This is a genomic window from Marinobacter mobilis (assembly GCF_900106945.1).
GTDB lineage: Bacteria > Pseudomonadota > Gammaproteobacteria > Pseudomonadales > Oleiphilaceae > Marinobacter > Marinobacter mobilis.
Map to the genome: position 1 here is coordinate 398730 of NZ_FNNE01000003.1, position 56061 is coordinate 454790.

General features: G+C 56.0%; 58 protein-coding genes and 1 tRNA gene (2 of these 59 running past the window's edge). 28 read left to right on the plus strand and 31 right to left on the minus strand.

Annotated elements, in window-relative coordinates; genetic code table 11:
* The 8 genes from BLV11_RS06685 to BLV11_RS06720 all read right to left on the minus strand — a co-directional run.
* Nucleotides 1-298, minus strand: partial view of a DUF2878 domain-containing protein gene (locus BLV11_RS06685; RefSeq protein ID WP_245725943.1) — the 5' portion only. 203 nt of this gene lie to the left of the window's left edge; 298 of the gene's 501 nt are visible here — the first part of the coding sequence; its start codon is at nucleotides 296-298; its stop codon lies beyond the left edge, outside the window.
* 25 nt (nucleotides 299-323) lie between these two features.
* The gene (locus BLV11_RS06690) at nucleotides 324-1589 is read right to left on the minus strand and encodes an SAM-dependent methyltransferase (RefSeq protein WP_091812183.1); all 1266 of its coding nucleotides are present in this window, start codon (nucleotides 1587-1589) and stop codon (nucleotides 324-326) included.
* A complete protein-coding gene (locus BLV11_RS06695; RefSeq protein ID WP_091812184.1) occupies nucleotides 1577-2464 on the minus strand; it encodes a DUF1365 domain-containing protein in 888 nt (295 codons plus the stop codon). The genes BLV11_RS06690 and BLV11_RS06695 overlap by 13 nt, the downstream gene beginning before the upstream one ends.
* Nucleotides 2461-3732, minus strand: a complete 1272-nt coding sequence (locus BLV11_RS06700) for an NAD(P)/FAD-dependent oxidoreductase (protein ID WP_091812185.1) — start codon at nucleotides 3730-3732, stop codon at nucleotides 2461-2463. Before BLV11_RS06700 ends, BLV11_RS06695 begins: the two co-directional genes overlap by 4 nt.
* Nucleotides 3729-4535, minus strand: coding sequence for an SDR family NAD(P)-dependent oxidoreductase (locus BLV11_RS06705; protein WP_091812186.1), 807 nt, complete (start codon nucleotides 4533-4535; stop codon nucleotides 3729-3731). The genes BLV11_RS06700 and BLV11_RS06705 overlap by 4 nt, the downstream gene beginning before the upstream one ends.
* Nucleotides 4532-5002 (minus strand): nuclear transport factor 2 family protein, encoded by a 471-nt coding sequence (locus BLV11_RS06710; protein ID WP_091812187.1) that lies wholly within the window; start codon nucleotides 5000-5002, stop codon nucleotides 4532-4534. Before BLV11_RS06710 ends, BLV11_RS06705 begins: the two co-directional genes overlap by 4 nt.
* Nucleotides 4995-5957, minus strand: a complete 963-nt coding sequence (locus BLV11_RS06715; protein WP_091812188.1) for an acyl-CoA desaturase — start codon at nucleotides 5955-5957, stop codon at nucleotides 4995-4997. Before BLV11_RS06715 ends, BLV11_RS06710 begins: the two co-directional genes overlap by 8 nt.
* 133 nt (nucleotides 5958-6090) lie before the next feature.
* Nucleotides 6091-7554: an HD domain-containing protein gene (locus BLV11_RS06720; protein ID WP_091812261.1), complete on the minus strand. Its 1464-nt coding sequence runs from the start codon at nucleotides 7552-7554 to the stop codon at nucleotides 6091-6093.
* 124 nt (nucleotides 7555-7678) lie between these two features.
* Here BLV11_RS06720 and BLV11_RS06725 point away from each other — a divergent pair, with 124 nt between their 5' ends.
* From BLV11_RS06725 to BLV11_RS06755, 7 genes are all read left to right on the plus strand, one after another.
* Entirely contained in the window at nucleotides 7679-8881 is a 1203-nt protein-coding gene (locus BLV11_RS06725) for a PP2C family protein-serine/threonine phosphatase (RefSeq protein ID WP_091812189.1), read from the plus strand.
* A gap of 44 nt (nucleotides 8882-8925) precedes the next feature.
* Nucleotides 8926-9417, plus strand: coding sequence for an STAS domain-containing protein (locus BLV11_RS06730; protein WP_091812262.1), 492 nt, complete (start codon nucleotides 8926-8928; stop codon nucleotides 9415-9417).
* Nucleotides 9418-9496: 79 nt separating this feature from the next.
* Nucleotides 9497-10561, plus strand: a complete 1065-nt coding sequence (locus BLV11_RS06735) for an NAD(P)H-dependent glycerol-3-phosphate dehydrogenase (protein ID WP_091812190.1) — start codon at nucleotides 9497-9499, stop codon at nucleotides 10559-10561.
* A 20-nt stretch (nucleotides 10562-10581) separates the two neighbouring features.
* Nucleotides 10582-11031 carry a SixA phosphatase family protein gene (locus BLV11_RS06740; RefSeq protein WP_091812191.1) on the plus strand — a complete coding sequence of 150 codons (450 nt, stop codon included), beginning with the start codon at nucleotides 10582-10584 and terminating at the stop codon, nucleotides 11029-11031.
* Between the two features lie 9 nt (nucleotides 11032-11040).
* Entirely contained in the window at nucleotides 11041-11940 is a 900-nt protein-coding gene (locus BLV11_RS06745) for a radical SAM protein (protein ID WP_091812192.1), read from the plus strand.
* A 41-nt stretch (nucleotides 11941-11981) separates the two neighbouring features.
* Entirely contained in the window at nucleotides 11982-12545 is a 564-nt protein-coding gene (locus BLV11_RS06750) for a DUF1285 domain-containing protein (RefSeq protein ID WP_091812193.1), read from the plus strand.
* A 211-nt stretch (nucleotides 12546-12756) separates the two neighbouring features.
* Complete coding sequence (locus BLV11_RS06755; RefSeq protein ID WP_091812194.1) at nucleotides 12757-13218, plus strand: FKBP-type peptidyl-prolyl cis-trans isomerase; 462 nt, start codon at nucleotides 12757-12759, stop codon at nucleotides 13216-13218.
* Between the two features lie 93 nt (nucleotides 13219-13311).
* On the opposite strand, the gene BLV11_RS06760 is transcribed toward BLV11_RS06755, so the two are convergent.
* Nucleotides 13312-14964 carry an electron transfer flavoprotein-ubiquinone oxidoreductase gene (locus BLV11_RS06760; protein WP_091812263.1) on the minus strand — a complete coding sequence of 551 codons (1653 nt, stop codon included), beginning with the start codon at nucleotides 14962-14964 and terminating at the stop codon, nucleotides 13312-13314.
* Nucleotides 14965-15737: 773 nt separating this feature from the next.
* Between BLV11_RS06760 and BLV11_RS06765 the strand changes: the two genes are divergently transcribed.
* Both BLV11_RS06765 and BLV11_RS06770 read left to right on the plus strand, forming a co-directional pair.
* On the plus strand, nucleotides 15738-16487 hold the full coding sequence (locus tag BLV11_RS06765; protein WP_091812195.1) for an electron transfer flavoprotein subunit beta/FixA family protein: 750 nt from the start codon (nucleotides 15738-15740) through the stop codon (nucleotides 16485-16487).
* Nucleotides 16488-17429 (plus strand): electron transfer flavoprotein subunit alpha/FixB family protein, encoded by a 942-nt coding sequence (locus BLV11_RS06770; protein WP_091812196.1) that lies wholly within the window; start codon nucleotides 16488-16490, stop codon nucleotides 17427-17429. It begins immediately after the preceding gene.
* 74 nt (nucleotides 17430-17503) lie between these two features.
* On the opposite strand, the gene BLV11_RS06775 is transcribed toward BLV11_RS06770, so the two are convergent.
* Together BLV11_RS06775 and BLV11_RS06780 are read right to left on the minus strand one after the other, a co-directional pair.
* Nucleotides 17504-17959 (minus strand): hypothetical protein, encoded by a 456-nt coding sequence (locus BLV11_RS06775; RefSeq protein ID WP_091812197.1) that lies wholly within the window; start codon nucleotides 17957-17959, stop codon nucleotides 17504-17506.
* A 9-nt stretch (nucleotides 17960-17968) separates the two neighbouring features.
* Nucleotides 17969-18298, minus strand: coding sequence for a hypothetical protein (locus tag BLV11_RS06780; RefSeq protein WP_091812198.1), 330 nt, complete (start codon nucleotides 18296-18298; stop codon nucleotides 17969-17971).
* Between the two features lie 190 nt (nucleotides 18299-18488).
* Between BLV11_RS06780 and BLV11_RS06785 the strand changes: the two genes are divergently transcribed.
* A complete protein-coding gene (locus tag BLV11_RS06785) occupies nucleotides 18489-18902 on the plus strand; it encodes a hypothetical protein (RefSeq protein WP_091812199.1) in 414 nt (137 codons plus the stop codon).
* A 15-nt stretch (nucleotides 18903-18917) separates the two neighbouring features.
* A complete protein-coding gene (locus BLV11_RS06790; protein ID WP_091812200.1) occupies nucleotides 18918-20144 on the plus strand; it encodes a saccharopine dehydrogenase family protein in 1227 nt (408 codons plus the stop codon).
* A gap of 2 nt (nucleotides 20145-20146) precedes the next feature.
* Here the strand turns inward: BLV11_RS06790 and BLV11_RS06795 are convergent, their stop codons facing one another.
* From BLV11_RS06795 to BLV11_RS06810, 4 genes are read right to left on the minus strand one after another with little or no spacing between them, the layout of a single operon-like run.
* On the minus strand, nucleotides 20147-21802 hold the full coding sequence (locus BLV11_RS06795) for an amino acid ABC transporter ATP-binding/permease protein (RefSeq protein ID WP_091812201.1): 1656 nt from the start codon (nucleotides 21800-21802) through the stop codon (nucleotides 20147-20149).
* Nucleotides 21795-23483: a thiol reductant ABC exporter subunit CydD gene (gene cydD / locus BLV11_RS06800; RefSeq protein ID WP_091812202.1), complete on the minus strand. Its 1689-nt coding sequence runs from the start codon at nucleotides 23481-23483 to the stop codon at nucleotides 21795-21797. The genes BLV11_RS06795 and cydD overlap by 8 nt, the downstream gene beginning before the upstream one ends.
* Nucleotides 23467-24468, minus strand: a complete 1002-nt coding sequence (gene cydB / locus BLV11_RS06805) for a cytochrome d ubiquinol oxidase subunit II (protein ID WP_091812203.1) — start codon at nucleotides 24466-24468, stop codon at nucleotides 23467-23469. Before cydB ends, cydD begins: the two co-directional genes overlap by 17 nt.
* A 2-nt stretch (nucleotides 24469-24470) precedes the next feature.
* Complete coding sequence (locus tag BLV11_RS06810) at nucleotides 24471-25898, minus strand: cytochrome ubiquinol oxidase subunit I (protein ID WP_091812204.1); 1428 nt, start codon at nucleotides 25896-25898, stop codon at nucleotides 24471-24473.
* Nucleotides 25899-26095: 197 nt separating this feature from the next.
* Between BLV11_RS06810 and BLV11_RS06815 the strand changes: the two genes are divergently transcribed.
* The 3 genes from BLV11_RS06815 (at nucleotide 26096) to BLV11_RS06825 (ending at nucleotide 27974) form a co-directional block, all read left to right on the plus strand.
* Entirely contained in the window at nucleotides 26096-26722 is a 627-nt protein-coding gene (locus BLV11_RS06815) for a class I SAM-dependent methyltransferase (protein WP_091812205.1), read from the plus strand.
* A gap of 99 nt (nucleotides 26723-26821) precedes the next feature.
* Nucleotides 26822-26908, plus strand: a tRNA-Leu gene (locus BLV11_RS06820).
* 232 nt (nucleotides 26909-27140) lie between these two features.
* Entirely contained in the window at nucleotides 27141-27974 is an 834-nt protein-coding gene (locus BLV11_RS06825; RefSeq protein WP_091812206.1) for a DUF2059 domain-containing protein, read from the plus strand.
* A gap of 13 nt (nucleotides 27975-27987) precedes the next feature.
* On the opposite strand, the gene BLV11_RS06830 is transcribed toward BLV11_RS06825, so the two are convergent.
* The 3 genes from BLV11_RS06830 to BLV11_RS06840 are packed head-to-tail and all read right to left on the minus strand — an operon-like array spanning nucleotide 27988 to nucleotide 30194.
* Nucleotides 27988-28488, minus strand: coding sequence for a DUF192 domain-containing protein (locus tag BLV11_RS06830; protein WP_091812207.1), 501 nt, complete (start codon nucleotides 28486-28488; stop codon nucleotides 27988-27990).
* Nucleotides 28485-29246: an ABC transporter permease gene (locus BLV11_RS06835; protein WP_091812208.1), complete on the minus strand. Its 762-nt coding sequence runs from the start codon at nucleotides 29244-29246 to the stop codon at nucleotides 28485-28487. The genes BLV11_RS06830 and BLV11_RS06835 overlap by 4 nt, the downstream gene beginning before the upstream one ends.
* A 27-nt stretch (nucleotides 29247-29273) precedes the next feature.
* Entirely contained in the window at nucleotides 29274-30194 is a 921-nt protein-coding gene (locus tag BLV11_RS06840) for an ABC transporter ATP-binding protein (protein WP_091812264.1), read from the minus strand.
* A 135-nt stretch (nucleotides 30195-30329) separates the two neighbouring features.
* Between BLV11_RS06840 and BLV11_RS06845 the strand changes: the two genes are divergently transcribed.
* Nucleotides 30330-30794: a hypothetical protein gene (locus BLV11_RS06845; protein WP_091812209.1), complete on the plus strand. Its 465-nt coding sequence runs from the start codon at nucleotides 30330-30332 to the stop codon at nucleotides 30792-30794.
* 61 nt (nucleotides 30795-30855) lie between these two features.
* Nucleotides 30856-31164: a hypothetical protein gene (locus tag BLV11_RS06850; RefSeq protein ID WP_091812265.1), complete on the plus strand. Its 309-nt coding sequence runs from the start codon at nucleotides 30856-30858 to the stop codon at nucleotides 31162-31164.
* A 55-nt stretch (nucleotides 31165-31219) separates the two neighbouring features.
* On the opposite strand, the gene BLV11_RS06855 is transcribed toward BLV11_RS06850, so the two are convergent.
* From BLV11_RS06855 to BLV11_RS06890, 8 genes are all read right to left on the minus strand, one after another.
* Entirely contained in the window at nucleotides 31220-31906 is a 687-nt protein-coding gene (locus BLV11_RS06855) for a hypothetical protein (RefSeq protein ID WP_091812210.1), read from the minus strand.
* 163 nt (nucleotides 31907-32069) lie between these two features.
* On the minus strand, nucleotides 32070-33536 hold the full coding sequence (locus BLV11_RS06860) for a PhnE/PtxC family ABC transporter permease (protein WP_091812211.1): 1467 nt from the start codon (nucleotides 33534-33536) through the stop codon (nucleotides 32070-32072).
* Nucleotides 33537-33546: 10 nt separating this feature from the next.
* Nucleotides 33547-34197: an ATP-binding cassette domain-containing protein gene (locus BLV11_RS06865; RefSeq protein WP_091812212.1), complete on the minus strand. Its 651-nt coding sequence runs from the start codon at nucleotides 34195-34197 to the stop codon at nucleotides 33547-33549.
* Entirely contained in the window at nucleotides 34197-35066 is an 870-nt protein-coding gene (locus tag BLV11_RS06870; RefSeq protein ID WP_091812213.1) for a putative selenate ABC transporter substrate-binding protein, read from the minus strand. Before BLV11_RS06870 ends, BLV11_RS06865 begins: the two co-directional genes overlap by 1 nt.
* A 124-nt stretch (nucleotides 35067-35190) precedes the next feature.
* Entirely contained in the window at nucleotides 35191-37461 is a 2271-nt protein-coding gene (selD, locus tag BLV11_RS06875) for a selenide, water dikinase SelD (RefSeq protein ID WP_091812214.1), read from the minus strand.
* Entirely contained in the window at nucleotides 37461-38063 is a 603-nt protein-coding gene (locus tag BLV11_RS06880) for a helix-hairpin-helix domain-containing protein (protein WP_091812215.1), read from the minus strand. The genes selD and BLV11_RS06880 overlap by 1 nt, the downstream gene beginning before the upstream one ends.
* A 157-nt stretch (nucleotides 38064-38220) precedes the next feature.
* Nucleotides 38221-38619: a hypothetical protein gene (locus tag BLV11_RS06885; protein WP_091812216.1), complete on the minus strand. Its 399-nt coding sequence runs from the start codon at nucleotides 38617-38619 to the stop codon at nucleotides 38221-38223.
* Nucleotides 38620-38788: 169 nt separating this feature from the next.
* A complete protein-coding gene (locus tag BLV11_RS06890; protein WP_091812217.1) occupies nucleotides 38789-40303 on the minus strand; it encodes a bifunctional GNAT family N-acetyltransferase/carbon-nitrogen hydrolase family protein in 1515 nt (504 codons plus the stop codon).
* 166 nt (nucleotides 40304-40469) lie between these two features.
* On the opposite strand from BLV11_RS06890, the gene BLV11_RS06895 reads away from it, so the two are divergent.
* Nucleotides 40470-42359 (plus strand): methyl-accepting chemotaxis protein, encoded by a 1890-nt coding sequence (locus tag BLV11_RS06895; RefSeq protein WP_091812218.1) that lies wholly within the window; start codon nucleotides 40470-40472, stop codon nucleotides 42357-42359.
* A gap of 39 nt (nucleotides 42360-42398) precedes the next feature.
* Here BLV11_RS06895 and BLV11_RS06900 read toward each other — a convergent pair whose 3' ends face one another.
* Together BLV11_RS06900 and recQ are read right to left on the minus strand one after the other, a co-directional pair.
* On the minus strand, nucleotides 42399-43337 hold the full coding sequence (locus BLV11_RS06900) for a type 2 periplasmic-binding domain-containing protein (protein WP_091812219.1): 939 nt from the start codon (nucleotides 43335-43337) through the stop codon (nucleotides 42399-42401).
* A 20-nt stretch (nucleotides 43338-43357) separates the two neighbouring features.
* On the minus strand, nucleotides 43358-45193 hold the full coding sequence (gene recQ / locus BLV11_RS06905; protein WP_091812266.1) for a DNA helicase RecQ: 1836 nt from the start codon (nucleotides 45191-45193) through the stop codon (nucleotides 43358-43360).
* Nucleotides 45194-45377: 184 nt separating this feature from the next.
* On the opposite strand from recQ, the gene BLV11_RS06910 reads away from it, so the two are divergent.
* Nucleotides 45378-46556 (plus strand): 1-acyl-sn-glycerol-3-phosphate acyltransferase, encoded by a 1179-nt coding sequence (locus tag BLV11_RS06910; RefSeq protein WP_091812220.1) that lies wholly within the window; start codon nucleotides 45378-45380, stop codon nucleotides 46554-46556.
* A 93-nt stretch (nucleotides 46557-46649) separates the two neighbouring features.
* On the plus strand, nucleotides 46650-47015 hold the full coding sequence (locus BLV11_RS18655) for a PilZ domain-containing protein (protein WP_091812221.1): 366 nt from the start codon (nucleotides 46650-46652) through the stop codon (nucleotides 47013-47015).
* On the opposite strand, the gene BLV11_RS06920 is transcribed toward BLV11_RS18655, so the two are convergent.
* Nucleotides 47016-48428 (minus strand): TrkH family potassium uptake protein, encoded by a 1413-nt coding sequence (locus tag BLV11_RS06920; protein ID WP_091812222.1) that lies wholly within the window; start codon nucleotides 48426-48428, stop codon nucleotides 47016-47018.
* A gap of 188 nt (nucleotides 48429-48616) precedes the next feature.
* Between BLV11_RS06920 and BLV11_RS06925 the strand changes: the two genes are divergently transcribed.
* The 6 genes from BLV11_RS06925 (at nucleotide 48617) to BLV11_RS06950 (ending at nucleotide 53417) form a co-directional block, all read left to right on the plus strand.
* A complete protein-coding gene (locus tag BLV11_RS06925; RefSeq protein WP_091812223.1) occupies nucleotides 48617-49228 on the plus strand; it encodes an acyl carrier protein phosphodiesterase in 612 nt (203 codons plus the stop codon).
* 26 nt (nucleotides 49229-49254) lie between these two features.
* Nucleotides 49255-49842 (plus strand): NADPH-dependent FMN reductase, encoded by a 588-nt coding sequence (locus BLV11_RS06930; protein WP_091812224.1) that lies wholly within the window; start codon nucleotides 49255-49257, stop codon nucleotides 49840-49842.
* 142 nt (nucleotides 49843-49984) lie between these two features.
* The gene (locus BLV11_RS06935) at nucleotides 49985-50533 is read left to right on the plus strand and encodes an outer membrane beta-barrel protein (protein ID WP_091812225.1); all 549 of its coding nucleotides are present in this window, start codon (nucleotides 49985-49987) and stop codon (nucleotides 50531-50533) included.
* Between the two features lie 294 nt (nucleotides 50534-50827).
* Nucleotides 50828-51268, plus strand: a complete 441-nt coding sequence (locus BLV11_RS06940) for a MerR family transcriptional regulator (RefSeq protein WP_091812226.1) — start codon at nucleotides 50828-50830, stop codon at nucleotides 51266-51268.
* Between the two features lie 126 nt (nucleotides 51269-51394).
* The gene (locus tag BLV11_RS06945; protein ID WP_091812267.1) at nucleotides 51395-52333 is read left to right on the plus strand and encodes an NAD-dependent epimerase/dehydratase family protein; all 939 of its coding nucleotides are present in this window, start codon (nucleotides 51395-51397) and stop codon (nucleotides 52331-52333) included.
* A gap of 4 nt (nucleotides 52334-52337) precedes the next feature.
* Entirely contained in the window at nucleotides 52338-53417 is a 1080-nt protein-coding gene (locus BLV11_RS06950) for a saccharopine dehydrogenase family protein (RefSeq protein WP_091812227.1), read from the plus strand.
* A gap of 68 nt (nucleotides 53418-53485) precedes the next feature.
* Here the strand turns inward: BLV11_RS06950 and BLV11_RS06955 are convergent, their stop codons facing one another.
* Complete coding sequence (locus tag BLV11_RS06955) at nucleotides 53486-54055, minus strand: TetR/AcrR family transcriptional regulator (protein ID WP_091812228.1); 570 nt, start codon at nucleotides 54053-54055, stop codon at nucleotides 53486-53488.
* 225 nt (nucleotides 54056-54280) lie between these two features.
* Here BLV11_RS06955 and BLV11_RS06960 point away from each other — a divergent pair, with 225 nt between their 5' ends.
* The 3 genes from BLV11_RS06960 to BLV11_RS06970 are packed head-to-tail and all read left to right on the plus strand — an operon-like array spanning nucleotide 54281 to nucleotide 55785.
* Nucleotides 54281-54841 carry an RNA polymerase sigma factor gene (locus BLV11_RS06960; protein WP_245725944.1) on the plus strand — a complete coding sequence of 187 codons (561 nt, stop codon included), beginning with the start codon at nucleotides 54281-54283 and terminating at the stop codon, nucleotides 54839-54841.
* 42 nt (nucleotides 54842-54883) lie between these two features.
* The gene (locus BLV11_RS06965; protein WP_091812230.1) at nucleotides 54884-55360 is read left to right on the plus strand and encodes a nuclear transport factor 2 family protein; all 477 of its coding nucleotides are present in this window, start codon (nucleotides 54884-54886) and stop codon (nucleotides 55358-55360) included.
* Between the two features lie 26 nt (nucleotides 55361-55386).
* Nucleotides 55387-55785: a VOC family protein gene (locus BLV11_RS06970; RefSeq protein WP_091812231.1), complete on the plus strand. Its 399-nt coding sequence runs from the start codon at nucleotides 55387-55389 to the stop codon at nucleotides 55783-55785.
* A 145-nt stretch (nucleotides 55786-55930) separates the two neighbouring features.
* Here BLV11_RS06970 and BLV11_RS06975 read toward each other — a convergent pair whose 3' ends face one another.
* Nucleotides 55931-56061, minus strand: partial view of a pyridoxamine 5'-phosphate oxidase family protein gene (locus BLV11_RS06975; protein ID WP_091812232.1) — the end only. 433 nt of this gene lie beyond the right edge of the window; only the last 131 of its 564 coding nucleotides appear in the window; the start codon falls outside the window, past its right edge; its stop codon occupies nucleotides 55931-55933.

Sequence of the window (56061 nt, forward strand, 5' to 3'; positions counted from 1 at the left end):
ACGCCAGGGAATGACCCGGCGTGGTCAGAAACAGTGCCCACAAGGCCACCAGCCACACCGGGATCAGTCCGGAGTATGGCTCGGGTGAGACAAGGACTCCGAGCCAGAACCAGAGGCCGTCCATGAGACTTCCGAGCAGCGTGCCCAACCCGATAAACAGCGCTTCATGGGCAGGGCGCTGGCTGACGAGTACCAGGTGAGCGCCAACGAGGGCAAATCCCGCGAGGGCTGCGACTTCGTTGCTGACAATCACGCAAATCAGCCAGCCGGCCTGAAAAAAAGCGATGTTAATCAGCAACCGGACGGCTCCCGAGCGAATCACTTCAGGCACCCCGATGCTCAGCAGACCGGGGCTTCACAAAGTGAATCTGTGCCACGCCGATGGCGCGCTCACTGAACCCCGCTTCGCAATAGCTGAAGTAGAAGTCCCATAACCGACGGAAGCGCAGATCATAGCCCAGCGCCTTGATTTGCGCTCCGTTGGCAGAAAACCGGGACCGCCAGTCTGCCAGGGTTCTGGCGTAATCGGCCGTCAGGTCGGCGACGTTTGTCAGTACCAGCTCAGCGTCTGACTCAATCGCTTGAAGGATCGCACCAAAGGAGGGGATAAAGCTGCCAGGGAAGATGTGCCGTTGTATGAAATCGACATTGCTCAAGGCTCGACGGTAGCGCTGTTCGGGCATATTGATTGCCTGAATGAGCACTTGCCCACCGGGGCGGACGAGTCGGTTGATCTGGCTGATATAGACAGGCAGATACTGAGGCCCTACGGCTTCGATCATCTCAATAGACACAAGCTTGTCAAACTGGCCTTCCAGGCTCCTGTAGTCTTCCAGCAGGAGGGTAATGCGATCAGAGAGGCCGGCCTCGTCGATACGCTTTTTCGCCAGATTGAACTGCTCCTTTGATATCGTCGTCGTTGTGACGTGACAGCCATAGTGTCTGGCGGCGTGGATGGCGAAGCCTCCCCATCCGGAACCGATTTCAACGACCCGATCATCCAGCGTAAGTTCAAGGCGCTGACAAATGGTGTCGAGTTTATGGACTGCAGCTTCGTCCAGGGAGCTGTTTGTGTCGGGGTATATCGCTGACGAGTACATCATGGTGTCGTCGAGAAACAGCGAGAAAAGCTCATTCCCCAGATCGTAGTGAGCGGCGATGTTTTTTCTGGAGCCTTCCTTGCTGTTCCGGTTCAGCCGGTGAAACAGCTTCAGCAAAGGCTTGGACACCGCACTGAAGCGATCTTCAAAGCGGTTCATAACGCTGATGTTGCGGGCAAAAAAACGCAGAAGAAGGACCAGGTCGGGGGATTCCCAGTCACCGGCGACATAGGATTCAGCCGCTCCGATGCTGCCGCCTGTAACCAGATCGCGCCAGAAGCTGGGATTGAGAACCTCAAGTTCGGCAGGGCGCCTGTCAGGTGATGCCGTGTTGATATGGCATTCGGCGTAGCCGGGCTGACGAATCACAATTGAGCCCTGATGAAACTGCCTGAACTGGTTAACAACCAACTGGCGAGACCACTTATCCAGGTATGAATCGGAGGATACGGTATTGATTCCGGTTTCGGTATTGTTCATAGATTCCATGAGGTAACGCTCCCATCTGATTGAAATCTGGTTATTCTGGTGCTTTTGCTACGACGGTTGTCTGTGGATGTTGCGGGGCACTCCTTGCCCGGGTGCGAATGGAAACGGGCTCCCTTGAGCTTGAGCCTGAGGGCTTGCCAATAGATCCCGGCTACCACGCGAAGGCTTTCGACGGGAAATCGATGGAGAAACGTTCGATAGGTATTGGCGGACAGGGTGGTGCGGTCAACATTGAGGGTGGAATCGAACACCCGTGTCTGCCCCTCGTATACGTTCATGTGCACCAGCAACTGGCCAGCCTTGAAGGCGAACAGCCACTGATAGTCCTGATCCATTGAATTGAATGGCGACACATGGAAGGCCTTGGGGAAGCGGAAGCGGAGGGTTTGCCAGCAATCGCCGGCAGTATCAGCTCTATCAGCCTCAAGACAATACAGGTGCTTCTCATGCCAGGGCGTGTTAGTGATCTCAGCAAGAATGACGCGGGGAACGGAACCGTTGGAGAGGTCTGCATCCCTGGGAAAGCAAAAATAGAAACTTACCGGGTTGAAAGCATGCCCCAGATATCGAGGATGGGTCACCAGCTCGATTCGACCGTCTGGCCGCCAACCGGTAGTCTCTTCAACCCAGTCGGTCACGGCTGCCTTCAGTGAGGTCTTGCCGGGTTGGAAGTAGTCGGAGCGGTGCAGGGATGTCCAGTTGAACCGTTCTCTCGAAAGCCACGTGCTAACCCGGTCAATAAATGACCACTCGTCCAGGTCAATCGCGAGCAGGCCGGTCTGGTAGCAAAACTGGTGCTCAACCGGAGTAAAGCGACGGTGACGGATGGTGCCCGTCAGAAACTGGCTGCTGAACGGTGCTGGAGAAGGCCTCATGACGGAAGCTCCAGCCCAAAGTCGCGCGCCACCCGAAGTCCGCTCTTTACGCCATCTTCGTGGAAACCATTGAACCAGTAGGCACCGCAAAAATGGGTGCGGTTGCGGTTCGAGATCTCGGCGAAACGCTTTTGAGCGGCGACCGCTTCGAGAGTGAATACCGGATGGGCGTAGTTATAGCGCTCGATAATCCGGGAAGGCGCGATGGCGTCACTGCGATTGAGCGTGACACAGAAGGTGACGGGTGCATCGTGGAAGTTCTGCAGAATGTTCATATTGTAGGTCACCGATACCGGTTCCCGGGCATCAGCCGGAACCCGGTAATTCCAGGCGGCCCAGGCCCGCCGATTGGCCGGTAGCAGAGACTCATCGGTGTGCAGGACGACTTCGTTATCCTGATAGGGAATAGCCCCCAGAACCTCCCGCTCCGCGTCCGTAGGGTCAGCCAGCAAAGCCAGAGACTGGTCGCTGTGGCAGGCGAGAACAACCTGGTCAAAATGTTCTGTGCCGCTCGCTGACTCGAGCGTGATCCCGGCGGGGCCCCGCTTGATGTTACGGACCGGCGTATTCAGCCGTGTCATCGGGCCCAGGGCTTCCATCATCTTGTCGACATAGGTTGCAGAGCCGCCGGAGATTACCCTCCAGGTAGGACGGTTGTCTACCGACAACATTCCGTGATTATTGAAAAACTGCAGAAAAAACCTGACCGGAAAGTGCTCGACGGTGTTCTCGTCTGAGGACCAGATTGCGGCGCCCATCGGAACAATGTAATGGTCGCGGAAGTACCTGGAATAGCGATTGCGAGACAGGTACCCGGCAAGGGTTTCATCGTCGGGAATGGCCTGGTTGCGAAGATCCCGCCGGGTTTCCCGGTTAAACCGCATGATCTCGGCGATCATCCTGAGAAATCGCAGATTAAACAGGTTCCGTCGCTGGGCGAACAAGGTGGCCAGGCTGGTACCGTTGTATTGCAGTCCGGTGGACTGGCTGTCCACACTGAAACTCATGTCACTTTGTTCATAATCAACGCCCAGACTTTTCATCAGGCGAATAAAATGGGGGTAGGTCCAGTCGTTGAAGACGATGAAGCCGGTATTCACTGGCCAGCGTTTGCCGGCGACCTCGACGTCGCGGGTGTTGGTATGCCCGCCGGCGTAGGCACCGCTTTCAAACAGAGTGACCTCGTGGTGCTGGCTCAGCACCCAGGCCGCGGTCAGGCCGGAGATTCCGGTACCCACAATGGCAATGCGTTGACGGTTGTCTGTCATTGGGTATCTTCCGTTTTTTTCTTAGTCTCTGGGCGGGCCAGGCGGGCAGCAAGCGCGTCAACCAGGCCTCTGGGTAATGCTCCGAGTATTCTCAGCATCCAGGTGAATCTACGGGGAAACTCAAGCTCCGAGCGGCCGCTGTGAAGGCCCTGGATAAGCCGTTGTGCGGCGGCGTCTGCCGAGACAAGAAAGGGCATGGGGAAGTCGTTCTGGCGGGTCAGAGGTGTGTCCACAAAACCGGGGGATACCAGCACAACTTCAATCCCTTCGGATGCAAGATCTGCTCGCAGTGAGCGGGCCAGGTAGCTGAGCGCTGCCTTCGATGCGCCATAGCCTTCTGCCCGCCCGAACGGAAACCACCACGCTGACGACGACACAATCACCAGCGTTGCCGGCAGGCCCTGCCTGCGCGTAGCGCGCAGCGCTGGCAGCGCGGCTTCAATGCAGCGTGCGGTGCCAATAACATTGGTGGCCATATTTCGCTCCACGACACTCGCGTCGAACTGACTGGCATCGAGATATTCGCAGGTACCGGCATTGAGGATCACCATCCCCAGCGGCGCCAGTTCCTTGAGTGGCTGCTGTAACTGATCCGAAAGGCGCTCGTCCGTGGCGATATCGACCGGCAATACTTCAACCCGACCCCGTGCCAGCGTTTTGATCGCCTCAAGGGGCGCGCGTTGACGTCCGGAAATCAGCAGGTGATGACCGTCTGCCAGTAATTTTCTGGCAAGCGCTTGTCCAATCCCAGAACCGGCACCGGTCAACCAGATGTTCGTGGAGCCCGACAGTCGCTCGTTCATGACGCCTGCCTCCTGAGCCAGCGAATCACCGCCCCCAATACCGGTACGTTCTGGTAGATCAGCTGGCCGGCATCAAAGTAATCCCGGTGATAGCAGATCAACCCGTCTTGAAGGTGCAGATAGCTGATCCCGTCGACCAAGAGTGTCTGACCGTTTCTCAGGCGTCGGTGGTTCAGGTGCATGATCCAGGGCAGGGCGCAGGTATCGCCCTGCAGAGTTGGATCTTCAAAATCAAACCGGGCGCTGATGACATTTTCATAAGCGTCAGTGAAGTAATGGCCAAGGTCGTCGAGCCCCGATACCCGGGTGAACGGGTCAATAAAGCGGACGTCGCTGGCATAGACCTCGGCGAGTCCATCCACGCCTTGACGATCCATCTGGTTGAACAGGGTCATAAAGCGCGTGATCGCCGGAGGCAACGAGTCGGCCGCGTAATGGCTGGCGACTGCGTGAGCTGAATCAGTCATTCTTTCGATTCCTCCTGATTCGATCTAGCCGCCTGGTTTCCCTCTGGATGTGAGGGGGAACCGGATTTAGCTCGCGTACAATTCCCAGCTTGCTGAGCAGCCAGAGCCCGTAGAACGTGAGGTCAATTTCATACCAACGGAACCCCTGACGCGCTGACTGAGGCCAGCGGTGGTGGTTGTTGTGCCACCCTTCGCCGAGGGTCAGCAAGGCAAGAATCGGGTTGTTGCGGCTACTGTCCCGGGTATCGAAACGGCGGGAGCCCCAGACGTGCGCAAGAGAATTTATCGACACCGTTGCGTGAAAAAGCACCACGGTTGAAATAACAAACCCCCAAATCAGGAGTTGAGGACCATTGGTCTCAAGGGCTGGCGCGAAAACCGCAAGGGTCTCCCCAAGGGCGTAGATAAGCACCGCGAACAGCATCGGAACCAGCGCATCGTAGCGATTCAGTAACCGCAATTCGGGGAAACGTAGCCAGTCCCGAACGCGTTGTTCGTCAGTGGTGAATCCAGCATCGCAGGTAAACCAGCCCAGGTGGGACCACCAGAAACCGCCGTGATGTGGAGAATGCAGATCCTCCGGGTGATCCGAGTGCTGATGGTGGTGACGATGATGGGCTGCCCACCAGAGTGGACCCCGTTGGGCAGCACTGGCGCCGAGAACCGCGAACACAAACTGCCATCCCCGGGAGGTTTTGAAGGTTTTGTGCGCAAAGTACCGGTGATAAAACGCAGTGATGGCGAACATCCGAATCACAAAGAATGCACATGCGAAAAGCGCCGCGAACGGGGAAACACCAACCCAGAAGGCGAGCAGGCAGGCAAGATGCAGAACCAGGAAGGGCATAACCCTCAACAGGTTGAAGCGACGTGATGTTTTGTCCAGGTGCTCAATCGCCGCTTCGGAATCGAACCACCTCAAGAAATTCCAGATCCAGTGATTGGAACGTGTCATACCGGGTAAATCCTCTCTGCATAGCCCTAACAGTGCGCACACACGTGGTGTGACAATGAGTCGTGTTAGGGAATACGGAGATCGGACTGCTGCGGATGCACCTGGAGTGAAAAAAATTGAGCCGGCCGGCCTGCTAGCGTCGCAGTAATGTAGGTTGGTGATAGAAATGAGTGATGGTGCCGTCGCTGAATTTGCTGAAAAATTCGCTGACGCTGGTGATTTGCTTTAGGGATCGGGTTCGGGTTACCGGGTCGCGTATCAGAACCTTGATACCGTTGAAGTTGTCTTGAATATTGGAGAACCGGGCGCGCATTGAGCAGGTGACCACATCGCCGGGATTCAGCCCCAGGGCACGCACCAGGTAATCGCAATGTGCGCTGATTTCATCAGCGCTCAGGTTATCCCGTGTGTCGAGGTGATCGAGTTTGATCCGGTCAACGATGCACTTTGAGTAGCTTTTGGGGTGCTTGCGAGCATAGCGGCGAAACGCCTCCCAGAAAAAACTGTCAGTCAGCTCGGTAAAATCCGTCATGTTGCTCAGACAGGTATCCACCCAATCAAAAATTTCGGGCTCATCGAGTACTTCGTTGATAGCCTCACGCAGCAGCCAGTCGAACCCGAGGGCCGTTTTGTGCGCGTAAACCTTGCGGTACATCTGATGACGGCTGTAAACAAAGTCCTCAAGTGCACCCAGACCCTTATGGGTAATGGCCAACCCAAGCCAGCGGGAACCCACGTCCCAGCCAAAGCGCAGGTTGCTCAACAGGTGATCGAGGTTGAAGCCGCCGATGGTAACGGAGGAGTGGAATCCGTCACGCAGCATGTAATCGGCCCGGTCAGCGTCGATCTCACCGGAAACGATGGAACTGAGCAGGCCCATGACCATGTGGGGTACATCATCTTGGTCCAGGACGCCGCTGGACGCATCCTCACCGGCGATGAACGACCAGAACGTAGTAGCGTGGCGACAGAAAGCCTCGCTGGGCTGTACGTCGGTGGTCTCCATGACTCCGAGAATGTCCTCCGGCGCCAGACCGGCATTGCTTAGCGCAATGGCTGACAGCACTTCATGGGCAACTCGCACGGAATAGTGTTCGTGCTCCAGCTCACGCGGAGGTTGCGGATAGTAGCGGGTATAGTCTTCACCCCGCCATAGCGCCTCAAACCGGGTAGGGTGAGCCATAAGTTCATGGATGCGCCGGGCTTTGGTGAACTGATGGGAAAAGCTGGAATGGCCACTGTCGTGGAGAAGGCAGCCGAGGCGAATGACCTTGGTCAGGTAATCAATAGCATCGAGCTGGCTCAGTGTCAGATCGGAATGGTCGCTGAGCTGCCGCTCCCGAAGATAGGCGTCAATCATTGCTCGGAACATTCGGCTGCCCACATGCATGACGCCGATACTGTGGAGGAAACGGGAGTGAGTCGCGCCCGGGAAAACAAGGCTTAGAATGTCGTTCTGACAGATGTTGCGCAGTCGCTGGAACAGCGGGTGGTCAATGACCGCAATTTCGTGCCGATACAGCGGAATTCCACCGTGCACAGGGTCCATGATGAGTTTGTCGTAGGCGCCCAGAAGATCGTTAACCGCACTCCGTATCACGAAATTTAACCCCTAAACCTGAAATATTGTCTTGTTATATCACAGCGTCGTGCCAGAATAGGCACAAGAACAGTTGAAAAGCCGTTTTGTCCTTTCACATAGGTAGTTTAGGACGACCACCATGACCTCGCGCACCGAGCGCATACTTATTATCGATCCGGACAACGATGCCCGGCAGGAACTGGATCGTTACCTGGAATCCAAGGGTTTTTACGTGTTTGGTTACCCGGATTTCCAGGCCGCTCGAGCCCTGTTTGATGATCAGCCACCTGACGCCATTTTTGCCGATCTGCCGCCCGACGACATTCATGATTTGTGTGAGAAGCTCGACGGGGAAGACGCGTTCATACCGCTCATCGCGTACTCCCATACCAGCGATGCCTGTGAGGTTGTTGCTGCGCTGCGGGCCGGGGCCGAAGACGTCGTTCTCAAGCCGTTGTCAGAAAAAAGCAAAATCGATGACGTACTTGGCAAACTGTTTGACCGGGTGCGGGTCAATCGCCTGAACCAGCTTTATCGACAGGAGCTGGAGGAGGCGAACAGTGACCTCCGGGCCGGCATCTCCGAATTACGGGCGGACCAGCGGGCAGGCCGGAAAGTTCAGCTCAAGATGCTGCCCGATCACGAACGGGAGCTGGGCGGGCTCACCGTCGACCATCTCATCAAACCCTCGCTGTATCTGAGCGGCGACTTTCTGGATTATTTCCGGATCTCAAGTGACCAGACCCTTGTCTACATTGCGGATGTGTCTGGCCATGGCGCCAGTTCGGCGTTTGTTACCGTACTCCTGAAAAACCTGACAAATCGCCTGAAACGTAACCTTCGACGTGGTTCCAGTGACGACATCCTGTTTCCTGAACGCTTCCTGCAACGAATAAACACTGAATTACTGGATACCGGGCTGGGCAAACACGTTACGGTGTTTGTAGGCATTATCAATGAGCAGACTCATACCCTGAAATATGCGGTAGGTGCACATTTCCCGATGCCAATCCTCTCAATTGAAGGGGAGCCGCCCATGTTCCTGGAAGGGAACGGGCTGCCAGTTGGACTGTTCAAGGATCCAGAATGGGAAGTGTACGAAATCCGTCTCAATGGGCCATTTCAGCTATTTCTGTTCTCCGATGGGATTCTTGAAGTTATAAAAGCCAAATCTTTGGCAAAAAAGGAAGAGAGATTACTTGAACTCGTGTCGGGAGGTCGTCACACTATCGCCTCTTTGAGCGATGCCCTGAATCTCGATGAGATCACAGAGCTACCTGACGATATTGCTATTGTATCTGTAACCGATACGGTAAAAACAAGCGACCAGTCCGGGGAGTAATCATCCGCAGGCGGTCCCGAGTCGAAATAGTGGCAGTGTAGATGATGGCAGGCTACAAGATTCTGCAAGCTGAAAAGCAGGGCATTTATGTCCTCAAGTTTATCGGCGAAATCCGTCTGAACCTCTGCTCAACGCTGGACAATCTGGTTGAGTCCATCACCCAGGATCCACAATTCAAGACGGTCGTGATCGACCTGACTGAAACTGAGGTCATCGACAGCACCACGCTCGGTTTACTGGCAAAAATTGCAATGGCCGCTCAACAACAGAGCCATTTCATGCCGACCCTGATTTCCACCAATCCTGATATCACCCGCATTATTCTCTCAATGGGCTTCGACAAGATTTTTATCATTGTCCGAGAACCCGCCTCCCGTATAGAAGAACTCGAAGAAATACCGGTACTGCGTGCCAGCGAACAGCAGGTCCGCGACAAAGTACTCGAAGCCCATCGCGTGTTAATGGGCCTCAATAGCAAGAACCGTGAAGAGTTCAAGAATCTTGTTCGTGCCCTGGAATGTGAAGAGCACGGTTAATTGATTCGGGCGGATTGTTGCGCCTGACATTTTTACGCTTGAGCACACTCGTATCGAGCGATATGCAGATGGATAGTTTATGCCTCATACGAAGAACCCCACCGACAAAGCGGTAAAACAAAAAGAACAGGTCGCAGTACTGGGCGGCGGTAGTTTCGGCACAGCGATCACCAAGGTGCTGGCTGAGAACGGCCATACCGTGCACTTCTGGATGAGGAGCCCGGAACAGGTCAGGGAGGTGGCGGAAACGCGGTGCAATAGCCGCTATATGCCCGGCGTGGAACTTGCCGGGGACATTCGCCCTACCACTGACTTTGCCGCGGCGATTTCGCAGTCAGAAACGGTGTTTGTGGCAATTCCGAGCAAGGCTTTTCGAAATGTGATTCGTGAACACGCAGATGAATTTCACGATGGCCAGATTGTGATCAGCCTGACCAAGGGCATCGAACGTGAAGGATTCAAGCTGATGAGCGAAATCCTTCAGGAAGAGATTCCGCGCACCCGGATTGGGGTGTTGAGCGGTCCCAATCTTGCCGGCGAGATTGTTCAGCGTGAGCTGACGGCAACCGTAATCGCGGCCAAAGATCCTGATGTTCGCCGCACGGTCCAGAACCTGCTCGGTTGCGAGTATTTTCGTGTGTACGCCAACGTTGATATCTACGGTGTTGAATTGGCCGGGGCGCTCAAGAACATCTACGCCATTGTTGCCGGCCTGGCGTCGGCGCTGGAACTCGGTGAAAACGCCAAGTCCATGCTGATTACCCGCAGCCTTGCAGAAATGAGCCGGTTTGCGGTCAGCCTGGGCGCAAACCCGATGACGTTCATGGGACTGGCGGGGGTGGGTGATCTGGTGGTTACCTGTACATCGCCCAAGAGCCGGAACTTCCGTGTCGGCTACGCGGTTGGCAAAGGCCAGCAACTCGACGATGCGGTCGAAGAACTGGGGCAGGTCGCCGAAGGCATCTATACCCTGCAACTGGTCAAGGAGCGGTCCGAAGATACTGGTATTTACATGCCGCTCGTTCGGGGGCTGCATGAAATCCTGTATGGTGGCGCGTCCATCAAGGCAGTGATCAGCGGCCTCATGATGGCAGCGCAGAATTCGGACGTGGAGTTCATTCTCCCAAGAACACTGACTTACTGATTGGCAGGAGCAGGCCTGTTATGAATCTGGTGATCATGCGTCACGGCGAGGCAGGATGGCACACCCTGGATCAGCAGCGCGAGCTCACCGATGCGGGCCGGCTGGCAACGGCGGCGGTTGCGCGTCAGCTGGCGGATTCGTCCTGGCGCCCGACACTGATCTGGAGCAGCCCCCTGATCCGGGCGCACCAGACCGCAACCATTGTGTCTGAAATTCTCAATTGTCCGGTGCAGGAAAAGCCCTTCCTGACACCGGATGACGATCCCGGCCTTAGTCTGGACACCCTTATCCTCGAGTCAGAAAAGAACCTGATGATCGTCTCCCACATGCCGTTGGTTGGTTCGCTTTCCACCCTGCTGGTTGACGGTCACCGCCACGGCATACCGTTTATGACCAGCCAGGCGATACTGCTCGACATGCCTATCGTTGGTCCCGGCTGTGCCGACCTCCGTGATCAGTACCTACCGTAGAACTAACCAATGAATGCTTTTCCTATCCGTTATATCGAGCCTGTTTTTCGACCTCCAAGTGAAGCGAAGTCTTTGATACTTCCCGTCACTAACGGGTGCTCCTGGAACAAATGCACTTTCTGCGAGATGTACACCCAGCCCCAGAAAAAGTTCCGGGCCAGAAAAGACGACGATATCCGTCAGGATATAGCCAGCGCCGCGAGTGCCTTTGGTGGGCAGGTAAGCCGGGTCTTTCTTGCGGACGGCGATGCCATGGTCCTGCCGACGCGCAGACTGCTGGCGATTCTGGCTGAGCTGAAATCGACATTCCCGGCATTGCGGCGGGTTTCCAGCTACTGCCTCCCGCGTAATGTTGCCCGCAAGACCGTTGATGAGCTGGCTGAGCTGCGGGAGGCGGGGCTTGAAATTCTTTATGTTGGCATGGAATCTGGCGATGACGAGGTATTGCGCCGAGTCAACAAGGGGGAGAGCTACGAGTCTACCCGCTCGGCACTGACCAAGATTCATGCAGCCGGGCTGACCAGCTCCGTAATGGTGCTCAACGGGCTCGGCGGGGAAGCTCTATCGGAACAGCATGCGGTGAACACTGCGCGGCTGTGCAATGAAACTCAGCCCCACTTTCTGTCGACGCTGGTCGTGAGTTTCCCCCAGGGAGAGGCGCGTTTTCGCGAAGGGTTTGGGAGTGATTTCGAGCCCTTGTCCCAGCAGGGGCTGTTTCGGGAGATTCGCCAGTTCCTGGATAACCTTGAACTGACCAAGACAGTGTTTCGCAGCGACCATGCCTCGAACTATCTTGTGCTCAAAGGCACGCTTGGTCGTGACAAGTCGCGCTTGCTCGAAGAGGTGGATTTTGCGATTGCGAACCCTGGCGTGGCGCCTTTGCGTCCGGAATGGATGCGGGGCCTTTAGGGTTACGCCAAACCACATGAATTTTACGTGAGAACCGATCTATGACTACGGATCCGAGCAAGATCGAGGCCCAGGTCAAGGGCGCGCAAACCGAAGACAAAGGTCTGCCGCCGCTGGATAAATGGCACCCGGAGTTGTCAGGTGACATCGCCATCCGCATTCAGCGGGATGGCGTCTGGCTCTACAACGGCGAACCGCTTAAGCGTGATTCGATTGCCCGATTGTTTTCAACCATCCTGCGACGGGAAGATGACGGCGAATATTACCTGGTAACGCCCGTTGAGAAGTGGCGCATTGACGTTGAAGACGCTCCGCTGCTCGCACATTCTCTCGAAGTGGAGCAGGTGGGCGGTGATGACCAGTTGCTGCGGGTCACCACCAATATGGGAGAAACCCTCATCATTAATGCGGAGCACCCGCTCAGTGTCGGCGCCTATGAAGGCACTGACGAACCCCGGCCAGTTATCGCCGTCCGCCACGGGCTCGAGGCGAGACTGGTGACCTCTGCGTTTTATGATCTCGCGAACTACGTTGAGGAACGCCGGGAAGAAGGGCGGGGCGTATTGGGTGTATCCAGCGCCGGGCTTTATTTCCCCCTGGGCTGAAAAAGCCTTGAAATCCCACGCACCGCCCCCACGTACTACGGTAGAAAATGCAGTCTGACCCTTGTTAGACTGTGCGTTCGGTTTTGTTGGTGAGCCCCGGCTCATGGCAAGGCGTTATGGTCGTTAGTCCCTCTGTTCAGTCCGACTGTTCACGATCACTTTCGATTGCACAATTACTCTTAACAGTCTTAGTGACAAGCAAGGAGATCTCATGGCACAACCTCGCGTTGTAACCATCCATTACACTCTTACTAACGATCAGGGTGAAGAGCTCGATTCCTCCCGTGTAGAGGGGCGTGAGCCGCTGTCATACCTCGAAGGTGCCCAGAACATCATCAACGGTCTGGAAAGTGCGCTGAACGAGAAAGCCGCTGGCGATCAGCTCAAGGTTTCTGTTGCTCCAGCCGATGGTTACGGCGAAGTCAACGAAGAATTGATTCAACCGGTTCCCCGCAATGCCTTTGAAGGTGTTGATACGATTGAGCCGGGCATGCAGTTCCAGGCACAGACTCCGGGCGGCCCTCAAATCGTACGGGTTGTTGAAGTGAGCGAAGAGACTGTGACCATTGACGCGAACCATCCGCTGGCAGGTCAGACTCTGCATTTCGACGTTGAAGTTGTCGAAGTGCGCGAAGCGAGCGAGGAAGAGCAAGAGCACGGTCACGTGCACTGAGCGATCCTCAGCTTCAGTAAAAGCGGCTCCATGTGAGCCGTTTTTTTATGCGCAAAAAAACGGCCCCGAAGGACCGTTTTTGGTATTCCGAACTTACATGTTCGGATAGTTGGGGCCGCCGCCGCCTTCCGGAGTAACCCAGGTAATGTTCTGGGCAGGGTCCTTGATGTCGCAGGTCTTGCAGTGCACGCAGTTCTGGGCGTTGATCTGGAAGCGCTTGCCGCTACCGTCGTCCGCATCGACCACTTCGTACACGCCCGCCGGGCAGTATCGCTGGGCCGGCTCATCGAACTTCGGCAGGTTCTCCTGCAGCGGAATGTCCGGATTGGTCAGCTTCAGGTGAACCGGCTGATCTTCCTCGTGGTTGGTGTTGGAAATGAACACCGAGGACAGACGATCGAAGGTCAGAGTGTTATCCGGCTTCGGATAGCTGATCTTCTTGCACTCAGACGCAGGCTTCATGGCCGCGTAGTCGGGCAGGGTATCGTGCAGGGTGATTGGCAGGCTCCGACGCAGGATGTTCTGCTCGATGAAAGCTACCGCACCGCCAACAACGTTACCGAACTTGTGCATGGCCGGACCGAAGTTGCGCTCGTCGTAGAGCTCTTTGTACAGCCAGCTGTCCTTGAAGCGGTCAGCAAAGCTGGTGATTTCTTCGCCGCTCTTGCCTTCCTTCAGGGCTGCGAAAACAGCTTCAGCACCGAGGATGCCCGACTTCATGGCGGTGTGGGAACCCTTGATCTTGGAGAAGTTCAGGGTGCCGGCGTCACAGCCCAGCAGCAGGCCGCCCGGGAAGCTCATCTTCGGAAGGGAGTTGAAGCCGCCTTTGGTGATCGCACGCGCGCCGTAGGCTACGCGCTTGCCACCTTCAAGGTACTTCTTGATTTCCGGGTGGTGCTTCAGGCGCTGCATTTCCTCAAACGGGCTGAGGTGAGGGTTGCTGTAGGAGAGATCTGTAATCAGACCCACGTACACCTGGCCATTTTCAAGGTGGTAGAGGAAAGATCCACCGGTAGAGCCGGACTCGTTCAGCGGCCAGCCTGTGGTGTGAACAACCAGACCTGGCTCGTGCTTGGCTGGGTCGATGTCCCACAGTTCCTTGATGCCGATGCCGTAATGCTGGGGATCTTTACCTTCATCCAGCTTGTACTGGCTGATCAGCTGCTTGCCAAGATGGCCGCGGCAGCCTTCAGTGAAGAGTGTGTACTTGGCGCGCAGTTCCATGCCAGGCATGTAGCTGTCTTTCTGGCTGCCATCGCGGGCAACGCCCATGTCGCCGGTGATGATGCCCTTGACCTGACCGTCTTCGACGATGGTCTCGGCAGCAGCAAAGCCCGGGTAAACTTCGACGCCCAGCGCTTCAGCCTGTTCGCCCAGCCAGCGGCAGAGGTTGCCCAGGCTGATGATGTAGTTACCGTGGTTGTGCATGTTCTTGGGCACAAACGCGTTAGGGATCTTGGTCGCGTTTTCCGGGCCCTTGAGCAGGAAGATGTCGTCCCGGGTCACCGGCGTATTCAGCGGTGCGCCTTTTTCTTTCCAGTCCGGGAACAGCTCATTGAGGGCAGTAGGCTCAAATACGGTACCGGCCAGAATGTGGGCGCCGATTTCGGAACCTTTCTCTACAACACATACGGTCAGCTCTTCGCCGGCTTCTTGTGCCAACTGCATTACCCGGCAAGCTGCTGAAAGGCCAGCAGGCCCACCGCCGACGATCAGAACATCAAATTCCATCGATTCGCGTTCCACGTTGGTCTCCTCAAACTTCACAGTGGATATAAGGACTTCGACGCTGATCGCTCAGCCGGCCCGGCTTTTGTTCGCGCCGGTGCAACAGAGCAATCTCTGACTAAAGGCGAAGAAAAATCCTGTCTCTCTCATTTATATGGCCCGGGTCGAAACATGACCTTGGGCGTTAAGCGACCAGATTGGCCAACTCAGGGGGCGACATAATACCGGACAACGCCGCATTAAACGACTCCCGAAGGGCAGATTTACTGACCCTATGGCCCGTAAGGATATAACAATCCAGGAATCAAACAAACGTTTGTTTGAATTTTCCTTTCCGCTTTGGCATTGTTGGTGGGTCCAACACTTTAATGACGCCGTAGGATAACTTCGTCAGGTGTTGGGTGAGCAAAGCCTGACAGTGTATGTGCCTGCGTATTAAGGAAGGACGTGGCCGACACATTGCGCGCGCACGTGTAAAGTGAGTCGTTTTTTAGTATCGTCTCACCCGCGGTGCCCGGTCGGGAAGCCAGCGATTGACCTTTATGCGGTTCAGCTGTGTCACTGGCGACTATTGACCCGTCCGTGCTTTGCATTCAGTATTATGGCGCCCCGACAGTTAGTCAGCGCGAAAATGCTGTTTGAACGATCGACGACGGCCCCGGCACCTGTGCCCAGCCAGCCCGTCGATACGACAGGAATCAAGAATATTCCGTTTGCTGCCCCGTTGCGTGGCAGCCGGTGAGTATTTCTGATTGCGAGTCATAAACCCATCGTAGAAGAACGAGGAATCTATGAAGGTTCTGGTCGCTGTAAAACGAGTTATCGACTACAACGTAAAGGTGCGCGTCAAGCCGGACAACACCGGCGTTGATCTTGCCAATGTCAAAATGGCGATGAACCCTTTCTGCGAAATCGCTGTTGAAGAAGCGGTTCGTCTCAAAGAGAAAGGCGTCGCGAGCGAAATCGTCGTGGTTTCCATTGGTCCTAAAACTGCCCAGGAGCAAATTCGTACTGCTCTGGCTCTGGGTGCTGACCGTGGTATCCACATCGAAACAGATGAAGAGGTTCAATCTCTCGAAGCGGCCAAGCTGCTCAAGTCTGTTGTCGAAAAGGAAGAGCCGAAGCTGGTTATCCTTGGCAAGCAGTCCATCGATTCCGACAACAACCAGACTGGCCAGATGCTGGCAGCACTGACCGGTATGGGTCAGGGCACCTTCGCTTCTGAAGTGGTTGTTGAAGGCGACAAGGTAAACGTAACCCGTGAGGTTGACGGCGGTCTGATGACTGTTGGCCTGAACCTGCCTGCGGTTGTGACTACCGACCTTCGTCTGAACGAGCCTCGTTACGCTTCTCTGCCGAACATCATGAAGGCTAAGAAAAAGCCGCTCGAGTCTATCAGCCCGGCCGATCTGGGTGTTGATATTGCACCGCGCCTGTCCACCCTGAAAGTTGAAGCACCGGCTGCACGCCAGGCGGGCATCAAGGTGGCTGACGTTGCGGAGCTGGTTGCTAAACTGAAGAACGAAGCGAAGGTGATCTAAATGAGCATCCTTGTCATTGCTGAACACGACAACAGCAGCCTGAAGCAGGCCACTCAGAGCGTAGTTACCGCGGCCAAGGCCATCGGTGGCGACGTCGACGTACTGGTTGCAGGCGAAGGTTGTGGCGCAGTTGCTGAAGCTGCCGCAAAAATCGAAGGCGTTAGCAAGGTTCTGGTAGCTGACAACGCTGCCTACGGTCACTTCCTGGCTGAGAACCTGTCTGAGCTGGTTGCTGAAGCCGGTAAAGGCTACAGCCACATTCTGGCTGCTGCCGGCACCACTGGCAAAGACTTCCTGCCGCGCGTTGCCGCACTGCTGGACGTTGCCCAGATTTCCGACATCATCCGCGTTGAATCCGAAGATACCTTCGTTCGTCCGATCTATGCCGGTAACGCGATCGCGACCGTCAAGAGCAGCGACAGCATCAAGGTCATCACCGTTCGTCCGACTGCGTTTGATGCAGCGGCTGCTGAAGGTGGCTCTGCCGCTGTTGAAGCCCTGGACATCGTGAAGGACGCAGGTCTGTCCACCTTCGTTGGTGAAGAGAAGGCCGTGTCTGATCGTCCTGATCTGGCCAGCGCCGGTATCGTTATTTCCGGTGGTCGTGGCATGCAGAACGGCGACAACTTCAAAATGCTGGAGCAGGTTGCTGACGTACTGGGCGCAGCGGTTGGCGCTTCCCGCGCTGCTGTTGACGCTGGTTTCGTACCGAACGACATGCAGGTTGGTCAGACCGGTAAAATCGTTGCTCCGCAGCTGTACATCGCTGTTGGTATCTCCGGTGCCATCCAGCACCTCGCGGGTATGTCTGACTCCAAGGTGATCGTTGCGATCAACAAGGATGAAGAAGCCCCGATCTTCCAGGTTGCCGATTACGGCCTGGTCGCGGATCTGTTCGAAGCAGTTCCGCAGCTGGAAGAAGAGCTGAAGAAAGTCATCTAAGACTGACTTCATCGAAAAAGGGTGCCTTAGGGCACCCTTTTTTGTCCGTGGCAGACAGAATTTAAAGCGAGCGTTCAGTCAGGCTTGTTCTCGCCCTTGCGGTCTTTCGGGCCAGCCTGCCGTTCGGAAATTATGTCAGCTACTACGTGCAGAGCCCGGTTAGTGGTGCGCACAGCCTTATAGAAGGTGCGGGTTGATTCATCGTGAACCTCCCTCGCTTTCTTCGCTTTTGCCTTTAACTCTTCGGAGCGGGAATAGCGATCAACCAGATCAAACGTTACGCCGGTAATGGTTCGGTGAATAGCCTCTACCGCGGTGGTGCCTTCGCGAACAGAGTCCTCCATCAGGGTTTTGCGGTTTCGGAGCTCCAGACGATCCATGCGTCGCTTCTGGACGTCATTGGCCCGTCGCGCCTGGATAGCCAGGTATCTGCGCATAGCCAGCTGGTTCTGATAGAAAGTCAAAACGGATGCCCCAAGCAAGCCTGCACAGGCGAGTGAGAGCAGGGCGACTGCGATGTTCGTTATCATCGTCAAACCTCACCGGTATTCAATTTTCATTTCAACGTCGATTTCCCGCTGCTCCATTTCCTGAGCGACCTCCTGCATGACCCGCTGGTACACCATCTTGGTGACCATCACCGGGAGGCGATCCGCGACCACACGGGCGGAGCGGGACTCCCGCTTCGCAACAAGAATGGGGTCCAGTACTTTTACGGTCAGCATCATCTCGGGCTCAAAGTCCCGAAATCGATTGTTTTCCTGCTCCAGGGCCTCAGCCAGGGCCTTTTGGTGTTGAAGCAATGCCCAATACAGATAGCCGCTGACACCCGTTAGAACCAGAAGCGCAATAATTGCCAGATAAACCACGTTATTTCCCTCTATGCACCAGGAATGAATCTGTATTTACCAAGTGTGCAGCAGTGGGGCAGCGAATCGATTGGCCGTTGAGACAGCGGGTTGTGCGGAAAGATGTTAGTTTGGGCCAACTGCAAACAGTTGCACACCGGTCAGATTCCACTCACACTCTACGAAGTCTGGCCGGATAAAAAGGACTGTCATGATTTGGCTAAAAGCATTTGTAAGCGGATTTCTTGCAACCCTCATTTTCCACCAGGGACTCTTCACGCTTCTTCACCTGGCTGGCGCGGTACCGGTTGAACCGTTCAATTTTGATGCTGTACCTCCCTTTGGAATTCCTTCGGTCGTCTCTCTGTCGCTGTTCGGCGGGCTTTGGGGGATGCTGCTGTGGGCATTGTTGCGCCAGGTTCGCGGCTTCGGATTCTGGGCGCTCGCGATAGTGGTGGGCGCCATTGCGCCCACGGCCGTCGCAATGCTGGTTGTATTCCCTCTGAAGGGGCTCGAAGTCACCCAGACAACCTGGCTTGGCGGGCTGTTACTGAATGCCTTCTGGGGGCTGGGTGTCGCTCTATTTATGACCATCATGGGCACAGCAAAAGACAAAATTAACTAATAACAGGGATTATCCATGGAACATCGTGAATACGATCTGGTGGTGTTTGGTGCAACCAGTTTCGTTGGGAAGATACTGTGTCGTTATCTTGTGGATCAGTACGGCACAGGTGCCGATCTTAAATGGGCGATTGCCGGTCGATCCGAAGCTAAGCTTGGCGCGCTGAAGCGTGAGTTGGGTGAGGCTGCTCTGCCGATGATTGTGGCAGACGCAGATGATATCGCCGGACTTAACGCCATGTGTCTGCAAACCCGTGTTGTGATTTCCACCGTAGGTCCTTACGCCCTGTTCGGTGAGACACTGGTTCAGGCGTGCGTGCAAACCGGAACTGACTACTGCGACCTTACCGGTGAAGTGCAGTGGATCCGACAGATGATCGTTCGGTACGAGGATCAGGCTCGGTCAAGCGGCGCCCGAATAGTGCACTGCTGTGGTTTCGACTCCATTCCGTCCGACTTGGGCGTATGGTTTCTGCAGAACGAAGCGACCAAGGACTTCGGTGAGCCCTGCAACCAGGTCAGCATGAGGGTCAAGGCTGCGCGTGGCGGGCTCTCCGGCGGCACCGTCGCCAGCCTGATCAACGTCACCAAAGAAGCGGCAAGCAACCCGCAGTTACGCAAGGAGCTGGCAAATCCCTTCTCTCTGGCCCCGGCGGGACACAAGTCGAGCAAGCGGCAGCCGAATGTAAAGGGCGCCCAGTACGACCCTGACTTCGGTGTTTGGCTCGCACCGTTCATGATGGCTCCCATCAACGTGCGGATTGTTCACCGCTCCAATGCGCTACAGGGGACACCCTACGGTCAGGAATTCCTGTACGACGAGGCGATGATGACGGGCAAGGGCCTGAAAGGGCGACTGGCGGCACTCGGCATTACTGCCGGATTGGGTGGTTTCATTGCCGGGGCAGCGATAAAGCCGACCCGCTGGATACTGGAACGATTTGTGGTGCCGAAGCCTGGGGAAGGTCCTAGCCCTGAATCCCAGAAAAGCGGGTTCTACGATCTTCGTTTTATCGGTCAAACTGCCGACGGCAGGACCCTCCGTACAAAAGTTACCGGTGATCGTGACCCAGGCTATGGCTCAACCGCCAAGATGCTGGGCGAAGCCGGCGTTTGCCTGGCGCGGGATGTTCGCAACACGGATCGGGCAGGGGGTTTCTGGACGCCAGCTTCAATCTTTGGCGAAACACTGGTTGAGCGCCTGAAAACCAATGCCGGCCTGACCTTCGATCGTATCGACTAAGCCTATATGCCCTGGGGTGGACTAAGCTCGACCAACCGGTCCGTCCCAGGCAGAGCGCTGGCATCATGCGCCAGCACCAACACAGCCTTGTCCGCAAGCAGATCACGCATCTTTCCTGAGATGACCCGCGCCGTTGGCGCATCTACACCGGTGAAGGGCTCGTCGAGAATGGTGAGTGGGGCCTCCCGAAGCAGGGTGCGGGCCAGGACTATCCTGCGGGCCTCACCCCCGGACAGCTGACTGCCAATGCCACCAAGCCAGCCGTCCAGCTGCCCTGGCAACTGCATGATCCGCTCGGTGAGCTGCACAACCTCCAACATTTGCCACAGCAGGTGGTCATCGATCATCCGGCCGTCAGGAATCAGGTTGTTGCGAACCGTATTGTTGAACAGAACCGTCCGTTGCTGAAGGTATGCCATTCTCGAGAGTGAAGCTGACCGCTCAACCGAGCCCTGGTCTGGCGTAATCAGTCCCGCGGCGAGGTCTGCGAGAGTGGACTTTCCGCAGCCGGATACCCCGGTGATCCCAAGCCATTCACCTGACCGCACCTCTAGCCGGGGCACCTCCAGAATGACCACATGTTCGCTGGACCGGACGGTTACGTTGCTAAAGCACATAAGCGCATCGTGACTCAGTGGTTCCTGCTGCGCCCCCGGCGGATCCATTGGTGGATTGGCGCCAGGGCCATGAGCGAGAAGACTGAGTCGCCGGGCTGCAGCCTGGGTACTGCCAAGAACGCCGAAGGCATCCGGAAGCACTGTGTAGACCTCGACCATCGCCAGAAGCATCAACGGATACAACACCACTACCGGCCCACTGAGTTGTGCGGACTCATACAGACCCAAACCAAGCCATAATGCGGTGATCACCGCTAGGTTAATGCATACGCCTGCCAATGCCCGATGCCAGACCGTGTTTCTCTCCATCCGGCTCTGCTCACTGGCAGACTGGGCTGAACGTCTGGCCAGATCATTGTGAGACTGGAGCAATACCCCAGCGGCGGTAAGTTCGGCTTGCCCCAGCAACTGATCAATCACTCGCTCGCGCAGCTCATTCTGGGCAGCAATCCGGCGATGAGCGGTTGCGCGGTTTCGCCAGTGCAGAAGCACCGTGGATATCAGCAGTGCTGCACCAAGTAGGACCCCCGTCGCCAGCGCGAGTTGAGCGGAATAACCGAGCCAGGCGACGAGCACGAGCGCGGCCGTCAGCCCGAGCCCGAGCGCCGTAGGGGCAATCAGCCGGAGATAGAGCGTATCCATGGCATCGAGATCGGAGGTAAGCCGGCTGAGCCAGTCTGCACTCTTGATACGCTGGCGCTGACTTCCCGGTTGCGACGCCAGGTTACGGAATAGCCTGACTCTGAGCAGCGCAAGCAGGCGCAGCACGGTGTCGTGGTTATAGACCCGCTCAAGGTAACGACCGACAGTGCGGGTAACGGCGAACAGCCGAATGCCGCCACCAGGCACGTAGATGTTAAGCGTCGCCGGGAGCCCCGCAGCCAGTAGCAGGCCGGCCACTGCGGTGGCGGTAATAAACCACCCTGACAACGCCAGGAGCCCGAGCCCTGAGAGTAACGTCAGCAGTATTAGGAGGGCGCCGATCAGGAGCCGGCGTCGCTCTGAGAAGATCAGCTTCAGCCAGGGCAAAAGGTCAGCCATCGTGGAGGCCTCCGTTTTTCACGGTGATCACCCGATCGGCGATGGCCAGCAGCGAGTCGTGGTGCGTCGCGACAACCAGGGTCTTACCCGATGTTTTCAGTAGCCTCAGCCCTTCGATGAGGTATTGTTGGCTGGCGAGATCAAGCCCGGCGGTTGGCTCGTCCAGCAGGACCAGCTCATAGTCTGCAAGGAAGATTCTTGCCAACGCCAGGCGACGGGCCTGACCACCGGAAAGGCCCTGGCCCAGTTCTGTAATCGGGCTGTCTATGCCCTCAGGGCGCTGGCTGACCAGCGCTGCAAGTCCGACTGCATTAAGGGCTGCCCGGATATCGTCATCGTTTGCCGCGGGGGCCACCATCCGCAGGTTGTCTGCCCAACTGCCGTGCAAAATAAAGGGGGACTGGCCTAACCAGCCAAACGGGACCGATCCGGGGGCCTTACCGAACACCGATACGGAACCGGACTGAGGCACGACAAATCCGGCCATCACATTGAGCAGGGTGGTTTTGCCACCACCGGATGGCCCATGAAGTGCGAGACACTCGCCGCGGGGCAGTGACAGTGAAACGTTATCGAGAATCGCCCGTGTGGACGGATAAACCACAGTGACCTTGTTGACCTCAAGGGCACGCGTATCGGAGGCGTCTGCCACCACGGTATCGGGAGCCTGGGCTGTGTTGGCGGTGGCGTTCGCTTCCAGTCGGGCCATCAGTAATTCTGCCGCCCCCAGGGCTGCTGCCCGGTCATGATAATGCAGTGCGAGTTGGCGCAGTGGCTGGAAGAATTCCGGCGCCAGCATGAGTATGAACAGGCCGGAAAACAGCGTCAGTTTTTCGGCCGGGCCGTAATCAATGTACCCCAGCAGCCCGAAGCCGATGTAGATCGCGACCACCGCGATCGCCACCGAGGAGAAAAACTCCAGGACGGCGGATGAGAGGAAAGCGACCTTCAGGGTTTTCATGGTGACGGTCCGATAACGATCCGATGAGTGCTCAAGTTCTTGGGAAGCGCGATCGGTGGCGTCAAACAGCTGAAGTGTGGTCAACCCACGAACCTTATCCAGAAACTGACCCGATAACCGCCCAACCAGCTCGAAATGCTGCTGATTCAGTTTTTCCGCACCCATGCCCACGAGCGCCATGAACAGCGGGATCAGGGGGGCGGACAAAAGCAGGAAGAGGGCGGCCAGCCAGTCCAGGGACCCGACAACCAACAGAACCGACAGGGGCACAATCACACACAGAGCCATCTGTGGCAGAAAGTGGGCAACGTAGCCGTGCAGAGCGTCTACCTGCTCAAGCCATTCGCTGGCCAGACTCGCGGGGGATTCGTGCTTCAGCTGCTGGGGCCCTGCCTCACGCCAGGCGGAAAGCAGCTGGCTTCGGACCCCGACGCGGACCTGTTCACTGGCCGCATTCGCGAACTGCCCCTGCAGACCCTGAGCGAGCCCCCGCACCAGGATTGAGAAAACGAGGGGCGCGAGCCATACCGCGAGGGAATCAAGGCGGGCCCCAGCGATAACCGACCGGTGGGCGATATACGCGATCAGCCCCATCTGGACAATAGTGGCAAGGCCACTCAGGGCGCCGAAAGCCACGGTAAGGGATAGGGAGCGGCGATGACCCCGAGTCAGGCCCGACAGCCATCGCCTGGCATGGCCTGTGTTAGTGGTAGCCGGCACCAGCCTTAACCTTGCCGCGGAAAACCCAGTAGGTCCAGGCGGTGTACACCAGGACAATCGGAATAACAAACAGCAGGCCGAGCAGCAGGAATAGCTGAGAGTTATATGCTGAGGCAGCATCCCACAGGGTGTAATTGGGTGGAACCACGTATGGCCAGCGGCTCACCAGCAAGCTCAGGTAGGTACTGATAAACAGGCCCATGGTTGCCACAAACGGCATCGCCTCAGACCGATTGCGCACCGACCGCCAGATTTGCCACGCAAACAGCAGGGTGAGCAGTGGCAGTACCCAGATAATACTGATACCGGAGAACCAGCGTTCCAGAACCTGTTCATCGACAAACGGCGTCCACAAACTGATCACACCGAAGATCACCAGAACGGCGAGCAACAAGGGCGTGGCAAGCTTGTAAGCCCAGGCTTGCAGCTCACCCTCGGTTTTCAGGATCAGCCAGGTGACCCCGAGCAGAGCGTAGCCCGCGAGCATGCCGAGCCCGGTGACCACCGTAAACGGCGTCAACCAGTCCAGTGCGCCCCCCACATAAACGCCATTGGCGGTTTCAAACCCCTGTATATAGGAGCCGACCACCGCGCCCTGAGCAAACGCCGCAATGGTTGATCCGCCCGCGAAGGCCCAGTTCCACAGGTACTTTGATGTTCTCGCCTTGAAGCGAAACTCAAACGCGACGCCGCGGAAAATAAGACCCGCGAGAAGCAGGAACACGCCAATATAAAGGGCCGGCAGGAGAATGCTGTACACCAACGGAAAGGCTGCCAGCAGGCCAGCGCCTCCGAGCACCAGCCAGGTTTCATTGCCGTCCCACACCGGTGCCACGGAATTCATCATCGTGTCCCGCGCCTCTTCGTCGGGAGCAAACGGAAACAGGATGCCGACGCCGAGGTCGAAACCATCCATCAGAACGTACATGATGACCCCAAAACCAATAATGAACGCCCAGATCAGGGCCAGATCAAACGGTTGCATGGTCAGTGACCTCCCTGGTTGGCGGGGTTGGTGCCGGCTTCGCCGATTTCAAACGGTACGTGGGCAGCGGACAGAGGCCGGGCCGGACGATCGCTTTCGTCAATGTCTTCGTCTTCAGCACCCTCGAGACCCACGTACAGCACGCGCATCAGGTAATAGACCCCGGCAGTGAAGACCATGGCGTACACCACGATGTAGCCGATCAATGTGAACAGTGCCATGGCACCAGTGAGTGACGGCGTTACCGACTCGGCCTGGGTCATGATGCCGTATACCAGCCATGGTGCCCGGCCAACCTCTGTTACAAACCACCCGGTCAACACGGCAAGGAACGGTGCGATGCTCATGGCGCGCAGACCCTGCAGGTACCAGCCCGTTCGCCAGAACCGATCGCCCGCGCGCAGCACCAGTCCGGTCACGGCAAACAGGATCATCAGCATGCCCATACCCACCATGATCCGAAAACTCCAGAACACGATAGCGACCGGAGGTTGTTCTTCCGGAGCCACCTCATTGAGGCCTTTCAGCTCACCGTGCCAGTCATGAGTAAGGATTAAGCTGGCGAGGTTAGGAATGCCAATTTCCAGATGATTGGTCTGGTTTTCCTGATCTGGAATGGCAAACAGCAACAAGGGCACATCTCCGGACGTTTCCCAATGTCCCTCCATTGCCGCAACCTTCATGGGTTGGTGCTCAAGGGTGCTCAGGCCGTGGAAATCACCCACAACAGCCTGAGCTGGAGCGATAAACAGCAACAGCCAAAGACACATAGACAGCGCCTTCTTATTGGCTTCAACCTCGCGACCGCGGAGCAGGTACCAGGCACTGACCCCCGCGACCACAAAGCTGCCGGTAAGAAACGAGGCCAGCGCCATGTGCAGGAACCGGAACGGGAAGGAGGGGTTAAAGATGGCGTCGCTCCAGGAGATGACATGGAACATGCCATCCCGGAGCTCTACCCCGGCCGGCGTCTGCATCCAGCTGTTTGCTGCCAGAATCCAGAACGAAGAGATAAAGGTACCGGTGGCAACCAGGATCGCTGACGCCAGGTGGGCTCCGGGAGGAACCTTGTCCCGCCCGAACAGCAATACGCCCAGGAAGGCGGCTTCAAGGAAGAAGGCGGTGATTACCTCATAGCTGAGGATCGGCCCGAGGAAATTCGCCGAGGCCTGCGCAAAGTTGCTCCAGTTGGTACCGAACTGGAAGGACATGACAATCCCGGACACAACGCCCATGCCGAAAACCACAGCAAACACCTTGGTCCAGAAGGTAGAGAGTTTTAACCAGACCGGGTTGCGGGTTTTAAACGCCAGCCCTTCAAGGACAGCGATAAAAGATGCCAGACCAATGGTAAACACCGGAAAGATGGCATGGAAGGACACTACAAACGCGAACTGAATGCGCGATAGTAACAGGGGATCCAAATCCACAGGAACCTCCACTGGAGAGATTTGATACTGTGTTAACGACCCTTTTAACAGCGAAAGGTCACCATATAAACAACAGGTATAATCTTATTCCTAAAAGTTTTTTGCAATGACTCGCATCAAATTTAACACTGGCTGATCATAAAATGACCGTGCTAACAGGCAGTTATCTTCTTCGCGCCACCATTATGGGATAAAGAATGAAGTTTTACGACGAGCGAATCCTACCGATTCTGATTGATAAAGCCTGTTCTGTCGGGCAGGTCATGAAGCTGCGCAGCCAGGTCGTGCCCCAGTGCGAAGGGGTCGTGCTCGAAGTGGGCATGGGGTCCGGCATCAACCTGGAGTTCTATGACCCGGACAAGGTGTCGCTGGTCTATGGCCTTGAGCCGTCGGAAGGCATGCGGAAGAAGGCGGAGCCTCAGCTTGCGAAATCGCCGGTCAGGGTGGAGTTACTGGACCTCCCGGGCGAGAAGATCCCTCTGGATGACAACTCCGTCGACACCATACTACTTACCTTTACCCTGTGTACCATCCCGGACTGGTCTGCAGCACTCGGGCAAATGCTGAGGGTGCTCAAGCCCGGCGGCCAACTGCTGTTTCTTGAGCATGGACAATCACCGGATGCATCGGTGCATAAATGGCAAGACAGGATCACCCCGGCCTGGAAGAAACTCGCCGGCGGCTGCCACCTTAATCGCCCGATTGCCAACCTGATTGCCGGCTCCGGCTTTATCGTCGATGAGGTCGTGAACCTGTACATGCCAAAAGCACCGAAAATAGCGGGCTACATCTATAAAGGCGTCGCTCACAAACCTGCGGCCTGACGCACCAAATTCACCCAAAGCCGGGGGCAGGGCAAGGCTCGCAATTGCGTTAACGGCCAAGGCCTTATACAATCCTGCCCCTCATTTCCTTCCGATATTGCCCGGATGGTGAAATTGGTAGACACAAGAGACTTAAAATCTCTCGGCCGCAAGGCCGTGCCGGTTCGATTCCGGCTCCGGGCACCATTAAACTCCGACAGTTAAAGAACCTCGTCCATATTTTCAGATTGCGTCAAATATAAATACTCAAAAGCAAGCCTCAAGCCAGCTCAGCCCGACAAATGAAAGACGTTAAGTTCTTAACCACTTTCACATTCTGCTCCCAGAACACTCTACGAAGCGCCGCTTAACCGCTAAACTTGCTGAACGGATTGCCGTGTAGGCGGCAACCACTCAACTCTTAAAAAAGGATGTTTTGATGGTTTTTATGCACATTCGCACGTTCGTTGGCTTTGTTTGCCTGTTTCTGTCCGCGTCATTAATGGCATCGGAGAACAGTGATGCCATTAATGAGCTGATGGATAAGTCCGGCTTAACGGAGCAGGTTGCGAGCATTCCGTTGTCGATGAAGCAGGGCATGTCGATGGCGCAGGGCCAGAGCCAGGCCATTCCGGATCCGGTGTTTCAGGCCATGTTGCGGAGTGCGGATGGCGCGTTTGTTGCGGAAGACATTCTGCAATCGCTCAGGGAGGCGCTCGTGGCTTCACTGACACCGACTCAGGTAGATGAGCTGCTCGACTGGTATAACTCACCCCTCGGGATCGAGATTACCGAAGCCGAGAAGGCCGCAACTGGGGGAGATGCTCAGCAGGAAATGATGGCACAGGCCAAGAAGCTGCTTGGCGACCAGCAACGGGTCAAGTTCGCCAGTCGTCTGGACAAATTGTTTGGTGCGACGGACATGGTGATGGATCTTCAGCAATACACCAGCATGGCGGTTTTCTCGGCGATCATGATGACCCAGCAGCCCGGCATCGCGGTCGACCTGTCGGCGTTTGGCGAGCAAATCAGCCAGCAGATTGAGGCATCGCGCCCGATGGTTGAGCAGGGCATTCTGCTGTCGCTGCTGCATTCCTATCAGGGTATTGAGATGGACAAACTTAATGCCTACGAGAACTTTTTGCAGGAGCCTGGGACCCGCCAATTCAATGGCGTGGTCATGGGCAGCCTGAATCGTTCACTGGAACAGGGCATTGAAGCGTTTGCGCGCAACCTGGCGGAACTGATCGAAAGCAATATTCAGCAAAGCTGACACTCGGGCCGGGTCACCACTCGACCCGGTCACCGACTGAAATACCGTGGGCTTCAAAGAAGCCCTGATTAACTTCCAGGGCTGAGCGGTAGCGAACGCCCGCCGGGTAGACCGGGCAGGTGGGCTGATCAATACACGGCTCCATCTGCTTGATCGATGCGATAACACCGTTTTCGTCCAGATAGGCAATGTCCAGAGGGATAATGGTGTTCTGCATCCAGAAGCCAAAACTGCCGCTGCGGGAAATCTCATAAACGAACAGCATCCCGGCATCCCAATCCATGTAATACCTTCCCATCAGCCCCTGCCGGCGTTCGCCGGGGGTGTCTGCGATTTCAGCCGTCAGCGGGACGACGTGATCTCCCGACACAATCTGAACGACTTTCTTCTCAAGCTCCGGAGAGGGCGGAACATTGACGACGGGCCGATGAGTGCAGGCGCTGACGACGAGTAACGCCAGCGCCAGAAGCAGCCAGGGACGGATCGATTGGAAGGGGGTGCCAGCATGTTTCATGAGCGCAGCCGATAGCCAGTTTTGAAGATCCACCAGATCGCGATCATGCAACCCAGCATAAACAGCAGTGTCATCGCGACACTGATGCCAACATGTATATCAGAGACTCCGTAAAAGGCCCAACGGAAACCACTGATAAGGTAAACCACCGGGTTGAACAGGGTGATGGTCTGCCAGATTTCAGGCAGCATATCGATGGAGTAGAACGTTCCGCCAAGGAACACCAGCGGCGTGACAATCATCAGCGGCACGATCTGCAGCTTCTCAAAGCCATCCGCCCAGACGCCGATAATAAACCCGAACAGGCTGAACGTGATTGAGGTCAGCACCAGGAAAGACACCATCCACACGGGATGGAGCACGGTGTAGTCGACAAAAATACGGGCGGTCAACAGAATGATGGTGCCCAGGATAACGGATTTGGTGGCCGCTGCGCCCACGTAGCCCAGCACCACTTCAACGTAGGAGACCGGTGCTGAAAGGACCTCGTAGATGGTGCCTGAAAACTTGGGCATGTATATGCCAAATGAGGCGTTTGAGATGCTTTGCATCAACAGGGACAACATCACCAGCCCGGGAATGATAAAAGCCCCATAGCTGATGCCGTCGATGTCGCCCATCCGACTGCCAATGGCAGAGCCAAAGACCACAAAGTACAGGGAAGTGGATATCACCGGCGAGGCGATGCTTTGCATCAGGGTCCGCCACATCCTGGCCATTTCAAAGCGATAGATTGCTTTGACTCCGTATAGATTCATTCCTGTCTCCAGCAGTAGCCGTCCCGGTTATTCGTGGACGAGGCCAACAAAAATATCTTCCAGTGAACTCTCCCGCGTTTGCAGGTCCCGGTAATCAATGCCCAGCTCACCGAGTTGCCGTAACAAACGGGCCACGCCAGCCTGGGTTTGCTGGGAATCGAAGGTGTAGACCAATTCAAAGCCATCGTCGGACAGCTCGATGGGCTCTTCGGCCAGTTCATTCGGAATGTTGCTGAGGGGCTGTTGCAGCAGCAGGCGCAGTTCTTTTTTACCCAGCTTCGCCATCAACTGCTCTTTACCCTCAACGAGGATGATTTCACCCTGACGAATAACGCCAATGCGGTCGGCCATTTCCTCGGCTTCTTCGATGTAGTGGGTGGTGAGGATAATGGTTACGCCATTGGCCCTGAGACCTCGCACCATGTCCCACATATCCCGGCGCAGCTCCACATCAACACCAGCGGTAGGTTCGTCAAGGAACAGGATCCGCGGCTCGTGGGAGAGCGCCTTGGCGATCATGACCCGGCGCTTCATCCCGCCGGACAGGGACATAATCCGGTTATTGCGCTTATCCCACAACGAGAGATCCTTGAGCACCTTCTCGATGTGCGCCGGGTTGGCGGCCTTGCCGAACAAACCCCGACTGAACGATACGGCATCCCAAACGGTTTCAAAGGCATCCGTATTGAGCTCCTGGGGCACCAGGCCAATGGTGGCCCGTGCCGCCCGGTAATCCCGCACAATGTCATGGCCGGCCGCCAACACAGTCCCGCTGGACGCGTTAACGATACCGCAGATGATACTGATCAGTGTGGTCTTGCCGGCGCCATTGGGGCCGAGCAGAGCGAAGATCTCGCCCCTGCGTATGTCCAGGTTGATGTTGTTGAGGGCCTGGAAACCACCCGCGTAAACTTTGTTCAGATTCCTGACCGAAATGTCCGGCTGCACGGAGTTACCCCATGTTGGCATGGATCAAAGTCCTGAATTTTCTCACGTCTTTGCGGTAAGACGAAAGGCTGAAGTATACGTGATGCCCGCTAATCGACCGTATAATAGCTGGCAATCAGGAGAGGAGGGTAACGAGTGATTCGGGGCGTTGTGGTGGTGTTGGTTCTTATTGGGATGCTGACGGTGATTTCCGTCGCGCCAAAATGGCTTATGGGGCTGTCCGAAGACGGAGCGGAATCCGGTCAGCCTAGCTGCAACCTGATGGAGGGCACCTGCGCCTGGGAGGCGGACGGCACACCCTGGCAGGCCAGCCTTACACGGCAGTCTGACGAAGAGAGCGGTGAGCGTTTCCACCTTACAGTTAACACCAGTGCAGAGATCGAACGCATGCACGGCATTCTCCGGGGGGAATCCATGTACCTTGGAGAATACCCGGTTCTAATGAACCAAAACCAGGCGGCAGGCGGCTGGCAAGGCACGTTCACCCCGCCGGTATGTACCGTACAGGATGTCATGGTGTGGCGGATTGATCTGGAGATTCCCGGCAACACTCAATTCAGGCAACCCCAGCGCTTATTGTTTGAGGCACACCGCAACTAACCGGACGGCAGAGCTGGTAAAATGCGCAGGCTTACCCATGGTCATCAAGGACGATTACAGAATGGACTACGCAGACGGTATCAAGAACGTTTTGCTCAGAAAGATTCACAAGGCAGAGCAGGACCTCCTGCAGCTGAAGCTCGATTACTGCCGCTTTGTGTATGGGCTCAGTCACCGCTCAAGGGTGCAGGCGCATGGCCGGGAATATCAGGTGAATTCTGTTGATGTGGCGTCCATGACGCGCCAGCCCGATGGCTCTTTCTCCCGCCCTGAGGTCATCGGCGTTCCTGTCGGACCCACAGATACCGGGGAGGCCGTTCAGATTGGCTGCAACTGGACCCTGATCGGCAATCGTGCATCGTCGTCCTGACCCAGGCCGATGCTGGTCAACGTTAAGGCCCGCCAGATTTGACCTGCGGTCGCGCTTAGATAAAGGCGTTACTGGTGAGTGCCGTGTTCAGGGCGCAGTCATTTGGAATGAAGTGGTGCTCCTGCCAATGCTCTGCGCCCTCAACCCCACAGCGATAGCAGGCAAGCCCGATGCTGCAGCGGGTCAGACCTGAAAGCACTTGCGATGCATCGCCCATGTCGATCCCGATTTTCCGCTCAAGCAACTGACAGACGACCTGGACCAGCTCGCTGGAATGCCGCTCATTCGGCGCTGCCAACGCGTTAGCCGCACCGTATAACCAGGCTGCCGTGTAATGCTGAATGGCACGCGGTGATTCCTTGAGCACAAAGTGGTGCTGACGGCAGACTCGATCCTGGAGCCCAAAAAGAATGTGCAGCTGGGTAATCAGTTCGGCACGGTCCGATAAGCCGTTAACGCGAATCCGGCCTGAGGCCTTTGCCTGCGGAAATGAGTACCGGGGATACCCACCGGGCAAGTCGCAAGCTCCACTCTCCCGGTCGTCGCGACCAGGGCTAAGGGATACCTGACGGTCGCTTTCCCGGAAAGCGGCCGGGGACTCTGAGAATGCCCCCGAAGACGCTGCCCAGGCCGGGAGTGCAAAGGTCTCGCGCTTCGCCAGACCCGTCATGCGATAGGCCAGCATGAAGAACAGGCTCGCAAGACCCAATTCAGCCACCACAACAATCAGGCTTTCAAACATGGTATCCCTAGGTATTAATGACTATATCTCCATCCATTGTAACAACTTGTAACAAGCCTCCAAGGGAACACCTTCCGGTTTTCAGGGTTTTACTTCGGCCAACGCCGGAACTGTGATGCAGCCAGCAGAGCAAGCGCGGGCCAGTTCTCGCTCGAAAGGACAGCTAGCAGGTGGGCAGGGTTTGCAGCGCCAGCCGTCGGCGAATCACCCGGGACAGCTTGTCGATGCCGATGTTGAGAAGGGCCGTAATGGCGATCAGAACAAGTGCCCGATCGAACTGGATGTTCTGGATTGCACTGTCGACAAAAAAGCCGAGGGTGTAGATCCCCAGAATGCCGAGTATGGCGGTCTCCCGCATGATGATTTCCCAGCGATAGAACAGCAGGGCAAGAAAGGATCGGTACACCCGGGGAACGATTTCATAGCCGTACCGGTTCAGCCCCCGGGGCGCATCCGCCCTGAGCGACAGGTTACTGGACTGACGGCCAACCAGGTGGCCAATGATTCCGCCGTTGTGCAAGGCCAGGGCGACCACCGCAGGGAGCATTGAAGGGCCCCAGACCTGCAGCAGGATGTAGGCCAGCATGTACTCTGGAGTTGACCTCAGAATAACCAGGAACACGTGACCACCCAGGCGCCCGGCAGGCCGGCCAAACTGCGTGGAAATCAGAGGGAACGTCATCAGCGCGATGATTCCGGTCAGCACCAACGCCATTTGAGTCAGCAGGAGTGTATTCCAGATACCAGGCATGGCTTCGGTGATGAGAATATCCGCGCCCCAATCGAACAGACCAGCAAGCCCATCGCCATGACGCAGAGGGGCTGGAATGATATCCTCCGTGAAAAAGCGCGAGACATTATCCCAGATGATCGGAAAACCTTCCCCCAGACAGAAAGGGGCAGCGATCAGGAAAAACGGCAGTGTCTGGCGGCGAAGCCAGAGGGGGATCGTCGCGATGACCACGTAAAACAGGATCAGCATCGCCCCTGCTTCGGAATACAGCCCCTGTGCGAAGGACGATTCCAGGTAGAAGCCAAGCGTGGGCAGCCCGACGAAGCCAAGCACAGCACTCGATCGAAGCCCGCATTCCAGCCGGTAAGCCGTGTAAGTCTTGATCTGTTCCCAGCACTGGGGGAGCAGAGCGAACAGATACGTCGATATCAGCCCCGTTCCCTTGGGAAGCGCCCTTGCAGGCTCCGGATCAACTTCGTCAAGAATCTCCGAATAAACCTTGGCGAATATACCGGAGTAGGGGATCGCTATAGCGAGCACTCCGGTTAGCGGATGAAAGCCAAAAAACTGGAGAAAGATGAGCGCCCAGAACAACTCATGCACCGCGCGTATTGTCCCGCAGAAGATCCGTACCGCGCTCCAGCGGTAGGCCAGTGCGAGCAGGAACCCGACCGCGCTGCCCAGTGCCACGCCAACAAAGGCGAAGGCGAGCGTGCGCAGCAGCGCCGTTGCCAGCCCTTGGTACGAGAAGAAATCCGGCGTAACGAGTCCGAGGAAGAAATTACCCAAATCCTTCCACGGGTTGGCAGCACTGATGGACAGATCGGCCAGCAGCAGGCAGCCAACGGCAATGACGATGAAAAACAGACTGACGCGGACGGTGGGGAACGAGAACATGGCTGGCCCGTCAGTACAGCGGCAGGATGTCGGCCTTACTCAGCCGGCTGCTGGGCTCGTCCAGCGCAATCATGCCATCGGCGACACCAACAATCCGGTCACAATATCTCAAGGCCAGGTCGACATCATGCAGGGCAATCAGGTAACTGTTGAAATGCTCATTAAGCAGCGCCATCACCTTGTCAGCCAGCGGCCCATCAAGGGCTGAGACCGGCTCATCAGCGATCAGGGTGCCTGCACCCTGATAGATCGCGCGGGCAATGGCGACCCGCTGCCGCTGGCCGCCTGACAGCGAGGCCAGTGGGGACCACTGCTTGTCAGCAATCGACAGGCGTTTCAGGATGGTGCCGACCGCCTGACGGTCCTTGCTGAAAGGGCGGAGCAGCGTCAGGGCGTTGTACCAGCTGGAACGTTGATTTACCCGGCCCATGTAGACGTTATGGAACACCGACAGCGCGGGCACCAGACCAAGATCCTGTGGCACCAGGGCAATCTCTGGCCCGCAGTGTTCCCAGGCCAGTTTTAGCAGGGTGGATTTACCCGCACCACTTTTGCCGACCAGCGCCACGCGCTCACCTGCATTCACCTCAAGGGAAAGCGGGCCGAGTACCCGCCTGCCGTTGAAGGATGCTGATAGCTCGTTAAGCGCAATGACGGTCATTAATCGAGGATACCAATCTGCTCAGCAACCACACGAATCGGCTCATAATCTGCGTTTTCGGCCGGAATAAATCGGGTGCGGGGAAAGCTGGCCAGCAGTTCAGGGTCGTCGAGATCAAGCAGCGCCTGGCGAACCCGGTCCTTAAAGCCAGCGCCGAAACGCTCATCCACATCCCCACGGACCGTCCATTGATAGTCCGGGTAACTCGGGGTACGCCAGATTACACTGACGGCCTCGGTATCGATGTTGCCGTCTGCCAGCTCCTTCTCCCACACCTGAAAGTTGAGCGCGCCAACCTCAAACGTACCCGCCTCAACCAGACGCAGTGTTCGGGTATGGTTTCCACTGAATCCTACACGGGAGAAAACCTCTTCCGGGGCTGCTTCAAAGTGCTCTCGCACGAAATGCTCAGGCATCAGGCGGCCGGACGTTGAACCCTTGGACCCAAAGGTGAACGTGCGATCGCGAAGATCCTCCTGCAGGGCGTCTGACTCTGAGAGGCCGGTATTACGATGGGCGATGAAGTAGGTTTCAAAGGCCTGATCCTCAAGCCCCTGGGCGAGCGCTTCAGACCCCGGAACCAGGCGACGGGCCTGAACGCCAGACAAACCACCAAACCAGGCAAGCTGGACCTGATTGTTACGAAATGCGGTAACCGCGGCAGCGTAGGACTTCACCGGGATATAGCGAACATCCACATCGAGCTGCTCGGACAGGTAGTCCGCCACACCCTGGAAGCGCTCAACCAACCGGGTTTCATCTTCATCAGGAATGGCGGTAAACACAAACGTGTCCGCCAGAGTAGATGCAGAGAATGGAAAAACAAACGTTAGCACCAGCAAACAGTGGAGGGTCAGTGATCGCAGCATGGGAACATCCCTGGTCATTTAATCGCGTATTGGGGCGCAATAACCCGCAATTTAAAAGGGCAACAAGGATACCGGGAAACGCCCTGGCAATGTAGATGCCGCACTGGAAAAAATCGCCCGGGCGCTATTCCCGAAGGGTGATGGGCTCTAACTGATCGGACTGAGCAGAAATCCGGCCAACAACCACAGCCGAAGGATAGCCAAGGCAATGCAACTGCTGAAGACAGGATTCGACCCGGGATTCAGGAATACCTGCCAGCAACCCACCAGCAGTCTGGGGATCAAACAGAAGCGGGTAACGCGGATGCTTTACCCAACGCTCCAGATCGCGAATGCCACGTCGCGAGCGCACATTTGCAGGCTGCAATGAGCTGAGTATCCCGGCTGCCACGGTCTCTTCCGCACCTGCCAGCACGGGGAGGGCTGAGAGATCGAGCTCTGCGTCGACACCCGAAGGCTTGGTCATCTCAATTAGATGCCCTAGCACCCCGAACCCCGTGATGTCCGTGCAGGCTTGCGCACCATGTTCGCGCAGGCACCCAGCGGCGGCCTGATTAGAGACCTGCATCGATTCAAGCGCCTCATCAATCCAGCGGCCTTTGGCCTGCAGTCGCCCATGAGCGGCGAACAGCGTGCCTGTTCCAACGGGCTTGGTCAGCACCAGGCAATCGCCCGGGCGCAACCCGCCTTTGCTCAGCACCTGATCCGGATCGATTAAGCCATTAACGGCGAAGCCCAGCGCAAGCTCCTGACCCTCGCCGGTATGGCCACCCACCAGCGCACAACCAGCCGCATTAAGAACCTCAATCGCCCCCGACATCATCTGAAAGACGACATCCTCAGTTTTTGACTCAATACCGTAAGGCACCGTCGCAATCGCGGTGGCGCTTTGAGGCTCCGCACCCATGGCAAAGATGTCACCAAGGCTGTGATTAGCCGCTACCTTTCCAAGAATGTAGGGGTCATCAATGAATGCGCGAAAAAAATCGACGGTATGAACAACCGCTTTGCCCGGAGGCACCGTAAGTACCGCAGCGTCATCTGGCGAGTGCAGGCCAACCAGGATGTCATCCCGCGCAACCGGCTGCAGCTTGCCAAGCGCCCGGGATAGCACGGTACTGCCAACCTTCGCGCCGCATCCGCCACAGCGCATGGCAAGTGCGGAGATCGCCTGCGAGGCGTCCTGCTGGCTAACGGCGGCCGTGGTGTCAACGCTGGCTGCCGGGGGCTGCATCTCAGGCAGATCGTTAAAACGCGCCATAAAGCGTCGATCGATCCAGTCTTTCCATCGCCAGAGCAGCTGCCCCCGGGCAAACAGATTCCCTCTGGAGGCGACAGCGTAACGATTGCCGGTACTGATCAGCGCCAGCCAGCGTTTTTGAGGACGATAGGGTTTGGGCTCCAGGCCCTGTGCGACGCGGGCAAGGTTATCGGCGAGCGGGCGCCCCTGGCGAACCGCAAAAACGCCGGCCTTTTCCCGGGGGTGGTTCATCATTGCAGCGATGTCGCCTGCGGCGAACACCCGAGGGTCTGCCGGACTTTGCAGGGTATCTGTAACGTTGATGAAGCCCCGCAGGTCGAGGTCCAGCCCGGCCTCTTTCAGCCAGGACTGGCCTGCAGCGTTGGTTGCCCAGAGCACCTCGTCTACCGGTATGACGTTACTGTTTGCGAGCACCACCTGAGCAGGCGCCACTTCCTGGACCGCGGCACCAAGATGGACCTGTACGCTCCGCTCACTCAATACAGACTCAAAGGTACGGCGCACTCGGGCGTTGTGGGTCGGTAGAATTTGGCTGGCCGAGTCGATCAGATGGAACTGCAGCTGTCCCCGGTCAACCCCGCGCTGGGCAAACAGGCGCTGCAATCGATACTGCATGGCAAGGGTCAGCTCGACCCCGCCGGCACCAGCCCCAACAATCGCAATGGACAGAGGGCCGATATGCGCAGACATGCGCTCCAGTAATTGCCGCCAATGACTGTCGAAGCCATGAATAGGTTTGACGGCAATGGCGTGCTCGGCCGCTCCGCCCACACCGGAAAGCTGGGGGGATGACCCGATGTTAATGGAGACCAGATCATAGGGCACCGCAGGCCTGCTGCGGCAGATCACTTGTTGGGCGTTACGATCCAGGCCTACGACCTCATCACGGAAAAAACGCGCTCCAGCGAACTCAGCCAGGCAACTGAGATCAATATGAACGTCGTCATAGTCGTAATGTCCGGCGATATAGCCAGGCAGCATGCCGGAGTAGGGGGTGTGGGTGTCGCGGCAAATCAGGGTAAGGCGTACGCCAGGAACGGGGTTCATCGCAAAATGCCTCAGAACCCCGACATGACTGTGACCGCCACCTATCAGGACAATGTCCTGTAATACAGGCTGTTCGGTCGTATGCATTAAAGCAGTTTCTTGGCTTCACCGGACCATTGATCAAAACCCTTCATCTTTGCAAACGCCTGCAGCTTTTCTTTCTCGGCGGCAGACGGGTTTGCAATCTGGTCAATGCTGTTAATGCCCAGGTCGGCCATTTTCTTGGCGGTCGCAGGACCGATGCCCTTCACGAGGGTCAGGTCGCTCTTATTGAGAGCCTTGGCTGCAGGCGCAGCCTTCTTGGCCGGAGCCTTTTTCGCCGCAGGCTTCTTGGCTGCAGCCGGTTTTGCCTTGGCGCCACCGGTTGCCTTGGCTGGAGATTTGGCGACAGAAGCCTTCTCTGCGGTCTTGCTGGCGATCCCCAGGCGATCCATAACCGCATTCTGAATATCCTGGAATTCACCCAGCCGACGCTCCATTTCGTCATGGAAACGCTTCATTTCACGTTCACGCAGATCATCAATCTCGCGCAGCAGCTTTTTAACGGGGTCCTGGATCTGGTTCTGCAGGCTATCGAACTGCTTGAGCGCATCATTGATCAGTTTTTCGATCTGCGCAGAGGTCTTTTCAAATTCCTTGTTCACCTTTTTGACGATCTTGTCGACGCTAGGCTTTTCTTTTTTCGCCATGATGGCTATCTCCCGAATGTGTCAGTGTTTCAGCTAAATCTGCCTTACAACTACTACCGCTGTTCACCAGCGTTTTTATTGTCGGTGCTTTGTATTACAACAAATTATTGTCAAAACTCCAGAGTGCTGGAGCAGGGCGGGACCAACGGCATTAAGGTCAGGCCAATTGCCTTATACTTGATGACGGACCGGAAGATCGCCTCGAACGCAATGACTGCTTTTTCCGGACGATATCGCGGATTCGCTTGAGCTGATCACAAATGGTTGAGCTCGGACCATCATCATTTTTAATAAAATCAATAGAGTAGAAGAAATTGCTGCAGTGCTTTCTGCGCTCGGTCACAAGCCCGCTAACACCCTTGGCACGAATGTTCTCTATGGGCATGTCCATGACCAATTCCAACTGAAGAGTATCACCGGGATTGAACACTTTATCGGTTTTCAGTACGCAACCAAATTGATTTAAATCAAAGAGCTGGGCTTCGACGACTTCCTTTTTGAATAGACCATGCCTGATCTGGAAACAGGCAATAAGATCCGGTATCGCTTCGTTCATTTATACGTTATCCATAATCTTTCGTCGGCGCCGCCCACTGGGCACCTGAGCCACTGACTGGTTAAACAATAGTCATGGCCGGTTCATTTTGCAATGATCTCAACCCGATAGAATGGGAGGCTCATGCAGTTCATCAACGCAGGCCTCCCGCCGATTCGACTCACAGACACTACTGGAACCGGTATATTTCCCGCCGCCGGTCTTTGAGATTGGTCACCGAACCTTCGTTACGAACCAGCTTCAGCTTTTCCAGGTCGAGGTCAGAGAACATGATCATCTCAGTATTAGGCGTTGTTTCGGCCATCACCGCATCGTGAGGAAACGCAAAGTCCGACGGCGAAAACACCGATGACTGCGCGTATTGTACATCCAGGTTCTCCACCTTGGGCAGGTTTCCGACACTTCCGGTAATCACCACATAGCATTCGTTTTCAATGGCCCTGGCCTGGGCACAATGCCGGACCCGCAGGTAGCCGTTTTTCGTGTCGGTCCAGAATGGGACGCAGATAATATCCACGTCCTCCTCGGCCGCCATCCGCCCCAACTCAGGAAACTCGATATCATAACAGATCATGATCGCCACACGACCTGCGTCCGTCTCAAACACGTTAAACAGATCACCCCCTTCAATGACCCAGTCCCGGCGCTCATGGGGGGTAATGTGAATTTTCATTTGCTCATCAACGCGCCCGTCACGATGACACAGGTACGAAACGTTGTAGACCCGATCATCGACCAGAATCGGCATCGATCCAGTGATGATGTTGATGTTGTAACTGACCGCCATTTCCGACATCTGATCGCGGAATTGCTCGGTAAAGCCGGCCAGAAAACGGATGGCCCGGGTCTGATCAATCTGGTCAGTCAGCCCCATGAGCGGCGCATTGAAGAATTCCGGAAACAGCGCAAAATCGCTTTTGTAGTTCGAGAGCGCATCGACAAAGTACTCAACCTGACGCAGAACCTCTTCTACCGATCCAAACTCCCGCATCTGCCACTGCACCGCCCCCATCCGTACCTGGGTTTTCTTGGTTTTCAGCACCGCCTGAGGGGGCGTGTAGAGAATATTCCGCCACTCCAGTAGCGTCGCATAGCCCAGGGACTTCTGATCTTCCGGCAGATACTTGTGCATCAGGCGGGTAACCTGAAAATCATTGGACAACTGGAACGTCAGGATCGGATCGTAGATCTCACGACGTGACACCCGCTGGATATATTCCTCAGGGCTGTACTGATCGGAGTACTTGAAATAGCTGGGAATACGCCCGCCCGCGAGAATGCCGCGAAGATTCATTGACCGGCACAGCTCTTTGCGTGCTTCGTACAGCCGACGACCCAGGCGGTAGCCCCTGTACTCAGGATGGATAAATACGTCGAGCCCGTACAGGGAATCCCCTTTTGGATTGTGCAGGATCTTCTGATTACGGAGGATCAGGTCATCATAGGTGTGAGGGTTGCTGAAGCGGTCATATTCAACGCTTACGGTGAGCGCCACCGCGACCAGTTCACCCGAATCCTCGATGCAGATCTGACCGTCCGGAAACTGCGCAACCAGCGCCTTGATGGTATCCCTGGGCCAGGCCCCGCCAATGTCATCGTAAATGCTATCCATCAGCACGCGTAGCTGATCGTAATCCTCCGAGGTGAGGTTGCGGAGGTTCAGGTGGAGCTCTTCATGGGCCATCAGCGGATCTCCTGGGCAAAGGCGTCGTATACCCGATAAATATAGGCGTGCCGGTTAAGTTTTCAGGATTCTAGTCGAAATTTAAGGAGGCTCTTTAACTAACGAACCGTTCCAGTTCGACTAATCTCAACATAGAGATGGGACGCGAACAACAAGAGAGATGCAGATGAACCGCCTTTCGTTTGGTCAGAAACTTTTAATTTGCTTTGGTGTTCTGCTGGTGCTGACGGTTGGCACCTACGCGCTAACGAGCGATATCCGCCTGAGAAACACCACCAGCACCTATGTCGCCGCGCTCAATGCGGATACCGTTGCGCAAAGCACGGCCAGCATCGCTGACTGGCTAAATACCCGACTGGATGCAACAGAGGCCACCGCAGCCGCTTTGGCAACAGCACGAAATCAAAGCCAGGCGAGGGCGATACTCGGACTTACAACAACCGGCGTGGGCTTCAAGGACGTATACGTCGGGCAGGATAACGGCAACATGCTGATGCGTGATGATGAAACGGAGTCCACTCTGCCGGATGACTACGACCCGAGAACCCGCCCCTGGTTCAAACTCGCCAAGCAACTGGGCAAAGCCTCCTTCACCGAGCCTTATCTGGACGCCGGTACCAATCAGATCATTATCTCGTCTCTGGCACCCGCACCAGCCGGGGTTTATGCCGGAGTGGTCGGGGGCGACATTACCCTCGAAAGCATCGACGCCATACTGATGCCAATCACCCTGGCCAATACCGGTTATGCCGCGTTAATAGCGAAGGACGGAACCGTACTCTACCACCCGGATCGGGAACTGATTGGCGGCAACATCGATGCTTTACTGACGTCCAGCCCCGATCTTTCAGGCGCCACTGACTCCTACGCCATTGGCGACACAAATTGGCTTGTTAGCTTTCATCGCATCGAGGGGGCTCGTGGTGTCGACTGGTACCTTGGAACCTTCAGCGACGAGGCCCTGATCAACGCGCCACAGCGCGCGGCTCGAACCACTGGACTGATTGTTGCCGTCATCTCACTGGTTATCACCCTGGCACTGCTGAACATCGGCATCCGCTATCTGCTGCGCCCGGTGCGCAATCTCGGCACCGCCATGGCGGAAATCGCCAGTGGTGAGGCCGACCTCACCAAGCGCCTCAGCGTCGATGGGACAGATGAAATCGGGCAGCTAGCAGACAACTTCAACAACTTTGTCTCCAACATCCATGCCGTCGTCAGGGACGTCAAGCAAGGTACCGGGGAGCTTGGCTCCAGCGTAACTTCGCTCAGGGAAACGGCAAGTGCCAGCCGAGCCAGCGTGGACGGCCAGCAAGCGGAAATTGACATGATTGCCACCGCAATCAACGAGATGTCTGCCGCGGCCGGCGAGATTGCCCAGAACGCCCAGCAAACAGCGGATGCTGCCAATGCAGTGGATGAGGATTCTCGCGGATCTCTTGAAACGGTCACCGCCTCCCGCGATGCGGTTCAAAGGTTATCGCAGGAAATTTCTTCCGCTGCCGGGGTTATTAACACCCTGGGCAAGGATGTCTCCGAGATCACCACCGTATTGGAAGTCATTCAGGGCATTGCCGAGCAAACCAACCTGCTGGCACTGAATGCCGCGATTGAGGCCGCCCGGGCAGGGGATGCCGGGCGAGGTTTTGCCGTGGTCGCCGACGAGGTCCGGAGCCTGGCGAAGCGAACCCAAGACAGCACGGAAGAGATCAACAATATGATTGAGCGACTGCAAAAAGGTGCCGGTGATGCAGTCGAAGTCATGCAGGCTTCAACCGCCGTGTCCAACGTGAGCATGGAGAAGGCTCAGGATGCCATGGAAACCCTGAACCGCATTGTTGAAGCGATCAACTCCATCAGCCAGATGACCTCGCAGATCGCCACCGCGTCTGAAGAGCAAACGTCGGTGACTGAAGAACTCAACGCCTCGATCACCCGCATCGCGGACCAGGCGCAGGAGGCCGCAGCGGCAGCCAGTGAGAACGATGTATACAGTGGCCAGATTGCATCGGTTGGAGACGCCCTGAGTCAAAACGTGGAGCGCTTCAAGGTATAGGGGAGCCTGAGCAGAGTGCGACGCTTTCGGGTGGCGCGACTACCTTCGAATACGCGCACGCAGATTTTCAAGCGTGCGCCGCCCAATATCGGAGGATTCGTGTCCGAGGTAGGGGTTGTCAAGCAGGATAAGCTGCCGCTGGTCGAGATCCAGTCGCTCCAGGGCAGCCCCGTAGAAACGATCAAGAAACCGCGAGAAGCTGCCATCGGCAATGGCCCGATCCATGCCAAGCTGCAGGCGCTGGGCGGTTTCAGTGTCATCCGGGGCGACAAAGAAAAATGAAAGCATGGGGTAGGCCAGCAACAGTGTCGGTTCGATGGTCAATTGAGGATCATTTTCCAGGGCGAGGTCGAACAACACTTCGCTCACACCCCGCGCAAAACATTCAAAGCGACGATTCTTGAGCATTCGGAACAAGGTTTCGTAGCGGGAATGCGTCACCACCTCGACGCCGTTGACCTGCAGAATGCTTGAATCTGGCCAGTGCAACCCCTGACCAACCCGCAAACCTCGGTCAGCCATATCTTCAACCGACTGAACACCTGCAAACCGGTCGAGCTGATCCTGCAATACCACACACACACGAAAACCGAGCAAACCACCGTCGATGGGGATAGGAATCGCCATCAGCTCCCGTTCACGTTCGACAGAGGTTGCGACAGCGGCAATATCAATGGACGAGCGGTCGGGATTCGACAGCTCAAGCAGCGCACGCCCCTGAACCATCTCAACGCTGCGCTCGATACGGAAATCGCCATACTCAGGCGTTTTAATCAACGCCAGACTGACCAGGTCGTGAATCGCCGGACTGTCGTAGTTGCGGTACCAGAGCGTGTAGGTTTTGGTGGTTGATTCATGATAGACGGCGGGCACAACACCTGGCGACGGCACCTCAGCGGCTGCAGCGAATAGTGGCGCCAGCAGCAGGCCTAACCACCAGTGGGTATGCAAGAGAGGGCGTGCGGGTACCGCTATCAAATCATCAGACTCCGTCCTGACTACAGGGAAGCGAGCTCCTTCAGGAAGATTTCGCCATACTTTTCAAGCTTTGCCTTGCCAACGCCATTTACTTCTGCCAATTCAGCCATAGATGACGGCCTGCGTTCAAGAATCTCCAACAGGGTCGCATCATGAAAGATAACATACGGCGGAACCCCTTGTTCCTCGGCGAGTCGCTTACGGCAACCTCTCAACGCTTCCCAGCCCTGAGGATCACTGACATGCTCGCTTGCGGCAGAACGCCCCCGCTTCCGCCCCTCATTCTTCTGGACAGGGTCTTTGCGCAGCAACACCTCGGCTTCACCGCGGAGGAGAGGGCGACATTCAGGGGTCAGCTGCAAGGCACCATAGCCTTCGGGATCAGCCCGCAGATAGCCATTGGCCACCAGTTGCCGGAACACGGATTTCCATTCATTGGCCGACAGCTCGTCGCCTATACCATAGGTTGAAATCTGATGATGGCCAGATTGGCGGATTCGGTCGTTTTCGCTGCCTCGCAACACATCAATCAGATAGGTAACGCCGAAACGCTGGCCGGTCCGGTAAACACAGGAGAGCGCTTTTTGCACCGCCACTGTACCATCCCAGGTTTGAGGCGGGGTCAGACAGGTGTCACAATTTCCGCACGGTTGCTCCAGAGCGTCCCCAAAATAGCGCAGCAGAACCTGCCGCCGACAGCTGATAACCTCACACAAGCCCAGCATCGCATCCATTTTTTGCCGCTCGATTCGCTTGAAGGTCTCATTTCCCGGCGAGCCTTCCAGCATCTGGCGCAGCTTGATGACATCCTGAAGCCCATACACCATCCAGGCGGTAGACGCATTACCGTCCCGTCCGGCGCGACCAGTCTCCTGATAGTAGGCCTCAAGACTCTTGGGAAGGTCCAGGTGAGCCACAAAACGTACGTCCGGCTTGTCGATCCCCATACCGAAGGCGATGGTTGCCACCACGATGACCCCATCTTCCCGCAGGAAGCGCTCCTGATTGGACGCGCGCTCTTCGGCAGACAGTCCTGCATGGTACGGTAAGGCGTTGTAGCCGTTGTCGCAGAGCATGCGAGCCGTCGCTTCGACTTTATTCCTCGACAGGCAATAGACGATGCCAGCGTCGTCTTTATGCTCTTCCTTAATAAAGTCCAACAACTGCTTGTTAGCGTTGGTTTTTGGCGTGATCCGATATTGAATATTAGGGCGATCAAAGCCGCTGATGAAATGACGCGCGTCAACCAGAGAAAGGCGCTGCGCTATTTCCTGACGGGTCCGCTCGTCAGCCGTCGCAGTGAGAGCAATCCTGGGCACCTGAGCAAACTCATGGGCCAACAGGTCCAGCCCGAGATAATCCGAGCGGAAATCGTGCCCCCACTGGGATACGCAGTGGGCCTCATCAATAGCAAACAGAGAAATCGACGCCTGATGAAGCAGTTCCAGGGTTCTTGGCTGCAGTAGCCGCTCCGGCGCACAGTACAGAAGATCAAGCTCACCGGTCATCAGTGCATTCTCGGTCGCCCAGGCCTGCTGCATGTCCATGGTGGAGTTGAGAAAGGCCGCGCGGACCCCAAGCTGCCGGAGCGCCGCCACCTGATCCTGCATCAGTGCGATCAACGGCGAGATCACAATCGCCGTGCCTGGACGAACCAGTGCCGGAATCTGGTAGCACAGGGATTTGCCGCCACCGGTAGGCATCAGGACCAGCGCGTTGTCGCCAGCAATGACCGTACGAACAATCTCTTCCTGCAACGGACGAAAACGCTCGTAACCGAACACCTGCTTGAGAGCGTCTTCCGGGGAACGTTGCCCGCTGTCAGGCTTTTGCTGGGAGAGGTTCTGGAAATCCATCGGCGCGGAAAGGTCGATCACGGTGCTGGTCAGCCAAGTAAACAGAATGTCGCGGAATCATAACAGAAAGGCCGGACAAGAAGTCGGATAAGCGGCTACAATAGCGCCATTTTGCGAGCCATCACGACAAGGCCTCGCTGCCGTAGACGGCAGATAACAAAGAGAACACGACAACAGGAACTCCATGCAGGAATTTGACGCGATTCGTCCGTATACCGATGAAGAGACAGCCAGCGCACTGGATCGGCTGGTAAACGACTCTGAATTCCTTGATCTCATCGCCCGTTTCAAATACCCGACCATCAGCCGGTGGTTTCCGGGCCTGATTCGCCAGCGGATCCGTCAGTGGCTCCTTGCCCGTTTTTCAGGCATGGAACGTATTGATGATATTCAGGCGGCACTTTATGAGCATGTGACACACCTGATAGAAAACACCACCACCCGGGTGACACAAAGCGGCCTTGAAAACCTCGATAAAGACAAGGCCTACCTGTTTGTATCCAACCACAGGGACATCGTGTTTGACCCTTTGGCGGTTAACTTCCTCCTTTATGACAAAGGCTTCGCCACCACCCGGATCGCTATTGGCGACAACCTGCTCGAAAACCCGGCATTTGCTGAACTGATGAGGCTCAACAAGAGCTTCGTTGTGCGCCGCAACCTGCAAAGCCCAAGGGAGATGCGGGATGCCTTCCAGATGCTTTCCGGCTTTATCAATCACAGCCTGGAAACCAACAACAGCATCTGGATTGCCCAGAGGGAAGGGCGGGCAAAGGACGGACTGGACAAGACCGACCCGGCCATTATCAAGATGTTCTATATGAGCCAGAAGAAAAGCGGCCTGTCATTCAGCGACGTGATGAACAACCTCCACATCGTCCCGGTGTCCATTGCCTATGAATATGACCCTCTGGATGCAGACAAGGCGCGAGAACTGGAAATCCGCGCCCGTACTGGCGAATACACGAAGGCCCCCGGCGAGGATAGCGAGCAGATCATGAAGGGCATGACCGGATTCAAGGGACATGTCCATGTGCATTTTGGCAAGGTAATCACCAATGCACCGGATAACCCAAAGGATCTGGCCGCAACAATTGATCAGGAAATGCACGCCAATTACCACCTGCACGCATCAAATCTGGTCGCTTATGAGCAGCGGAGCCAGCACCCCCGGGCACACAGCACAGCACCGGAGACAACGGACAGCCTGGTTACCGCCGAAGCCTGGAGCCCGGCCGAACTGGAAGCAGCAGAAGCGGAACTTTACCGCCGCCTGGAGGCCTGCCCCGAAGCAATCCATCCGTTCCTGCTGGACATTTATGCCAACCCGGTAGCAAGTTCACTGGCAACTAAAGAAGCGTAGTGTACAATATTTAATCGAATGCAACGGTCCGCTGGCCTTCGGGCACTATAAAAACATCAATCTAATAACCAGCGGATATCTGGGGGGACGCATATGGAATACCGCCGATCCAAGCGGGTACCGGCTCGGTTGACCTTGCTTATTTATCGAAAGGGGGCCCTGGTCGCAACGGGCATGCTGAGAAACATCAGCAAAAGCGGCCTGTTCATTTCCACTCATTGCCCAAACCTTGATCCTGACGAAGAGCTGGAGATTGAATTCAATCTTCATGATCGCAACGCACCAGGGAATCAGCGCATCAAAGCAAAGCTGATCCATAAGACGTGTGCAGGGATTGGCGCCCAATTCGCCGGAGGCGGCGAGCGGGAACGACCAGTGCTCCGGTCGCTACTGAACTGGGTCAAAGAGACCAACCTGCTGATTGGGCGACCCCGAACTGAAAGGGCCATAGCGTCCTGATCAGCTTCGCCAGAAGCCCGGCGACAGCACCACCACGACACTCAGGATTTCCAGCCGCCCGAGCAACATGCCGGCGCAGAGTATCCATTTGGCTGCATCGGGCAGCGAGGCAAAGTTGCCTGCTGGCCCTATGATCGCTCCAAGCCCCGGCCCGACATTGGTCAGCGAACTTAAGGCACCGGAAAGACTGGTCACAAAGTCCAGGTGCAGCGCTGCCAACGCAAGCGTGATAGCCAGCAGGCAAAGCAGGAAGATAAAGGTATAGGCAATCATCGAGGTGATGATTTCATCACTCACCGGGCGCCCATTGAAGTTTCTTGTCAGCACCGCTCGCGGGTGCAAAAGACGCATCAACTGCTCTTTCAGAACGATGAGCGACAACTGAAAGCGGAAAATCTTCATGCCGCCAGACGTTGATCCGGAGCATCCACCAATAAACATCAGGAAGAAGAACAACACAAACGAGAGCGAACCCCAGGCACTATAGTCTTCCGAGGCATAGCCAGAGGTGGTCACCACTGACGTGACGTTAAACAACACCGAAATGTAGCCGGATATAAAGTCAAAGTCCTCTGAAACACCCCAGCGGTAGAAAGTAAGGGCGAGCGGCACAAGCAACAGAATACTGACAAACAGCCGCACCTGCTGATCCCGCCACAAAACCCCGCGCTGACCATGCATCTCCCGCACAAACAGGAAAAACGGCATGCCGCCAATAGCCATGAACAGAGTAGCTTCCAGAAGGATCAGGTCTGAATCAAACTTACCCATTGACAGGTCGGAGGTTGAATAGCCGCCGGTTGCAATACTGGTGAGGCCGTGATTGAACGCATCAAACAGCGACATGCCAGACACCCAGTACACCAGCACAGCAACAACACTGAAAACCACATACACCAGCAGAAGCCCGCGGCTAAGGGTCTTCATTCTTGGCAATGCCTTATCAGTCCATTCAGACGACTCTGTGGCAAACAGCCTCATACCGCCAACCCGCAGGAACGGGAGTACCGCGACGAACATACCGATAATCCCGATACCGCCAATCCATTGCAGTATCGATCGCCAGAGCAGCAGATCCTGATCCATGAAGTCCAGACCGACCAGCACCGTGGCGCCCGTGGTGGTAATCCCAGAGGTTGACTCAAAAATCGCATCCGTCACCGAAATCCCGCTATCGCTAAGATAGAAGGGCATGGCCGACACAAGAGAGATAACCAGCCAGCTGAATACCGTCAGCACGAACATATAGCGGGGCTTCAGGTCTCTCGATTTACCGTAGGAAGCCAATATCCCGGCCAGCCCCATGGCAAACACAATCGCCGCAGATTCACCAAACGCCATGGCATTCGGTGCGTCGGCATTGAGAAGAAGCAGGGGAGGGAGCGTCATGAATATGCTCAACAGCACAAACATCACACTGACAATAAAGATTACGGGATGAAGGTTTCTCAAGGGACGCTCTATCTTGACCATCTACAGAGTCGAGCGCCAGCATACCCTCGACATTACCCGACTGCAATCATCCCAGGGGTTATTTGAATTGCACGTCGAGATGGCGCAGAGTGGGGAAGTATAGCGTGACCTGATTTCCGGAACCCAATGTGAACCACCTTGCCCACCTTTACCTGGCACCAGGCGACCCAGAATCCCGGGTTGGCGCGCTGCTGGGGGACTTTTCCCGGGGACTAGAACTTGACCTACTTCCGGATCGGGTTCTTGAGGGATTACGGCACCACAGAGCGGTTGACGCCTTCACCGACACCCATCCGCAGGTGCTAGCCGCCAAAGGCCTGTTTTCACCTCAACGGCGTCGCTTTGCAGGCGTTGCGCTCGACGTGCTGTTCGACCACTACCTGATCCGGCACTGGTCGCAGTTCTCCGCGACTCCCATCGAGACATTTATAGAGCAGGCCTACGCTGATTTGAGCGCAAACCGTCATTTGATGCCTGAGCGAATGGCGGTCGTAACCGGGCGCATGATCCGGGATGACTGGCTTTCCCGATACAGCGACATCAATACCATAGGCTTTGTTCTTGACCGAATCGCCGAACGCATCCGCTTCAGCAACCGGTTCACAGGCGCAATTGATGAAATAAAAAGAAACGACCAACAACTTGAGCAGTACTTCCTGGCCTTTTTCCCTGACCTGGTCGCCGCCACCCGTGTCAAACCAGATGCATCGTCTACGCTTAGTCTGAGCCCCCACCTTTAGCCTTGCCTCTCAGAAGGAGCGTGACGATGACCATCAGGATAGCGACCATTTGCGGCAGCGTTCGGCCTGGAAACTACACGCACATGGCCATGAATGTGGCGATTGATGAACTGCGTAAAACCTCGGACATCGAAGTAACCGCCATTGACCTGTCGACGCTGGACCTCCCGCTCCCTGGGCTTGACGCAAGGAATCCGGAGGCAATCCAGGCTTTCCAGACAACCATAGAGGAGGCCACAGGCGCCCTCCTTGCCGCACCCGAATACCATGGCGGCATCAGCAGCCCGATGAAACTCGCCATCGATAACCTGGGTTTTCCCAGCAAACTGGCAGGAAAGCCCGTCGCTATACTCGGGGTCGCTGCCGGGGCCATCGGCGCGATTAAATCCACAGAACAGCTTCGAGCAATCTGCGCCCACGTCGGAGCAGTTCCGTTACCACTAGCAGTGTCCATACCCTTGATTCAACAGGTGTTTAACGAGCAGGGCGAATGCCAGGACCCACGTGCGGAAGCGTTGATTCGGCGATCCGCGACCTCGCTTCTCGATTACATAAACAATGCAGTGTGCCCGAAACTCAGCCTGGAGGCGCTGTTGCGCGAAAAATCGACCTGATACCGCCCTGAATCCCGGCACTCTTTTGATTAACGACGCATTAAATCGATGTTAAACATAGCGTTTGGCCTCGTAATCAGCCCGAAACCAGTGCAATCATCGGGATGACACCCGATCACGGATATAGGAAAGGAGCTATAACATGAAAAAGTCTCTGATCGCTGGAATTTGCCTGGGCGCTACGGCGGCGGCTGTTGCTACCGCACCTGCAACAGCTGCTGGCCTTTATAAATCAGGAGATGTAGGGGTTTATGGCGGCATAAATTACACATTCATCACCATCGATTCCGGTAACGAGGATGCTGATGTCGGCGTTCTTGGCGGAAAAGTTGGCGTTCTGGCAACACCATTTTTCGGCGTAGAAGCCCGCGGTGGGTTCGGCGTTGATGACGACCGGGCAGGCGGAGCAGATGTATCCCTCGATAACTACTTCGGCGGTTATGCAACGCTCAATCTGGCCAACGAATCGCCGGCAACTCCTTACGCCATCTTCGGGTTCACCCGCGTAGAAGTTGAGCGGGAAGGGTTCTTTACCAGGGTTACAGAAGACGAATCCGATTTCTCGTATGGACTGGGCGTTAACGTCGAAATGGCCCCACAAGTATCGGGGAACATCGAATACATGCGCTACTTCGACAAAAATGACACCACTGTGGATGGACTCGGGCTCGGTGTGACAGTTCACTTCTGATTTTCCCCGGCGTCCCGGCTGACTCATTCGTTGCCTGTGGGTATAGGCAACGCCTTGAGAACAAAGCCGGGAAGCAGCGCCCATGGCTGTATCCGGCGACATGATGATCGGACAGGGAATCTCTGGCATGTCGCCGTTTGTTTGCTAGTCGTTGCTATACAGTATTTAACATAATATACATTATGCGCACTTTTATATGGTATCGGGCAGGCACCTTAGGTTCACAGTTGTACAAACAGAAACCCGGCGCTAAAGTCAAAGCCCTCCCTATCATTTACCCAGGTACGAGCTGACGTGAAAATTGGTGAACTGGCAGAACTCACAGGCCTCGCTCCGTCCCGCATCCGTTTTTATGAGCGAATTGGGCTGCTGACAACCGTCAGTCGTAAAGCCAACGGTTACAGAACCTATCCTGCTGAAGCCGTCACCATGCTCAAGTTGATCGCCACGGCTCAGCAGGCAGGTTTCAGCCTTGATGAACTGAGAGCGTTACTGCCTGCCGACTTGGATGACTGGGATCACGGCGCCTTACTCGAATCGCTCCAGCAAAAAGTCCGCGACATTGAAGAAATCCAGGCACGGCTTGCGCAAAGCAAGGCGCAGCTTCTCGAAGTATTGGCAGAGATTGAGGCAAAGCCGGACGACATGGATTGCGCGACCAACGCCCGACGGGTTCTGACTCAGCTCGGGCTAGGCAAAAAGAATAAGGTCGCCAGCAAGAGCCAGGGTGGCTAAAGCGCTCTGTTCCACCCAACCCTATCAGCGTGCAACCTCGCCAACTAAATTACCGATTGACCCTGAAGTTAGCTTTAACCTTAAGATTGCGCCTTAATGAATGAACTGACCCAGGAACAAGAGCGCATGCAAACGATTTTGGGTGCTAGCGGGCAAATCGGGCGTGAACTGGCCCTCAGCCTCAAGCGCGACTTCACCGACAACATTCGCCTGGTAAGCCGCAACCCGGAGAAGATTCACGACACCGATGAACTGATCAGCGCAGACCTGATGGATGCCGCCCAGACCCATAAGGCCGTCGAAGGCTCGGAGATCGTCTACATGACGGCCGGGTTACCCATCGACACCCATATATGGACCGAACGTTGGCCAGTGATGATGCGGAATGTGATCGATGCCTGCGCAGCCCATGGCGCCAAGCTGGTGTATTTCGATAACACCTATATGTACTCGCAAACCAGTGAGCCACAGAGGGAAAATGCTCCGTTCAAGCCAAACGGCCCCAAGGGAAAGGCGCGCGCCCAGATCACCCAGATGCTGTTGGACGCCATGGATCAGGGCCGCGTAAAGGCATTGATTTGCCGAGCCCCGGAGTTCTACGGGCCGGGACAAACCCAAAGCATCACCAACACCACGGTCATCGACAAGCTGCTGGCAGGCAAGCCAGCAATGGTATTCCTGCGCGATGACACCCAGAGAACTCTGATCTTCACCCCAGATGCCAGCCGCGCCATGGCTTTATTGGGCAACACACCAGACGCATACGGTCAGACCTGGCACCTGCCGTGTGACGACAATCGCCTGACTTACCGCCAGTTCGTCGCCTTGGCCGCAGAAACATTCGGGGTGAAGGGTAATTACAAAATCCTGAAGCGCTGGCAACACTGGCTCGCATCGAGAGCCAGCAAGACAATACGGGAGACAGAGGAACTGCTTCCCCGCTACATGACGGACAACCTCTTCATTTCAGAAAAATTCAAGGCACGGTTCCCAGAGTTCAGGGTAACAACCTACCGGGAAGGACTGACCGCTATTTATGCCCCTCACTCACACAGGCAGGAGTAACTCAATGAGCGACCAAAACAAGCCGCTAACCCAGATGCCATGGCTCATTTATGGCGCAAACGGATATACCGGCGAATTAATCGCCCGGGAAGCCGTGCAGCGGGGGCACACACCCATGCTTGCGGGGCGCAGCCTTGAAAAAGTACAGGCACTGGCCGGTGAACTTGGCCTGGATGCCATCGGGTTCGACCTGGATGATACCGAACAAGTTGCCAGACATATCAAGGACTTTTCGTTGGTTCTTAACTGCGCAGGCCCTTTTTCCGCAACGGCAGAACCTATGATGAAGGCCTGCATCGCCGCACAGGCGCATTACCTTGATATCACCGGTGAAATTGCCGTGTTCGAATTGGCGCAGTCCTTGAGTGGCGAGGCGAGTGCCGCTGGTATCGTACTGTGTCCGGGCGTGGGCTTTGACGTCATTCCAACGGACTGCGTCGCAGCTGCCCTGAAAGCCGCCCTACCCGACGCCACCCACCTGGCGCTGGGCTTTGATTCTCGGTCGGGGTTTTCACCGGGCACGGCTAAAACCTCTGTTGAAGGTCTGGCCCAGGGCGGCAAAGTCCGCCGTAATGGCATGATAGAAACCGTTCCACTGGCCTACCAGGTGCGCCGGATCGACTTCGGCGACGGCGAGAAAGAGGCAATGACCATTCCCTGGGGAGACGTATCCACTGCCTACCACAGCACGGGAATCCCTAACATTGAGGTGTTTATACCGGGCTCACCCCGAATGATCTCCGGCGCCAAGCGCGCGAACTATATCCGGCCGCTGCTGGGCTTCACCTTCGTCCAGAAACTCATCAAATCACGTATAGCCAAGACCGTGAAGGGGCCAGATGAAGCCGCAAGAGCGAAAATGCCTACCTTTGTTTGGGGTGAAGCGACTAACGACCTCGGAGACAAAAAAACGGCCCACATCCAGACCGCCAATGGATACAGCCTGACCATTACCGGCTCTTTGGCGTTTATTGAGCATTTGATGGAGACTCAACCGGCTGGCGGCACTTACACGCCGTCGCAATTGGCCGGTGCGGACCTGGTAACCCGGCTGCCAGACTCGGGGGAGCTTCGAATAAATTAATATCCGGGGCCGCTTATCCATTCACTACCTCGCAAAGCACTTGGACACTGATTTTGCCGCACATGCTCTCAGTGCGGCAAAATCATTCCTGAAGCGATCGCTTTCGCTTTAAGCGCCGCATCAAGATCGCCTTCAACATGTGCCTTTACGATGGCCCCCTCTTTTAGCAGGAAGAGAGCATTGGCCAGCTGCTCCGCTTCCGCTTGCGAGCAACAGACTTTCTCAGCGTGCATCTTCAACAGTTCGAAAACCCGAGCTTTATGAACGGCACAACGTTTGTGTACGGGGTGCTCTGGGTCGCTGTACTCTCCGCAGGCGTTAATGAAAAAACAGCCACAAAAGCGCGGGAGTGCGGGCTCGCGATTATTGAACCAGTCATGCACCGCATCAAACATTTCCAGCAATGCCTCTTCTCCCGCTGGCCGACTGTTCATTCGAGTTTCCAGCCAGCTGAAGATCAGATTGTCCCGATGCTCGACTGCCGCTTCAACCAGACTGTCCTTGCTCTCAAAATGGTTATAGAGCGTCTGCTTTGCTACACCCGCTTCCTGGAGCACCTGATTGATTCCGATGGCGTGAATTCCATGCTCATAGAACAACCGTAAGGCCGTATCGACCAAATCCTGCTTTCGCCCCATTGATGGGTCTCCTTCTCTCGTTATTTGCATGTTGACCAAATTAGACAGGTCTGTCTATACTCAAAAGTAGACCGACTTGTCTACCACGGAAGACGCCGATCAATATAGCTGCGCAGGCGTTTTTGTGGCCTGCGTTGTTGTTGGCCCCTAATTACGAATCACCAGCAAACCAGACACGGACGATGAACGATGGACTCACAGTCAAAATGTACCTGGAAAGCGCCCTTGCTTGGACTTGAGGCAGACTTGATCAATGGCTTGCAGGCCGGGGATCCAGAAGCCTTTGCCAAGGCTTACCGGCGATACCAATCAACAATGCTCCGGGTTGCCACGAGGCACGCCTCTGCAGCCACCGCTGAAGACATTACCCACGAAGCCTGGATTGCGGCGATCAGTGCAATAGCTTCGTTTGAGGCTAGTTCATCACTAAAAACCTGGCTTTGCCGGATCGTTACGAACAAAGCTTTCAGCACGTACAGAGCAAACAGAAAGGAGTTCCCGGCAGGCCCTGACCTCGAACAGCTATCCGACAGGGCCTGTGCGAGTCAGCACACCGGATCAAGCATTTACCTAAGTGAACCAGAAAGGGCAACCCAGACCTCTAGGGTCCGGGAACGCATCCGGATTGAAATGAAGAACATGAACCGGGATCACGCCAACGCCATTCTGCTTAAAGGCATGAGCCCGCTAACGGGCTCTCAGGTGTCTGATGTACTTGAAATTTCCCACGGGAACCTGCGGGTTATTTTGCATCGGGCACGAAACGAGTTGACTGCCCTGCTCTGACCAAGGCAGCCACACCCTGCACCTTTTACCGATAACTGGAGAATGCCAATGAGCACCCAACGCCCACCGCTACCGCCCTTTACCCGGGAAAGCGCCATTGAAAAGGTCCGTCTTGCCGAGGATGGCTGGAATAGTCGTGATCCAGCCAAGGTTTCCCTCGCCTATACAGTGGACACCCAGTGGCGAAACCGTGCTGAGTTTGCCAATGGCCGGCATCAGGTTGAAGAATTCCTGACCCGGAAGTGGAACCGCGAACTCGATTACCGGCTCATCAAGGAACTCTGGACCCATACCGACAACCGTATTGCCGTTCGTTATGCCTATGAATGGCACGACGACAGTAGCAACTGGTTTCGCTCCTACGGCAATGAAAACTGGGAGTTTGATACCAACGGGCTGATGAAGCGCCGATTTGCGTGCATCAACGACAGCCCCATCATCGAATCAGACCGGTTATTCCACTGGCCCCTGGGCAGGCGACCAGACGACCATCCAGGCCTCAGTGAGCTTGGCCTCTAGTTTCACCGCTTCATAGGAGACAAGTTATGTCTGCTCTTACTCAAGGATTGCAGCACGTGGGCTTGACCGTAACCAGGCTCGAGGAAAGTGCCAGCTTCTTCACTCAGTTGCTGGGGTGGAAGGAAGTTTCCCGCAAACCCGACTACCCCGCTGTTTTCGTCAGTGACGGCTCGATCATGCTAACCCTGTGGGAAGCCAAGTCAGATCAGCCCGCGGGGTTTGATCGAAGAACCCATGTTGGCTTACATCATCTCGCCCTTCGGGTGGACGATGAAAAGACACTTCAGGAAATCCATGACAGGGTCGCAGATTCGGGACTTAACATTGAGTTCCCTCCGGAATACGTAGGCGAAGGGCCTTCAAGACATATGATGTGCTATGAGCCCAGCGGCATTCGCGTCGAGTTTTTCTTCAACGGTTCTTAGCTACACCCTCGGAGGCAGGCTGGCATTCCTCCAACCAGCCTGCCTACCCGGATTGACGGATCCCTTCAGGGTTTTGGCCAAAGGTTCCCACCCTATCAACGGGTCTCGCCTCAGCGACTGCAGGTTCGGGTGGACCTTTTCAGAATTACGGCTCACGTGACGCGCGTAAGGCCTCGGACTCCAACAGCGTATATCGCGGAGTTATATGTTGCGGGCAATTCCAATCAAACGCCTCGACTCGAATAATCATCCCTCGCTCTATCACCGCGCCGTAGT

Excerpts from the sequence above, each read along its gene's own strand:
- BLV11_RS06690 (WP_091812183.1), bottom strand. The coding sequence starts at position 1,589 with ATGGAATCTATGAACAATACCGAAACCGGAATCAATACCGTATCCTCC.
- BLV11_RS06695 (WP_091812184.1), bottom strand. The coding sequence starts at position 2,464 with ATGAGGCCTTCTCCAGCACCGTTCAGCAGCCAGTTTCTGACGGGCACC.
- BLV11_RS06700 (WP_091812185.1), bottom strand. The coding sequence starts at position 3,732 with ATGACAGACAACCGTCAACGCATTGCCATTGTGGGTACCGGAATCTCC.
- BLV11_RS06705 (WP_091812186.1), bottom strand. The coding sequence starts at position 4,535 with ATGAACGAGCGACTGTCGGGCTCCACGAACATCTGGTTGACCGGTGCC.
- BLV11_RS06710 (WP_091812187.1), bottom strand. The coding sequence starts at position 5,002 with ATGACTGATTCAGCTCACGCAGTCGCCAGCCATTACGCGGCCGACTCG.
- BLV11_RS06715 (WP_091812188.1), bottom strand. The coding sequence starts at position 5,957 with ATGACACGTTCCAATCACTGGATCTGGAATTTCTTGAGGTGGTTCGAT.
- BLV11_RS06725 (WP_091812189.1), top strand. The coding sequence starts at position 7,679 with ATGACCTCGCGCACCGAGCGCATACTTATTATCGATCCGGACAACGAT.
- BLV11_RS06730 (WP_091812262.1), top strand. The coding sequence starts at position 8,926 with ATGGCAGGCTACAAGATTCTGCAAGCTGAAAAGCAGGGCATTTATGTC.
- BLV11_RS06735 (WP_091812190.1), top strand. The coding sequence starts at position 9,497 with ATGCCTCATACGAAGAACCCCACCGACAAAGCGGTAAAACAAAAAGAA.
- BLV11_RS06740 (WP_091812191.1), top strand. The coding sequence starts at position 10,582 with ATGAATCTGGTGATCATGCGTCACGGCGAGGCAGGATGGCACACCCTG.
- BLV11_RS06745 (WP_091812192.1), top strand. The coding sequence starts at position 11,041 with ATGAATGCTTTTCCTATCCGTTATATCGAGCCTGTTTTTCGACCTCCA.
- BLV11_RS06750 (WP_091812193.1), top strand. The coding sequence starts at position 11,982 with ATGACTACGGATCCGAGCAAGATCGAGGCCCAGGTCAAGGGCGCGCAA.
- BLV11_RS06755 (WP_091812194.1), top strand. The coding sequence starts at position 12,757 with ATGGCACAACCTCGCGTTGTAACCATCCATTACACTCTTACTAACGAT.
- BLV11_RS06765 (WP_091812195.1), top strand. The coding sequence starts at position 15,738 with ATGAAGGTTCTGGTCGCTGTAAAACGAGTTATCGACTACAACGTAAAG.
- BLV11_RS06770 (WP_091812196.1), top strand. The coding sequence starts at position 16,488 with ATGAGCATCCTTGTCATTGCTGAACACGACAACAGCAGCCTGAAGCAG.
- BLV11_RS06775 (WP_091812197.1), bottom strand. The coding sequence starts at position 17,959 with ATGATAACGAACATCGCAGTCGCCCTGCTCTCACTCGCCTGTGCAGGC.
- BLV11_RS06785 (WP_091812199.1), top strand. The coding sequence starts at position 18,489 with ATGATTTGGCTAAAAGCATTTGTAAGCGGATTTCTTGCAACCCTCATT.
- BLV11_RS06790 (WP_091812200.1), top strand. The coding sequence starts at position 18,918 with ATGGAACATCGTGAATACGATCTGGTGGTGTTTGGTGCAACCAGTTTC.
- BLV11_RS06795 (WP_091812201.1), bottom strand. The coding sequence starts at position 21,802 with ATGGCTGACCTTTTGCCCTGGCTGAAGCTGATCTTCTCAGAGCGACGC.
- cydB (WP_091812203.1), bottom strand. The coding sequence starts at position 24,468 with ATGCAACCGTTTGATCTGGCCCTGATCTGGGCGTTCATTATTGGTTTT.
- BLV11_RS06815 (WP_091812205.1), top strand. The coding sequence starts at position 26,096 with ATGAAGTTTTACGACGAGCGAATCCTACCGATTCTGATTGATAAAGCC.
- BLV11_RS06825 (WP_091812206.1), top strand. The coding sequence starts at position 27,141 with ATGGTTTTTATGCACATTCGCACGTTCGTTGGCTTTGTTTGCCTGTTT.
- BLV11_RS06830 (WP_091812207.1), bottom strand. The coding sequence starts at position 28,488 with ATGAAACATGCTGGCACCCCCTTCCAATCGATCCGTCCCTGGCTGCTT.
- BLV11_RS06835 (WP_091812208.1), bottom strand. The coding sequence starts at position 29,246 with ATGAATCTATACGGAGTCAAAGCAATCTATCGCTTTGAAATGGCCAGG.
- BLV11_RS06850 (WP_091812265.1), top strand. The coding sequence starts at position 30,856 with ATGGACTACGCAGACGGTATCAAGAACGTTTTGCTCAGAAAGATTCAC.
- BLV11_RS06855 (WP_091812210.1), bottom strand. The coding sequence starts at position 31,906 with ATGTTTGAAAGCCTGATTGTTGTGGTGGCTGAATTGGGTCTTGCGAGC.
- BLV11_RS06860 (WP_091812211.1), bottom strand. The coding sequence starts at position 33,536 with ATGTTCTCGTTCCCCACCGTCCGCGTCAGTCTGTTTTTCATCGTCATT.
- BLV11_RS06865 (WP_091812212.1), bottom strand. The coding sequence starts at position 34,197 with ATGACCGTCATTGCGCTTAACGAGCTATCAGCATCCTTCAACGGCAGG.
- BLV11_RS06870 (WP_091812213.1), bottom strand. The coding sequence starts at position 35,066 with ATGCTGCGATCACTGACCCTCCACTGTTTGCTGGTGCTAACGTTTGTT.
- selD (WP_091812214.1), bottom strand. The coding sequence starts at position 37,461 with ATGCATACGACCGAACAGCCTGTATTACAGGACATTGTCCTGATAGGT.
- BLV11_RS06880 (WP_091812215.1), bottom strand. The coding sequence starts at position 38,063 with ATGGCGAAAAAAGAAAAGCCTAGCGTCGACAAGATCGTCAAAAAGGTG.
- BLV11_RS06885 (WP_091812216.1), bottom strand. The coding sequence starts at position 38,619 with ATGAACGAAGCGATACCGGATCTTATTGCCTGTTTCCAGATCAGGCAT.
- BLV11_RS06890 (WP_091812217.1), bottom strand. The coding sequence starts at position 40,303 with ATGGCCCATGAAGAGCTCCACCTGAACCTCCGCAACCTCACCTCGGAG.
- BLV11_RS06895 (WP_091812218.1), top strand. The coding sequence starts at position 40,470 with ATGAACCGCCTTTCGTTTGGTCAGAAACTTTTAATTTGCTTTGGTGTT.
- recQ (WP_091812266.1), bottom strand. The coding sequence starts at position 45,193 with ATGGATTTCCAGAACCTCTCCCAGCAAAAGCCTGACAGCGGGCAACGT.
- BLV11_RS06910 (WP_091812220.1), top strand. The coding sequence starts at position 45,378 with ATGCAGGAATTTGACGCGATTCGTCCGTATACCGATGAAGAGACAGCC.
- BLV11_RS18655 (WP_091812221.1), top strand. The coding sequence starts at position 46,650 with ATGGAATACCGCCGATCCAAGCGGGTACCGGCTCGGTTGACCTTGCTT.
- BLV11_RS06920 (WP_091812222.1), bottom strand. The coding sequence starts at position 48,428 with ATGTTTGTGCTGTTGAGCATATTCATGACGCTCCCTCCCCTGCTTCTT.
- BLV11_RS06930 (WP_091812224.1), top strand. The coding sequence starts at position 49,255 with ATGACCATCAGGATAGCGACCATTTGCGGCAGCGTTCGGCCTGGAAAC.
- BLV11_RS06935 (WP_091812225.1), top strand. The coding sequence starts at position 49,985 with ATGAAAAAGTCTCTGATCGCTGGAATTTGCCTGGGCGCTACGGCGGCG.
- BLV11_RS06945 (WP_091812267.1), top strand. The coding sequence starts at position 51,395 with ATGCAAACGATTTTGGGTGCTAGCGGGCAAATCGGGCGTGAACTGGCC.
- BLV11_RS06950 (WP_091812227.1), top strand. The coding sequence starts at position 52,338 with ATGAGCGACCAAAACAAGCCGCTAACCCAGATGCCATGGCTCATTTAT.
- BLV11_RS06955 (WP_091812228.1), bottom strand. The coding sequence starts at position 54,055 with ATGGGGCGAAAGCAGGATTTGGTCGATACGGCCTTACGGTTGTTCTAT.
- BLV11_RS06965 (WP_091812230.1), top strand. The coding sequence starts at position 54,884 with ATGCCAATGAGCACCCAACGCCCACCGCTACCGCCCTTTACCCGGGAA.
- BLV11_RS06970 (WP_091812231.1), top strand. The coding sequence starts at position 55,387 with ATGTCTGCTCTTACTCAAGGATTGCAGCACGTGGGCTTGACCGTAACC.